Raw genomic sequence first — 57,671 nt, forward strand, 5'->3', positions numbered from 1 at the left:
ACGCTGCGGGCTACGATTCAGTGCGGCGCCTCATGACCTGCTCGTCGGCGCGCTCCTTGGCCGCTTCGCGGCATAGGGAAGCGAGGTCGTTCCTGTGACGCGAGACGGGCGCCTCGTCGGCATCCTTACGCGCTCCGACATCCTCCGCTTGTTACTTAGTGGGGCGCAAGAGCGTTTGGCGGCATAAGGCCCGGGTTGAAAAGACAGCAGATGGTGCTCATCATTGCGCCAGGTGAGGACGAACTCACTCGGCGAACTGGTCAACACGCGGGACGGCCCGGCGAACAATCGGAGTCCTTCCATGCGCAGCACCACAGACCGAATCCGTCAGGCCGTCAGCTTTGAGCTTATCGGCATACTGATCGTCACACCGCTCTTTGCCTGGGCCTTCAATCACCCGACGGTAGACATGGGCTTATTGGTGGTGCTCGGCGCCACGGCCGCGACAGCCTGGAACTACCTCTTCAATCTCAGCTTCGATCACCTGTTGAACTGGCGTCGCGGTGATGTCCGCAAGACATTTCCACTTCGTGCCGTCCATGCCGTGCTCTTCGAGGCAACCCTCCTTGTCCTTCTCCTGCCGCTCTTCGCGTGGTGGCTCGAGGTTTCGCTGGTTGCCGCACTGGTGATGGAGATCTCCTTCGCGGCCTTCTACATGGTCTATGCCTTCGTTTTCACATGGGGCTACGATATCCTCTTCCCGCCACAACAAACAGGGCGGGCAGCCGCATGACGGAAGACAATACCGATGGAGGCGAGCCCCCCTGCTTTGCCCACCTTCTGGTCGATGGGCATCCGATCGATCCGCAAACAGCACGAGATGTCGCGCGCTTCCGCCGCGCTGAGCGGATGCGGCTTGTTGCAGCGCGCGCATTGTCTTCGGAAAAGCGAGCGAGGGCGACGACAGCCCTGATCGATGGTTTGGACAGGATCCTCAGTCTCGAGACCGGCATGACTGTCGCCGTCTATTGGCCGATCCGAGGAGAGCCGGACTTGCGCCCGTGGATGTGCGCCGCCGATGCCGCCGGTGCCCGCGTCCTGCTTCCGGTGGTGGTCGAAGAACAGGCACCGCTCGAGTTTCGCACTTGGACCCCGGATAGCCGAATGACTCGCGGCTTTTGGAAAATCCTCGTGCCCGCTGAGGGCGAGGCATGTGTGCCCGACATCGTGATCGCACCACTTGTCGGTGTCGACAAAAACCTCTACCGCCTTGGAAATGGCGGAGGGTATTACGATCGGACCCTGTCTCAGTTCGAACCGCGCCCGCGAACTATCGGTGTTGGGTTTGCCGAATGTCGCCTGCCGACCATCTATCCGATGCCTTGGGACTTCCCAATGACAGAGGTGCTGCTTTCGGACGGAACACATCTGACACGATAGCGGCGTGATGTAAGCCTGCGGTCAGATCACGAAGAACACGATCGTCAGAACAGCACCGATGCCGACAATTAGGGCACGAAGATATTCGGTTTTCTTAATGCGTCCCGCTTGGCAAGTCCCGAGGTGTCCGCCCAGCGTGGTCGACAGGGCCAAAATCACGGCGGACTCTCACGACACTTTCCAGACAGCTGTGCGCCCATGTCGGTCGTTAGAAGCTGATCTTGAACACCTGTAGAGCGGACATCCGCTCGCTTCAGAATGTTCGTCGGAGCAGGCAGGAAGGGAACCTTCGCTGCTAATGAGAACAAGGTCGGCTTCGAACCCCGTTGTGCGCAGTGGGCCGCAGCGAATGGCTGGTTTCGCGTACCACTCGGCTGTTTCTGCGTCTCGCCGAGGTGCCTCAGCCCGCACCCGGGCGACCTCATCGAGATCGAGGGCAACGCCTTCCTCATTCAGGGCGAGCCCGTCCGCAATCGCGAGCGGATAATCTGGACCGCGGACTTGTGTCCAGCGTGACCGTGATGAATCTGGGGCTCGACATCGATCCCAACGTCGTCGCGATGATGGCGGCTTAGTCCTCATCCGTTTGGCTTTGCATTCGAGCAGTGAGGTCATGTGGCGCCATGCCGGAGAGGATGCTTTCTGCATTAATTACCGACTGGGCGATCTCTAGCGTCGAGGTGCGCTTGGCCATCGCTTGGCTGCGGATGATCTTGTAAGCCTCGGTCTCGTTGATGCTGTGATGCCGCATAAGGATGAACTTGGCGTCGGCGATCTTTTGTATCGCTTGTATCTTTCTGCGCAGCTTCTGAAGTTCTTCTTCGTCTCTGCGCCGGGCGAGGCAGACCGAACGCGCCATTAGCATATGGCTCAACACGCCGAAGGGCCGGATCGGTTTGGCAAGAACGGTATCGATCTTCAGGTCAATGATGCCCTTCAGTACGGAGGGATTCTCGTAGGCGATGATGCCGACGACCGTTGGCGCGTCGACGCTTTCCACTCCTAGTAGACGCACCGCGTTTGCGTCGAGCGGGTGGGTGATCTCCATAAAGATCATGTCCGTTCCGTCCGGAATCGACTGCGGAAATGGCCAGACTGCCGTCGCATTGCAGCCGATGCGCCCGATCTGCTTCAGCAGCTCCTCGGTCGATCCGTCGTGCGGTTGAACAACAAGCACGTTGAGATCACGCAGGCCATCAATCAGGTCACCGCTCACCCGCACCTCCCCCTGGGCGTTCGCAAACCAGTGGAAATAAGACTTCGTGGGTTTCGTCCACTGCTTTAGAAATCATGGGGCGATACGATCGGGTTGCGCCGAGGCGCTTCAGCTGGAGGTTCGTGGTTCGCGCATTTTCAGGCTCCAATCGTTGAACTGAGGGTGCACAAGATATGGGTCAGGTTTGATCGGCCGAATGCTCTCACATTTGATCCTGAAATGACCTTTTTCATTCACCATCGCGATACGAGATTGTAGATAGGCGTGGCCGTTATCGGGATCGATACGCACAAGGCCCTGTGGCGCATCGTAGACTGAGCCGAGAATCGCCTCTCGCAGCATGTCGGTGCTGAGCTTCTGCGTTGTCTGCAGCGCTTGGGCGAAGAGGTGCACCTGGGTGTAGGCCGCTTCCGCGCAACTCGTGACATCTTGATACGAACCGTAGATCTTCTCGTAACGATCTAAAAAGCCTCGATTGGCTGCACTTTCGACCGACTGAAAATAGGGAGCCGAAACGATATGACCGGCCGAGACTTCCGGTCCCATGACGGCAATTTCGGCCTCGTTCGTCGTCAGGCTCCCAATCGGCATGGTCTTAGAGTCGAAGCCGGCCTCGGCAAAGCATCGGTGGAGATCGATCGAGCCCTGACCAACCATGGTGGAGAAGATGACGTCTGGTTGAATCTCTCGCACATCCTCCAAGACATTCGCGATCGCCGAAGCGTCCGTTACTAGCGGCAGGTAGCGTTCGCCAACGACTTCACCGCCTCCTTCGCGTAGAATGTTGCGCATCACCCGGTTGGATTCGCGCGGGTAAATGTAGTCGGAGCCTATAAAATAGAACCGCGGGCCATAGTTATTCAGAAGATAACGGGCCAGCGGTACGCTGTTCTGGTTCGGAATTGCCCCCCCATAAAGAACGTTTGGGGAATACTCAAAGCCCTCGTAGAGCGTGCTGTAGAAGAACAGGGCGTTGTGGCGCTCGACGATCGGCAGCACCTCCTTGCGCGCCGACGAGGTATAGCAGCCGAAAATCACGTTCACCCGGTCTTCCAGAATGAGCTTCTGGGCAAGTCGTCCATACTCGGATGTAATCGATCGAGGGTCGTGAATTACAGGCTTAAGTTTCCTTCCCAGAACGCCGCCGGCCTCGTTAATCTCGTTAATGGCCAAAAGCACGCCCCGGTATTGGGACCGCTCGATCAGCCGAGTCACCCCTTCATGCGCGAAGAGGACACCGACCTTCCAACCATCTTCTTCAGTCGTCATTCGCGCTCCGATAGGGCCGGTCTTTTATCGTGTCAAAGGACATCACACCATTCAGGGGGACAGCCCTCAGCCAGACCGTCTGGCCGGCCGGACTGAACTTTCCTTCGCATGCTACGATGTGACGGGCCAAGGGAATCTCGATTGCCTTTCGCAATTCGCGCTTCAGGTCGCGCGCGCCGAATTTCTGATCAAAACCCTTTTCGCGTAACTGCTCGATCGCTGGCTCAGAAAGTATCAGCTGGACGCCGCGGCGCTCCAGCCGCTTGTTGATCCTGCGGATTTCGGCGCCAATCAGTTCGTGAGCCTGCGTAACGCGCAGGGGGTTGAAAATTTGAACCCTGTCGATCCGGTTAACGAACTCTGGCGGAAACCGATTCAAAAGCTCATTCTCAGCGATCTCGCCTGCTGTCCTATAGCTTTGGCCGGAGACTAGCCGGCCGATTCTCTCCTTCAGCGTGGCAGTCTGGGCACCGTAGATCGCCTTCGTGCCGAGATTACTCGTCATGAAGATGATCGCCTTGCGGAAGGAATAGGTCTTGCCGCCCGAGGCGACAGTCATCAGCCCATTGTCGAAAATGTTTAGGAGTGCGAGGATCACCTCAGGGCTCGCCTTTTCCAATTCGTCGAAGAGCACGAGGCCGGGACGCCCAGCTCTACCTTCGAGCAGGTCCTGATCGAACACCGTCGAGCCCTCCTTGGAGCCCACATAACCCGGCGGCGCGCCGGTGAGCGACGCGGCGTAGTGCTCCTGCGATAGCGTATTCATGTCGACCCGGCACAGCGCGTCCGCATCGCCGTGAAGTGCGCGTGCCAGAGCCCTCACAATTTCCGTCTTACCGACACCGGTCGGCCCGAGAAACAGGCAGGTGGCAAGCGGGCGCCGCGGATCGCCGATATCGGCAAGCGCCAGCTCAAGTGTTTCGCAGATCAGCGCGCGTGCCTCGTGCTGACCAATGATTTCCTCGGCCAGATGCGCATCGATCGCGGCGAGATCAAAACCGAATCGGGACCCTTGGGTTTTCGTTACATCATAGGGATTTGGGACATTCGCCAGATCGCGCTCGGCGGCTAATGCCTGTCTGTCGAGCCGCTCGCTTTCGTTGGCGGCCATCCTGTCGTTAATAAAGGGCACGTTCGCTCGTTTCCCTTAGGCGTTTAATTATGGTGCATGCCCGCACCACATGGCGTCGCGGTACGGGCTGCGGCCCCGAATTTTGCGTCGGGACCGGCTTTCCTCAAGATCGATGATGGGCCTATTCGGCTGCTTCACGCTCGGGCGCTTCGGTCGGAAGGCTTCCGACCGGACACTGAGCAACGCCCGTCGTCTTGCGCGTGATCTTCTGCACGTTCTCTTGCGTTTTCTTCGCGTCGTTCACCCAGTTCCGGTAGAATTCAAACGGGCAATCGGCGACGCCGAGATCGCCGTCACCGGAATCCTGGATGCCGGTGTAGCCGCGATGGAGCAGCTTGAAGAGATGGTTCTGAGACTGGTCGTTGGCACGGGCGTCGCGGATTTCCGGGATTGAGATCTGGGCGTACTGGATGCCCATGTCCTCCTCGCCGCATTCGCCGAGAGTTCGTCCATCAAAACCGATTATGGCCGAGTGCCCGAAATAGCTGTAAACGCCGTCGAAGCCGGACGCGTTTGCAACTGCGACGTAGCAGTTGTTCGCCCAAGCCATGGACTTGGCCATCATTACCTGCTGGTCCTTGGCAGGATACATGTAGCCCTGGCAGCGTACGATCAGTTCGGCGCCCTTCATCGCACAGTCACGCCAGATCTCTGGATAGTTGCCGTCGTCGCATATGATCAGGCTGACCTTGAGGCCCTTTGGCCCTTCTGAGACGAAGGTACCTCCGCCCGGGTACCATCCCTCGATCGGGCACCAGGGAATGACCTTCCGGTATTTTTGGACGATCTCGCCCTTGTTGTTCATCAGGATAAGCGTGTTATAGGGGCTCTTCTTGGGATGCTCTTCATGGCGCTCGCCGGTCAGCGAGAACACACCCCAGGTGTTTGCCTTGCGGCAGGCTTCTGCGAAGATTTCGGTTTCTTCGCCAGGAATCTGGCTGGCCGTTTCCATCATTTCTTTCGGATCGTACATGATCCCGTGGGTGGAGTACTCCGGGAAGATCACAAGATCCATACCAGGGAGACCCTGCTTCATGCCGACGATCATCTCGCCGATCTTACGGGCATTCTCCAGGACCTCGGCCTTGGTGTGCAGTCGGGGCATCTTGTAGTTCACGACGGCAACGCCGACCGTGTCGTTGCTGCTGGAAATGTCACCATGTCTCATGGTTCAGTCCTCCTTAATTGACCTTGTTGGTCGTTGCCAAACGGGGGTGCGTGATCCCCTTTTCCGAGCACCGGCGACGGTTCCGCCCGCATCGCTGCCCATTGCGTGTCCCGACGTTTCAATCGCGCTTTCGATCATCATCTTCGCCTCAGAACGTCAGGTGCTTGTTCGCGATCTCGTCGTTCAGATCCTCGCCACGGCCGGACACGACGACTTGCCCCTTGTCCATGACAAGAAATCGATCGCAGGCCCGCCGGGCGAAATCGATGTTCTGTTCAACAAGGACGATCGTAAGTCCGTGTTCTACATTGAGCGTCTGGATGACCTCTTCGATCTCTTGGACGATGTTGGGCTGGATGCCCTCTGTCGGCTCGTCGAGCAGCAGCATCTTTGGGTTCATTGCCAACGCGCGCCCAATCGCGAGTTGTTGCTGCTGGCCGCCCGAGAGATCGCCGCCGCGCCGCTCGGAGAATTCCTTGAGAATCGGAAAGAGATCGAACACTTTATCGGGGATCGCGCGTTTGCCGTCCTTGCGCGCGAACGTGCCCATCTTCAGGTTTTCGGCGACCGTGAAGCGCGGGACCACCTCGCGGCCTTGCGGCACGTAGCCAATGCCCATCATCGCCCGCTCGTCGGTGCGGCGATCGCCAAGCGGCTCGCCGGAAAAGAAGAGGTCGCCCTTGGTGCGGTCGGTGAGGCCCATGATCGTGCGCAGAAGCGTCGTCTTGCCCACGCCGTTGCGGCCGAGGACGGCCAACATCGAACCCGGCTCCAGATCGAAGTTCAGGTCCTGCAGGACGACGCTCTTGCCGTAATAGGAGTAGAGATTGCGGGCTTCGAGCACGATGTCGGGCTCCTTCAGACGGTCGCGGGCGAGAGCGCTCAATGGCCGAGATAGGCCGAGCGCACCTCCGGGTTGGATTCGATGTCCTTGATCGAGCCTTCCGCCAGGACGCTGCCCTGGTGGAGGACGGTGATGCGCCGGGCGACCTTTCGGACGAACTGCATGTCGTGCTCGACGACGACGATCGTGCGCTCGCCGTGCAGCTTTTCGAGGATCGCGGCGGTGCGTTGGGTCTCGCTGGCCGTCATACCGGCGGTTGGCTCGTCCATCAGCAGAAGCTTGCAATCCTGGGAGAGCAGCATCGCGATCTCCAGCCACTGGGTCTGGCCGTGCGAGAGGTTCTCGGCGAGGACGTGGCGCTGATCGGTGAGGCCCACGGTCTCCATAATCTTTTCTAGCGCCTCGCTGGGCTTCGCGAGAATGCGTGTGATGTTCGCCCAGACTCCGGGCCGCTGCGAGCGGGCGAGTTCGAGGTTCTCCCGCACCGTCAGGCGCTTGAAGACCGAGGGAATCTGGAACTTTCGGCCGACGCCGTGGCGGGCGCGCTTGAACTCCGGCAGATTGGTGATCGTCGCTCCGTCAAAAACGACCTTTCCCGATGTCGGCTGCGTCTTGCCGCAGATGAGATCGAGCGTCGTCGACTTACCGGCCCCGTTGGGTCCGAGCAGGCAGAGAAGTTCGCCCTTTTCGACGTTGAGGTTGAGACCATCGACGGCGCGGAAGCCGCCGAAATCGACCGTGAGATCGCGAATTTCGAGCTGCGCCATGGTCACTCTCCCGCACTCAGGGAAGCGGTTGGGGAGGTCGAGGCGCTTTCGCCCGGCCGGGTGGGCTCCCCAGTCTTCGCCGTCGTGCCGTGCCTAGCCTTGTCCTGGCTGCGCATCGCGTCGAGGACGGAGACGGCGAGTCCGTAGAGGCCGCGTGGCAAGAAGAGGACGATGGCAATGAAGAGGACGCCGAGCACCATCAGCCAGGCCTCGACGAAGACGTCGGAGAGGCGGCCTTCCAGCATATTGACGACGATCGCACCAATCGCAGCGCCGATCAGGGACTCCCGTCCGCCGACCGCGCACCAGATGACGATCGAGAGGCTAAAGGAGACGCTCATATAGGTGGGCGAGGCGAATTGCAGGACGAGCGTGTAGAGCATGCCTGCAAAGCCTGCGATCGCCGCCGAGACTGAAAAGACGAGGATTTCGTAGTTCGAGACGTCGTAGCCGAGAAACCGCGCCCGGTTCGGGTCCTCACGTACGGCTCTCAGCACGAGCCCCGCCTTGGACCGGCTCAGCATCGTTGCCAGCACCGTGACGATGAGGAGAGAGGCCGCGACTAGGTAGTAGAAATTCAGGCTGTAATTGTCGATCGTCACACCGAAGATCGTCAGGAGGGCGAGCCCCGTCAGCCCGTTCTGGCCGCCGGTATAGCCTTGTTCTTCAACGAAGAGAAGTTGGATGGCGACGAGGACGGCGAGCGTGATAATCGCCACGAAGACGCCCGAAACACGGCCTTTGAAGATGAAAGCGCCGATGGCGAAGGCCATTGCGGCCGGGAACAGGAGGCCTGCGAGAAGCGTGAAACCCAGTGAGTGGAACGGCTGCCAGAACCAGGGCAGCGTCTCAATGTTCATCCAGCCCATGAAGTCCGGCATGCCGCCCGGCATGCTGGTGCTGTTCATGAGCTTCAGATGCATGGCCATAATGTAGGCCCCGAGGCCGAAGGGTGCGGCCTGGCCGAGATTGAGGATGCCGGCGGTGCCCCAGGAGAGGGCCAGAGCCATCGCCACCATGCCGAGGCAAAGATAGCGGGCGAAGGTGTTGAGCTCGTAACCGTCGAAGCCGAAGAACAGCGGCACGGCGAGGACGATCAGCGCGGCGAATGCGGCGATCGAGAGGAAGTCGTTGCGCAGGGTGGATGTCACGTGTCTTACCTCAGCCTCGGACCGTCTGGGGGATCAGGCCGGTCGGCCGGAAGCGAATAAGCAGAATGATGGCGACGAGGAGCAGGATGCGGCCTGTCGTATCGTTGAAGATCATCGACAGCATCGCGCTGGCTTCGCCAATGAGGCCGGATGCGAGCGCGGTTCCGACGAGACTTCCCACGCCGCCGACAATGACGACGAGGAAGGCATCGACGACCAGCGTCGTCCCCATGGTGGGCGTCGTCGAAATCAGCGGAGTTACCAGCGCGCCGGCTATGCCCGCGAGCGCCGCGCCATAGGCGAAGGTGAGCCCGTAGACGCGCTCGGCGCGGATACCGTAGCACTCGGAAATCTCGCGGTTCTGGATGACGGCGCGCAGCTTGGTGCCGAATTCGGTGCGCGTCAGCAAAAGATACGTGACGAGCAGCATGCCGAGAGAGACGCCCAGGATGAAGAGGCGATAGTTCGAGATGACGAGATCGCCGAAGAAGAGATTGCCGTCGAAGATTTCCGGCCGCTGCACGAAGCGCGACTGGCTGCCGATACCGAGCGTGATCGCCTGCTGGAGGACGATCCCGACGCCCCATGTCGCCAGGATAGTGTCGAGTGGACGATTGTAGAGACGGCTGACGATGCCCTTCTCGATCAGCCATCCCACCGCCCCGATGGCGACGAAGACCAGCGGCAGGCTGATCAGCATTCCGAGCCCGAAAAAGGTCTGCAACGCCCAGGTCGCATAGGCTCCCAGCATCACGAACTCGCCATGGGCGAGGTTAATGACGCCCATCGAGCCGTAGATGATCGCAAGGCCCGCCGCGATCATCAGTAGGATCGAGGCAGTCGATAGGCCCGCGAAGAGCTGATTGAAGAATATCGCCGAATCCATCGGATCATCCGTGTTTGAAGGCTCGGGTTGCGGGCACACCGGCCCCGTGGCGGCGAGAGGCGATCATGCCTCTGCCGCAACGGTTCTGACGCCGGTCGAAAGCTTGGGTTGGGCGCGGCCCGTCAGGCCCGCTTCAGACCCTCTGCCGTGCAGGTCGAGCCTTCATAGGCCCAGTAAGGGACCGGTGAGACACGATCGTCGGACTGCACCAGAATTTCGGCCTGACCATCGCCGTTCCACTGGGCGATCTTCGGCCAGAGCGAGGTGTGGAGGTTCTCCTCGATCACCACCTCGCCCTGCGGCGCGACCACCGAGACGCCGACGGAGGCATCGCGGATTGCCGGCGCGGTGAGTTCCTGATCGCCGAGCTTCTCGACGGCCTTCTTGAACTGGAAAACCTGGAAATAGGCAGCTTCGCTGACGAAGTGCGTCACCGCGTCGGAGCCGTATTTGTCCTGATAGGCCTTCACGAACGCCTCGTTCTCCGGCGACTGGTACGACATGAAATAGGGGGCGGACGAGTAGTGCCCGGCTGCGGCATCTCCGCCCATTGCCTGGACTTCGATCTCCGAGCGAGTGAGGCTCGCGACCGGTGTCTCGGCCGGATCGAACCCGGCGGCGTGGAACTGGCGCTGAAAGGCGACGTCGGAGTCGCCGACGAGCGTGCAGAACACCACATCCGGCTTTTCGGCGCGAATCCGGTTGATCACCGAAGAGAAGTCCGAATGGCCGAGCGGCACGTATTCTTCATGGACGGCCTCGCCGCCGAGGCGATCCAGCAGGATTTTGCAGACGTTGTTCTCCTCGCGCGGATAGACGTAGTTGTTGCCGATCAAATAGAAGCGCTTGCCGTGCTTTTCAGCGAGCCAGGGCACGAATTCCTGCTGCTGCTGGTTCGGTACCGCGCCGCCATACATGACGTTCCGCGAACATTCGCGGCCCTCGTAGAGCGTCGGATACCAATAGAGGTTGTCGCGCTGCTCGACGACCGGTAGCACCGCTTGACGGCTTGCCGAGGTGTAGGAGCCGAAGACGGAAATGCACCTGTCGCGGATGACGAGGCGTCGTGCGCGATCGGCATAAGTCGCCGGGTCGGAGGCGGGGTCCTCGATGATCGGATTGAGCTTGCGTCCGGCGACGCCGCCTTCGTCGTTGATCTGCTCGATCGCCAGCATAGAAGCATCGTGCAGTGTCTTTTCGACGACCGCCACCGAGCCGGTGAGCGAGAAGAGAAGGCCGACCGGCAAGTCAGCGCCCTGCGCCATCGCCGGCTTTACTGTGCGGAGGATGGATGGCGCGAACAATCCCGTAGTCGTCACTGCACCGAGTACGCTTGCATTCTTCAGAAAGGTACGTCGTTTCAAGACAAAAGCCTCCATCACCGCGACGTCGTCGCGCTTGCCAAAGTTTTCGATAGACACAAAAAAACCCCCCAGCGAACTGTCATCTTTGACAGCAGACTGAGGGGCTTCGATGCCCGATATAAACCGGCGATCACTGTTGATCTTCGGCGTCTTGCGTGAAACTAGACACAACTAAATTTGCAACGCAAGCCCTTTCTGCATTTATTTTGTTCGGCGAGTTTGGAAAGCTGAAGTCAAGCGTTTCGTCGGTCCACAAATTTCCAACATCATTTTGCTTTTGGTGTTGCGGGCGAGATTTCGGCGTTATCCTTGCATACTTGCGCTAAGCCGTAAGGCAACTGTCCTTTCTCGCGTTCGAGACATTTAATGGAAGGCGAAGCAGGCGCACTGACCCGCAACTGAATCGATGCGGTGAAGAGCGGCGAGATGACAGCCATGCGTTCGCCCTTCGATGGGCCGCCCGCATGGCGGTTCTCGAGTTGGCTCATCGTTTAGCTGGAGCATTTTGGTTGATGAAAGCGAGGGAAGAACGCACGACCTTCGCCATTATGAGGGCGCTGGCATACAAAGTGCGCTGCCAAGTTCTGCAAAAGACGAGCGGAACACAGATCCTAAAAACTAAAGGCAGGGAAAACAGATGACGATCGAAGACGCTCGGAGAATGGTTTTTCACCGACGGAATCAATTCGTCCGATCAAACTTTTCAAGCCATCGTAGAATGAGACTAGTGGTGATCTTCTCGTCAGCGGGCCCCTGTGAGGAGGTGCGCGTTGGCCTGCTCGGGTTCGCAAGCTGGATCTTTTCTTCCAGTCCGCCGTTCAGTCCGGCAACTCATGCAGATCCGTGAAGGAGTATGCCCGTGACAACTGGACTCTCAACTCTTCAGACACTTACCGATACGGCTGTGGACAGCGCGTTGGGCTATGAAGCCGCCGCCGAGAAGGCGAAGAACGCAGGACTGAAACAGACGCTTCGGGATCAGGCCGCAAAGCGCCGGGAAACTATACGGATACTGAACGAGGAAATCGTTCGACTCGGCGGCGAGCGGCGCGAGAAGGGCAGCACCATGGGTGCCGCACATCGTGCCTTCACCGGCCTCGCCGACGCCTTTCAGGACAGCAACAAGGCGGCCGTCGAGCGAGTGGAAGAAGGCGAAGACTACATCGAGAAGAAGTTTCGCGAAGCCCTCGACGGTGCCGACTTCACGCCGGAGACGCGGTCGGTCGTTCAGCGCGCCCATACCGAGATCAGCGCCGGCGAGCGGCTCACCGACAGGCTGGAAGATCAGTTCGACTGACACCTTTGCTGTTCACGGCGGGGGAAACATCGCGTTCCTCCGCCGAAGCACGACGTCCAGCTCTGAGGATTAGAGGCAATGGACGGACGTAGAGAGGTTGTCCAAGCTCCGGTATTCGAGATCGAAGACAATGTGCCAGTCATTCGGCTGGGCAGCCGTTAGCTCGAAAGCGTCGGAGACGCGCCACAAAGTCAGGACGCTCTTGGTGACGTCCAGCGGCGTGTATGAAACAGCTGACCTCTCCGTCCTGGTTCAGTATCAGTGAATAAAGCGGCGTCCGGTAGCGCTACTGAAAGCCGCCTCTTTCGTCCGACAGACGCGGGATGTCGTACTGAACCACATTCATCTCATGCGTCCCACGGGGTCGTCGGGAAATATTGGAGCGTGACCTCGATCGGCCCAAGTTCGACTGTACCCGCCTCGTCGGTTTTCTGGGAAACCTATTGAGGATCCGTCGACCGACGATCCACTATCGCGTCCGGTCGGTCGTCCGCAGATAGAAATCGCCAGCAGCGACGATCGCCAGATCGGCATTCAGGACGAGATGTGCCCGGAGAGATCCGGCGCAAATCTTGGCGAGATCCAAGTGCCGCAGGGAATGGGGCATATTCGATACTGATCGTATCGCTCAGACTAAGGCAGGCTGGGCTATCTCGCTACAACCTCTATCGAACTCGGACAACGCTCATGATTGGTGATGATGAATTTGGGCGGTTATCGCCGGACAGTTGCTTCAAAACCGCTCGGCGCGCAGAACTTTGACATCACTCACGCTGATCACTCCGATATGCCGCTCGACCACTAAGTACACCGCTTCCAGCAATGGTTCGAGTTTTTCGGGCCTTATCAGGCAGACTACCTGCACCATTCCCGTTCCACGGCTGATCTGACCTTCGCGGCTCCAGGTCCCCGATCGTCCCGAGCCACCGAGAACCGGTAAGACTGACCACCCCGTCACATCGGCTGATTGCAGAGCTTCCGTCAGACGTCGGAGCATCACGGTCTCGATCATAATCTCGACCCGCTTGGCTTCGTGCTTTTGCATATCAGGCTCCAGTCAGCATTTGAGCGACTGCTAGGTAGATCGGCAGTCCAAGAACCAAATTGAACGGGAAGGTCACAGCAAGCGACAAGGTCAAGTAGATCGAAGGGTTGGCCTGGGGCACCGCGACGCGCATCGCCGCAGGTACAGCGATGTATGAAGCGGAAGCGGACAGTGTCATAAGGAGCATTGTGCCGCCGGTCGAAAGCCCGACGAGAAGCGCTGCCAAGAGGCCCGCAGATGCTCCGAGCAGCGGCATCACGAATCCAAAGACGACCGCGCCGCGATCAAGCACATTTGCCTGACGAAGGCCTCGTCCCGCAATCAGGCCCATGTCCAGAAGGAATATGCAGAGTACACCTTGGAAGGGTGAGACAATGAAGGATTCGATCTTGGCGAGCCCTTCCGGACCCGTTGCCATGCCGATCACGAATGAGCCGAGCAGGAGGACGATGGATCCATTCAGGAGAATTTCTCTCCAGAGATCGGAATTCATCTCGGCGTTGTCGGAACCGCGGGAGATCAGCCAAAGTGCCGATAGAATCGCCGGTGCTTCCATGGCAGCTGCTACGGCCACCATGTAGCTTTCGGAGGCAACTCCCGCATCGCTTAGAACCGATGTTGCCGCAACGAAGGTCACGATCGAAATCGATCCGTAATGCCCGGCAACTGCTGCGGCGTCGATGCGGGACATCCCCGACAGAACGCGTAGAAGCGAAAAGGCTAAGAGTGGAAGGACAAAAGAAAGGATGATACCCGCGCCGAGACTCAGCCCAAGAGTGAGATCGATGCCATGCGAGGCAAGGCTCGCGCCGCCCTTGAATCCGATCGCGAACAGCAGGTAGATCGAAATTCCTTTGGCCACGGCTTCGGGCACCGAGAGATCTGATCTCGCCAATGCCGCTGCCATTCCGAGAACAAACGACAGCACGATGGGCGACAGCAAGTTCGCGATTGCCAAGTCGAGCAACTGACCGATCCGGGTTGTTGGAAATTGGTGCCCGTTACGACACTTTAAATCGCACAGCAATATCCTTGCACATTCGATACCAAGGATCGCCTCGCACAATCGGCAGCCGAATAAGCTCGCTCTCAGAATTCCAGTTTGCTTAGAGTCGGGGTTCTAGCGAGACGTGTGTCCGAACGAAGACCTGGGTACTCGCAGACAACGCGCAGGCCAATCGTTTCGCATTCGCCCGCGCCCAAACGGCAGCTACTCGCGGGCCATGCCGAAAGGCTGTCCGTCGGCTATCTGCCCGTCCGATCGTCGCTGGGATTTTCCATTTTTCCCTTTCGGCCATTCCGGCCGAAGGAGAAGGATAATGGAACATTCCCAGTATGATCCGGCGGGCATGGCTTGTTGAGCATGTATGCTCGATGGCCAATTGGTGCGAAGCGAGCCCTGAAGCCGCAACAGGTTTGGGCGATCCGCTTCTGGCTGGATCGCGTACAACGGATCCGCGACCGTGCGATCTTCGATCTTGCCATCGATAGCAAACTTCGCGAATGCGTTGTGGTGGAGGTCAAGATCGGCGATCTAACGTCGGGTGACCGGATCCGGACGCGAGCGATCGTCGTACAGCGAAAAACAAAACGGCCTGCCCAGTTCGAACTGCTTGAGCCGGCACGGTCAAGTCTGCTCGTCTGGCTTGAACTGCGAGGCGGAATGATCGACGGATATGCATTCCCGAGCCGAATTGATGCGACAGACCACATCAGCACCCGTCAATATGCACGCCTGGTAGATAAACGGGCGACCGCGATCGGTTTGCGGAGGTAAAATTACGGGACGCATTCGCTGCGTAGGACGAAGGCGTCTCATCTACGAAGCGACTGGCAATCTGCGAGCGGTTCAGATCCTTCTTGGTCATACGAAGATAGAGAGTAACCTTGCAGCTGAAAATCTATCCCCTTGAAAGGCTTGTGAATTCGCTTCGGGTTCACGGCCCATTACTCACGCCGCAGCAGAACGTGAACACGGCGATAGCCCTATCGGACATGTGTCCCTATGATTTCCTTGATCCGTTTGCTCAGGGCAGCCTGATCGTCGCGCCGAGCCTCGTAGGCGTAGAGTGAACGACCGACCTCCATGGCGAAGCAGGCGCGTCCGATAGTTACCTTCCAAATCTCCCGGACCTCGTCCACCAATTGGCAACGACGCGCACGCTTCAGTTTTACGGCAACACTCTCGAAACGGAGGCGCTGCGTGGCCTCAATTTGATAGCACATCCTTAAGAGTCGCCGCATCCGGTGAGAGATCCGCGACTAGCCGCTTTAATCTCGTGTTCTCCTCCTCCGCCTGCCACAGCTTTCTCACTTCTGAGAACATCGTGCCCCGTAGCGCTTGCGCCAATTGGAGCAGGTCGCGTCCGATCTCGGCCTTCCGGCAGACCTCAGCAATGGCAGTGCCCCTGTCGGCATCCTTCAAAACAAAGGTGATCTGCGCTTCGGTGTACTTCGACTGCTACACGGAATCCCTCGTCAGAATTACGGGATCATAATTGGAAAACTCCAGCTCAGAACGGTCCAATTCCAGCGATGTACGGCACTTGTTCATCAGCCGATAAGCACTCAATTGAAGGTGCTACAAGCGGCGGAAGGCTTCTTGGAATCGCATCAAAAAATGCCCAGACCCTTGGATCCTCTGGTTCGTAGATAGCCAGCTTAGACTAAAGCCATTAACCGCACCTCTATTTTCAGTCTCCGCGGGAGAGCAGATAGTGAAACAGAGCATCGACGAGAGCATAGGCGCCAAACTGCGTCAGCTGAGGCGAATACACGGATTTTCTCTGAAGCAGCTCGCGACGCCCGTCGGTTGTTCTGAAAGTATGCTGTCGAAGATAGAGACTGCCAAGGTCCGTCCGACGATGACTATGCTCCGCAAACTTGCGGACGAGCTCCATGTCAACATCGCATTCTTCTTTGAGACATATTCAAAGCCAGAGGACGTCGTTCATCGGCAAGGTGAGCGACCGATCCTTAATGTCGGAGCGGCGTCTGAGGAGGTTGCGATCCGGCTTGAGCGTCTGCCGCCCATGTCGAGACAGAGCCTGCTGGAAGCTAATATTCACATCGTCGAGCCTGGAGGATCGACGGAGGGAGCCTTCAGTCACGTGGGCGAGGAGATGGGCTTTGTTCTAGAAGGCGAGCTCACCATTACAGTCGCAGACGAAACCTACCGACTTCGAACCGGCGATTCATTCGCTTTTTCTTCAACGCTTCTGCACTCCTACAAAAACGAGGGCGACCGCGTCGCGCGCATCCTGTGGGTTAACACTCCGCCGAGCTTCTGAACGGCTTCGATCGAAGGGCGATTTTTAGTCTTTCCCGTAGCGGAGCGGCGAACAGACGAGCGAAACCGTCGCATCTTTTCGCGACTGAGGTTGGAAGCTCACTGATCGCGAGGAGCTTGCCACACTGTCAACATTTCGCGGCCCCGTCGCGATGAGTTCGCTTACGAACTTCTTCGAACGCGGTCAAAAGCTCGGCAGATCGCGAGCCAAAGCGCCATAAATTTATGCAAGTCTAAAAAAAATGCAAAAACTCATTCAAGTGACTTGAATAGCGCCTCCGTTTCCGTCAGTCTCTTCCGCACCGGCGCTAAAAAGCCGAACGCAATAATCGGGAATGAAGCACCTATGGCAGGAGAATCGACGATCCACGTGACCTGTGCCCAATTCGAACCAAGAATTGGAGAGATCGAGGGTAACCGTGAGACGAGCATCGCTCTTGTTTCCGAGGCAGCCGACAACGGCGCCGACCTCGTGGTACTTCCCGAGCTTTGCCAATCCGGATACGTCATCGAATCCAGAAGTGAAGCCTATGCTCTTGCCGAGACAGTGCCAGGTGGGCCGACTATTGAGGCGTGGGCCGCACTGGCTCAAGAACGCAAAATTCACATCGTCGCGGGATTTCTGGAGCGGGACGATGACCGGCTTTACAACAGCGCCGTGGTGGTCGGTCCTGGTGGCATACTAGGCACTTACCGCAAGAATCACCTTTGGGATGAGGAAGCTCTCTTCTTCGAGCGAGGAAACCGCAACTTCCCGATCTTTCATACCCCCTTCGGCCGCCTTGGCGTGCTTATCTGCTACGACGGCTGGTTCCCGGAAGCGTGGCGTCTGCTGGCGATCGCCGGCGCGGACATCGTCTGCGTTCCAACCAATTGGGTTCCGATGCCGGGACAGCCGGATGGCCTGCCGGCAATGGCCAATCTGCTCTGCATGAGCGCCGCCCATGTGAACTCATTCGTCGTTGCCGCCTGCGACAGGGTCGGCTTGGAGCGAGGCCAGCCTTTTATCGGACAAAGCCTGATCGTGGACCACACGGGCTGGCCGGTCGCAGGCCCTGCAAGCGTCGATGAGCCGGCCATGATCTCCGCTGAGATCAACCTTGGCGAGGCGAGACGCAAGAGGAACTGGAACGACTTCAATCAGATCGTGCGAGATCGGCGAACCGATCTCTACGGCGAAATGCTGGGGCACGCGGCCACCCCGGACTGGCACTGACTGCGCCGCTTTCATCAAGGGACTCAACTCATGCGAAATCTGACACTTGCGAGCGGGCTAGCCTTGACGCTTGCCTTTACGACGAGCGGCGCGGCGCAAGAAGAACCGATCAAGATTGGAATTCCGGTCGGCCTGAGTGGCGCGAACAGCGTTGTCGCGCCGTCGGTGGTCCAGTCTAGCGAACTCGCGGCCCAGGAGATTAACGAAGCAGGCGGCATCCTCGGTCGGCAGGTCGAGCTTGTCGTCGCTGACGATGGGAGCGGTGCTCAGGGAGCTCAACGAGCTTTCGACTCACTTGTCTATCAGGACGAGGTCGATGTTCTAATCTCCATGGAGACCAGCGCGGCACGCAACGCCGGTCTCCCGATCGTGAACCGCTCGGAAACGCCGTACATCTACACCTCGTTCTACGAAGGCCGATCCTGTAGTCCATACATGTTTGTGAATGCATGGGTTCCCGAACAGCAAGTCACGCCAGTCGTCGATCATTTCGTGAACGAGCTCGATGCACAGACATTCTACCTCATCGGAAGCGACTACGAATTCGGGCGCGGCATGCTCGAGTTTACTCGCCAGTACATAGAGGAAAGCGGTGGCGAAGTCCTCGGCGAGGAATATCTGCCGATGGACGCTTCGGACTGGACGCCGATCCTTTCCGACGTGCGCTCGAAAGCCCCTGATGCCGTTATAACGTCGACCGCAGGCGGCGCTCCGAACGTCACCTTGACGAAGCAGATGAGGAATTCGGGCATCGATGTCCCGTACGGCAATCTGGCAGTTGACGAAGGCACAGCCGGCAATATGGGTTCGGACGCCACCGGCATCTATATATCGCAGTCCTATCTGACTGGGATCGAAAGCGAAGAGAACGCCGCGTTCCTCAGCGCCATGGATGAAAAGTTCGGCTCCGCCCTCGAAACGCCGAACGATCTCTCCGTGCCACAATACGAGGCGATATACCTCTACAAAGCTGCTGTCGAACAGGCTGGTACGACCGATAAAGCGGCGGTCATCGAAGCGCTCCCACAAGTCTCCTACAAGGGACCACGCGGCGACATTCAAATGAATGTCCAGCATCACACGCCGTTGACCATGTATCTCGGTCAAGTGGAAGAAGACGGTAGCGTCTCGGTGATCCAGCGCTTCGAAGACGTCGATCCAGGCGAACAGTGCCCGAACCTCTGATCTGAATGAAATTTCGACCGTTCGGGCTTCGTCTTTGCTGCCCGAACGGTCCGGCTTCGCGGGCACGGCGTATCGCCGGCGCGGGCGCGCCTTCGACCACCATTGGGACCGACATGACGGCACTTTTTCTCGACATCGTCACGACATCCGCGATCCTGTTCATCGTTGCCGCCGGACTGATGATCATCCTCGGCGTTATGAAGCTCATCAACTTTGCCCATGGCGCCTTTTTGACGGTCGGCGGCTATTCCGCCTACATCGTCACCGACTATGGCTTCAGCCCGTGGCTGACGGTGCCATTCGCAGCTTTCGTCGGCTTCGTTCTCGGAATCGCGGTGGAACGCCTGGTGGTGCGTCCCCTATATTCCCGTCCGCTCGATGCGATACTCGCGACATGGGGTCTGGGCATCGTCATTACTCAGATCATCGTGTTCGCGTTCGGACGCGGCGTTCAGTTCGCCGAGAGTCCTATGTCCGGAACACTCGAGATCTTTGCTGTCGGTTACTCCGCCTGGCGCCTTACACTTGTCCTTGTCGCCGTTCTCCTTGGCGTCGGACTTACGGCGTTGCTATATCTGACACGCTTTGGTCTGAACGCTCGCGCCGTGATTATGAACGAAGATCTTGCGCGCGGCCTCGGGATCGACAGCGTGAAGGTTCGCGTGTCGACCTTTGGGCTCGGTGCTGCGCTGGCCTGTGGGGCCGGTGCGCTAATCACACCTCTGCTTTCCATCGATCCGAACATGGGCCTTCCGTGGCTTGTCAACTCCTTCATGCTTGTGCTCGTTTCCGGCGTTGCAATTCCAGGCCTGGCCCTTGCCTCACTTCTCCTGGGTGGGGCGCAGGTCGTCGTCAGCACCTTCGTGAGCCCAATCCTCGGCGGTGTCACCATCGTCGTTTTCGCCGCAATTCTCCTGCGCATACGGCCGAAAGGATTGTTCGGTGGCTGATTCATACGCTTCTTCGACCGCCCGTAACCGCCGTCGCTTCTGGCTAGTCGGGCTGGTGGGGCTGATCGCGCTCACCACCGTCATGATCGCGCCCTATTTCCTCGATCGCTACCTGGTAAACGTCCTTATTCGGGCGCTCTTCCTGGCGGTACTGGCCATCACGGTCGATCTCGTCTGGGGGTTCGCGGGCATTCTCACCTTCGGTCAGTCGGCATTTTTCGGTATCGGAGCCTACGCCTGCGCACTCGTCGCCACCCATTATGGGTTCGGACCGTACTGGTTTTTCGGCGCGTTTCTGATCGGCCTGGCAGCCGCGGCGTTGACGGCGTGGCTGGTCGGCGTTCTCTCCTTCTACCACGGAGCTTCGCCACTCTACTCGTCGATCATCACACTAGCGCTTCCGATCGTTCTCGTTCAGATCATTTTCGCAGGAGGTCGATTCACCGGATCGAGCAGCGGGATCTCTGGTTTTCCCACCTACTATTGGGCGGTCGAGACCTGGTTTGTCATCGCTGGCGTCATGCTCGTAGTCATCGGCTGCTTCGCCTGGCTGTTCGTGCGATCCGACTTGGGGCGTATCCTGGTGGCGATCCGTGAGAACGAGGATCGGTGCGCGTATCTCGGCATTCCCGTCTCCCGGATCAAGATTGCCCTTTTCACGGCCTGCGGCTCTATCGGAGCGGCTGCGGGTTTCGGCTACGCCGCCTTCACCAATGTCGTCGCGCCCGAACTGGGCGGTTTTCTGCTCGGCACGGAGTCGCTCATCTGGGTCGCGCTCGGGGGGCGAGGGACCCTGATCGGACCAATCTTCGGTGCGATCGGCATCGACGTCACCTCCTCATATCTTTCCGGGACCCTGCCTTTCCTTTGGAAATTCATCGTCGGCGTCCTCTTCGTGATCGTCATCGTTCTTCTCCCGAACGGCTTCGCCTCCCTCGTCACCGGTGCCTGGCGGAAATTCGGACCGAAACGACGCTCCGCTGACGCGAACGATGAACGAGCAAGTCATTCAATCCTGCTTCGTCCGGCGCCGACGGTCACGCGCTTGGGGTCCAACGGCGAAAAACCCATCATCATCGAAGGACTCGGATGCCGCTACGGCAGTTTGAGCGTTCTCGGTGACCTTAGCTTTGAGGGACGTCCCGGCGAGCTTCTCAGCATCGTCGGACCTAACGGAGCGGGAAAGACCACACTCATGCGCTGCATCAGCAACGGCTCCGAGCGCACCGCGGGAACGGTCAGAATTGCAGGCAACGAGATCGCAAAGAGGTCACCGGAGAAGGTCGTCGGCCTTGGCGTCGGCCGCAGTTTTCAGAACACCAGTCTGTTTGACAGTCTGACGGTCGGGGACTGTCTGCGGTTGTCGCGCTATCGCATAGACGGCGCGAGGCTTTTGCGGCGCACGCACCATGTCGCTCTGCCCAAGCCTGCCCTCGGCATCTTGGAAGCGACCGGTCTCGACAAGCATCTCGATCAGGAGACGCGCTATCTGTCCCACGGCCAGAAGCGCGGACTCGAGCTCGCCATGGTGCTCGCGACGGAACCGAGCGTGCTTCTCTTGGACGAGCCGACCGCCGGACTGACGAAGACTGAACGCACCGCGATCGGCGATGTTCTTCTGTCTCTGACGAACTCTTATGGTCTCTGCGTGATCCTCATCGAACACGACCTCGATTTTGTACGCCAGATCTCGGACCGCATCGTCGTTCTCCACGAGGGACGCATGGTGCTCGACGGAAGTGTCGAGGAAGTCGTCTCCTCCGATCTGGTGAAATCCGTCTATTCCGGACACGCAGCCGAGGTCGCATGATGAGGAACGGCACTGAGCGAGAAGCAGTTTCCGAGCAGATAATTTCCGTCGCCCGTCTGCGGTCCGGATATGGTGGCGGCGATATACTACGCGATATCTCGTTCGATCTGTCCGCCGGCGAGATCCTTGCCATCCTCGGCAAAAACGGCATGGGGAAGTCGACCCTCCTCAAGACGATAATGGGCTTCGTCAAGCCGAAGAGCGGCAGCATCAAGCTTCGTGGCGTTGACGTTACCAACGCAGAGCCGCATTGGATCGCGAGACGTTCGATCGCCTACACGCCTCAGGAGTTCGCGATTTTCCGCGAGTTGACGGTCGAGGAGAACCTGCGGCTCGGCGTCGAGAGCGACAGTCTCCTCAAGCAGCGACTAGGAGACGTCCGGGATGCCTTTCCCCGCATGACCGAGCGTATGTCCCAGCGCGCCGGGACGCTAAGCGGCGGGGAGCAGAAGATGCTTCTCCTTTGCCGCGCCATCGTCTCCAGGCCCGACATCATGCTGATAGACGAGATCTCCGAAGGTCTGCAGCCGACAATGATAGAACGGATGGCTGAAATCCTGCGTACTGCGCGCAGTAAAGGCGTCGCCATCCTTCTGATCGAGCAGAACCTCAATTTCGCGTTGTCGATCGCAGATCGTTTCGCGATACTCAAGATCGGGGAGATCGTCGAAAGCGGGCGCTTCGAGGGGCGAGATACGGCTGGAAAGCTCGAGAAACACTTGAGGATCTAGGAACGATGCCCTTGACGACGTTTCCCAACTCCCAAGCTCCGACCTTCGCGAACACGTACTCCATCGTAGCGCGTTGCGCACACACGGGAGAGCTCGGTGTCGCCGTCGCTTCTGCGGTGCCCGCGGTCGGCGCGATCTGTCCGTATGTCCGCTCCGGCGTCGGGGCGGTCACAACCCAGTCCTGGATCAATCCGTATCTCGCCTCGGACATTCTCGATGCGCTGGAAGCCGGCGCAAGTGCTCAGGACGCGCTCGATCGCGCGCTTGCATCCGATGCGGAAGCGAGCCTCCGTCAACTCGGCGTCGTCGACAGCCAAGGTCGAAGCGCAAGCTTCACGGGTGCAGAGTGCACACATTGGCACGGCTCGCTGCTCGGCTTCGATTACGCGATCCAGGGCAACATGTTGACCGGTGCACCGGTGCTCGAAGCGATGGCGAAAAGCTTCGAAAATCGAACAGATACCACGCTTGCGGAGCGTCTGATGAGGTGCCTCTCGGCAGCGCAGAATGCCGGTGGAGACAAACGCGGCAAGCAGTCTGCCGCTCTTCTTGTTCACGGCCGCGAGGACTATGCACTCGTGGATCTCCGCATTGACGAAGATGCCGATCCGGTGGGTCGGCTGCGCGCGACACACAATATTGCGAGCTCTCAACTGGCGCCTTTCGTGGCCGGTATGCCGAAGCGTGGTGGCACCAGCATGTTTCCACGGGAGGTCATGGACCTTCTTCTGTTGTCTCCACCGGACAGGCCACAGGGAGGAGGATCGCGCAAGCCATGAGTGACCAGATGGACGAGGCACGCGAAGCAGGTTCGCACGGCTCGAAACGACGCAGTTCCCAGCGAACGGCAGAAATCGAGGCGGCCTTCGCGGTGATTGAACGGCATATTCGGCGGCTTCACGAACTCGATCTAAGCGACGAACATCCGGCCGTCGTTTTCCGTCCGGCGAATTTCGAAAGTTCAGACCGATGAGCGCGCCGGCTTTCTTAAACCTGCCCATTTCGAAAATTACTGATGCGTTCAAGCGCGGCGATCTTTCTCCCGTCGAGGTTCTAGAAACCTGTCTCGAGCGGATCAAGGTTCGCGACGACACCCTCAATGCTTTCGTGCACCTCAACGAGAATGCACGGCACCAGGCCATCAAAGCGGAACGAGCCGTACGCGAAGGGACCGAGTTGGGACCGCTGCACGGCATTCCGATCGCAGTCAAGGATAACTATCTGACGGCGGAAATGCCCAGCACGGCGGGCACGAGCGCGAACGTCGACTTTCCCCAACACGACAGCGCGGCTGTCGCCGCGCTTCGTGCCGCAGGAGCGATCCTGATCGGTAAGACGCGGATGCACGAATTCGCCTGGGGCATGGAGACACCCCCGGCTCGCAATCCACACGACGAGACCAGGGTTCCGGGAGGGTCCAGCGGCGGATCGGGGGCAGCGTTAGCGGCGGGCATGTGTCTCGCAGCGACCGGCTCGGACACTGGCGGATCCATCCGTATTCCGGCAAGTCTCTGCGGCACCGTGGGCTTCAAGCCGACCTTCGGGATGATCAGCAGATCCGGCATCGTGCCGCATAGCTGGTCGCTGGATACGGCCGGACCGCTGACCCGTTGCGTCGATGATGCGGCCCTCCTCTCGGATGTCATGAGCGGACCCGATCCTGACGATCTGGGTTCATCGACTAGACCCGCAAAGGCGATCTGGGGAACTGAGGCTCTGCCAGCCGACAGTTTCAACGTCGGCGTTTGCCGGAATCATTTCTTCGATGCTTTGCAAGACGACGTCGCGGGCAGTGTGGAGTCGACGATCGAGCTACTGGCTTCTGCTGGCGCTCGGATCGTCGAGTTCGAAATTCCCGATCTTGCCTACGGGCTCGGGGCAATTTTCGCCATCGAGCTCGCGTCCTCTTCAGCCTATCACCAGCACGCCCTTAACACGGGGAGTGTCGAGAACTTCTCTGACGACGTCCAGCTCCTCGTCGAGATGGGCGAGCGCGTGCGTGCAACAGATTACCTTCACGCCGAGCGTTTTCGGACACGTCTCGCTCGCACCTTCGCAGAGGCCATGCGCGAAATCGACGTGGTCGTCGGCCCAACAATGCCTGTGACGGCGTGGACAGTCGGCCAGCGCGAGGTGACCCTGGCAGGACAAACCGAAAGCGTGCTCGAGAGCGCTTGGCGCTTGACATATCCATGGAATTTGCTGGGCCTGCCAGCGATCACACTTCCCTGCGGACGCGATCGTGACGGCCTTCCGATCGGCTTCCAAATGGCGGGCCGCCCCTTCGACGATGCGAGGGTCGTGACCTTCGCTCGGATCGTCGAGAACCTCGTTAACTGAGACTCCCCGCGTCTACGCAGACCGGCGAAGGCCTTTTCAAGGAACGCATTCTCTCATGGCTAAACTACAAAGCAACCTGACCATCGATCAAGATCGCCTGTGGGACACTATCATGGAGATGGCGAAGATCGCCCCGGGGGTCGCCGGTGGCAGCAATCGGCAGACCCTCACGGACGGCGATGGCGAGGCACGGCATCTCTTAAGACGGTGGGCCGAAGCGGAAGGCGCGGACCTTACCGTCGACCGGATTGGCAACATGTTTTTGCGCCGCGAAGGAATGGAACCTGATCTACCGCCGGTCTGCCTGGGCAGTCATCTCGATACGCAGCCGACGGGCGGAAAATACGATGGTGTTCTTGGTGTTCTCGCCGGACTGGAAGTCTTTCGCTCGCTGAACGAGCGCAAAATCGCGACACGATATCCGATCGTGCTGATAAACTGGACGAACGAAGAGGGGTCCCGGTTCGCTCCCGCAATGCTCGCCTCAGGTGCTTTCGCAGGCCTCTATACTGAAGAATGGGTAAACGCCCGAACGGATGCTGCTGGTCTCGCCTTCGGCGACGAACTCGACAGGATAGGCTGGCGTGGTGAGAAGCCGGTCGGCGAGCAGCCAATGAAGGCTTTTTTCGAGCTTCACATAGAACAGGGACCGCTTCTGGAAGATGGCGGGCTCGATGTTGGTGTCGTCACTCACGGTCAGGGTCTGTATTGGCTCGAAGTGTCGTTCGAAGGACGCGAAAGCCATACCGGCACCACCCCGATGGACCGACGCCGCGACGCCGCACGCGGTCTCGCCCAGACGATCGAACTGGTCAACGAAACTGCCTTTGCTTTTTTGCCAGGGGTTGTCGGATCCGTCGGTCATGCCAGCGTTGAACCAAACTCACGGAACATCATTCCAGGCTACTCGGTCTGCACGATCGATATCCGGACAGCCGACAAGGCGAAGCTAGAGGCGATGCGTGAACGCATAGAGCGCGGCGTCCATCGGATAGCAGAGACGCTAGGCCTTGCGGCTAAAGTGACGATCACCGGTCATTTCGATCCGATTACCTTCGATTTGGAATGCGTCTCGGCGGTTCGCTCAGCCGCCAATCGTCTCGGCTACCGTCACGCCGATATCGTTTCCTGCGCCGGACACGACGCCTGTCACGTGAATCGTGTGGTCCCGAGCGCGATGGTCATGTGCCCGTGTGTCGATGGACTGAGCCATAACGAAGCCGAAGAGATCACCAAGGACTGGGCTGGTGCCGGCGCCAACGTGCTAATGCACGCGGTGTTGGAAACTGCCGAGATCGTACAAAGAAAGGACTATCGAAAATGAGAGGCTTTAGTCCGCCTTCGGACAAGTCTCGGTAGCTGATATGGTATCGTCGCCACGAAACAGCAGCTTTCCTTATTACTGGATAGTCCCAATGCGAAAGAAAGACTTTCAACTCTCTTGCGTATTCTGCGTCGCACTGCGCACGTATCGGTAGTACGGTGCCAATCTAGATGTTAAAGGGTAGAGAAAACGCTCATCGCCGGCCTTCAGTCTTTCGTAAGCAACAGAGAAGGTAAGTCCGAGACAACGTTGCCGTGTTCTACGTAAGATTCTCAAACAGATTTCCGACCATTTCACGGGTCTCGGTGCGCGGGGTGGAGATCAAAACCAGCGAACTCAAATCTCGATCGATCCACTAGTTTTAAAGTAGCGCTTCATGACGGACGTCCGGATCGGTACGAAGTCGCTCTGACCTAAGATAGTCCACACAAATTAAAGCTAGGTGGAACCGGGCTGGCGCAGTCTTTTTTGAAGTCGCTTGGCCACGGAGATCGCCAGATCCTCACGGTTTCGTCTAGCGCAGATTTGCGTCCCGATCGGTAGGCCCGCTTTCGTCGTTGCCACCGGCAGGGAAACAGCACATAGGTCAAAATAATTCGCGAAACGCGTCAACCTAGACATCGGGAATATAGTCTCGTCGACATCGCTTAGCCGGCATGCGGGAAAAGGCGTTGTTGGCAGGAGGATGACCTCGTCTTCGCCGAGAACGTCTTCGACTTTCGCGATCGCGGCCTGACGTGAGGCGATCAGCTCAAGATACGTGCCTTCGTCCATAGCTGATGCGGCGCGGATGCGAGTTCGTACCGCCGGGTCAATTGCCACGTCTGGTTCATTGACCGTGTCGCCCAGCGAACCGTACGCCTCCCACGCCATAATGGCTCCCGTGTCGGTCTGATAGTCAGCAAAGCCACGCGGCAGTTCTAGAGGTCTGTCTGCCATGCCGATCTCCGAAAGCACGGCAAGACTTCTCTCGAACGCTGCATAGATCTCGGGATCGATCGGTTCAAGCTCGGATCGGGACGGGATCCGAATGATCTTGGACACCCCCTTAAAGGTCTCCCTTTCGAGCTCGGGGCGACGCATAGCGGCAAAGATCAATCGCGCATCGTCGAGATGATGGGTCAGAGGGCCGATCGTGTCGAAGCTCGGTGACAATGCCGCGACACCGTCGACCGGGACGCTGCCGTAGCTCGTCTTGAGGCCGACCGTTCCGCAGAGCGCGGCTGGAATTCTAACCGATCCGCCAGTATCGGAGCCGATCGCCGCCGGCACCATATCGGCCGCGACCGCAACGGCAGAACCGCTGCTCGAGCCGCCCGCGATATAATAGTCGTCCGGCATCCTTGGGTTGCGCGGCGCACCGAGCACCGAGTTGGTTCCCCAACTCCCGAATGCGAACTCGACCATCTGCGTCTTGCCGACGATGACCATGCCGGCTTCCTCCAGCTGTTGCACGAACGGTGCTGTGGTCTTCGCCGGTCTCGTGCTGTAGATGCGCGATCCGAAGCCGGTGATGTCTCCTTCGATATCGGCGAGATCCTTAATCGCGATCGGTATGCCATGGAGAGGGCCGCGAACCTGTCCTGCTGAACGCTCCTTATCGAGCCGGCGAGCGGATGCCAGTGCGGCATCGCGATAGACGGTGACGAAGGCGTTCAACGCTCCGTCCTTCTCATCGATCCGCGTAAGGCATTCGAGAAGCAGCGATTCAGCCGTGAGTTCGTCTGATGCCATCAGTGCTGCGAGGTCGGCGAGGGGAAGCGCGACGGAATTAATTTTCGACATTTGCAGGTCTCGAGTGCATTCGCTTGCGGCGTTCAAGGGTAGCAGACCAGCGATCCTTCGCCGCGAAGGCGTGTGTCGCGAGATGACGCTTTAAGAAGGTCATTTCGCGACGAGGCAGTTAAGTGGCGACTATTGTTCCCATTGTCGAATGCGTCCATCGTTCGACCATCGAGGCCCTCCTGAGGTCGAACGAAGGGAGACCGTATGAGCCTGCTCGCGATCTCGGAACAAGCGATCAACGGGCTTATCATCGGCTCGTTCTATGCGCTGACGGCGCTCGGCCTTGCCGTGATCTTTGGCGTGCTGCGCATCGTCAACTTCGCGCATGGCGAGCTCTATATGCTCGGCGGCTACGCCTACTATCTGGCGATCGCGTCGCTCGGAATACCGCCGTTGGCGGCAATCCTAATTGCCGTCGCCGCACTTTTCGTGATCGGTGCCGCCATTGAGGGGCTGCTGATCCGTCCCATCCATACGGGAAAGATCGATCGCCCCGATGAATACGCGATCATGATCACTTTTGCGCTGTCGGTGTTCCTTCTCAACCTCGCCAACAGCGTCTTCGGACCGTGGCCGCAGCGTCCCGAGCCATTGATGCGGGGCCGGGTGGAAATTGGCGAATTGATCATCAGCGGTGACAGGCTTGCCGCCGCGAGCGCGGCCATCGTGATGATTGCCATTGTTGTCTTCGCACTACGGTACACCTGGGCCGGCAAGGCCGTCCGCGCCGTCAGCCAGGATCGCCAAGCGGCCGAGATCTACGGGATCAGCGTGCAGCGCGCTGGACTTATTGCTTTCGGGACGGGCGCTGCACTGGCCGGCCTTGCCGGCGCGCTCATCGGCCCGGTCTTCAACGTCGTTCCGATCATGGGGGTCGTGCCGGTGATCAAGGCTTATATCATCGTCGTTCTCGGCGGCCTAGGCTCCATACCTGGCGCGATCATCGGCGCGATCATCCTCGGACAGGTCGAGAGCTTCGCTACGATCCTTATTCCCGACCCGAGCCGGGCGCTTGCCTACAAGGATGCCTACGGTCTCATCGTACTCGTCGCCGTGCTGCTGCTGCGCCCGCAAGGTCTCTTCGGCACGAAGGATCGGCGCGCGTGATGTCGCAAGCCGCTTTGAGATCGATTATCGGCGCGGCGCTTCTCGTCGCGTTCGTGCTGTTACCCTTCGCAGGTCTCTCCGACTACTGGACCTACACCGTCACGATCGGCTTCTATTACGCGCTTCTCGCGGCCAGTTGGTCGTTGCTCGTCGGCTATGTCGGACGGATCAGTTTCGCCCAGGCGGCGATGAGCGGCCTTGGTGGATATGCGTCGGCTCTAGGCGTCCTGGAGTTTGGACTGCCGATCGGTCTTGGATTGGTTTTCGCCGCCCTGATCGCCGGCTTGGTCGGCTACGTCCTCGGTTGGCTGACACTGCGCCTGCACGGCGCCTATCTTGGTTTGACCACCATTGCATTCGGCGAAATTCTGCGCATTTCCGTCACGGCGGAACATTGGCTTACCGAGGGCAGCCTCGGTCTTCAGGTGCCGCCGCTCATACCGGGGGGCAGCCGTCTCGAATATTATTACATCTTCCTGGCGATTACGGTGGGCTGCCTAGCTGCGATGGGTCTCCTGCTGCGCTCGCGGATCGGCCTCTTCTTCCAGTCGATCCGCGAAGACGAGGATGGCGCGGCAAGCCTCGGCGTCGCGGTGACGACGTGGAAATGCGTCGCCTTCGCCATCTCTAGCGCATTTGCGGGGCTTGCCGGCGGTCTATACGCGCATTTCGTGCAGCTGATCGCGCCGTCCATGATGTCTCTGCAGGAGATGGGCGTCATCCTCGCGATGGCTGTCATTGGTGGCTTTCACAACATTCTCTATGCGGCCCTAGGCGGCATGCTGCTTCAGGTTCTTCTCGAAGCGCTGCGCGAGGTCGAGCAATGGCGCTTGGTTGTGTTCGGACTGGTCACGATCCTTGTCCTGCGCTTCGCACCCAATGGCCTCTTTGGGATGTTATCCAACATCTTCGTTCGCCGGAGGAATAGCGATGGCTGAGCAACTCGTGGTCGACCGTCTAACGAAAACGTTCGGCGGCATCGTGGCGCTCAACGGTGTTGAACTAGCGTTCTCGGCCGGCGAACTGATCGGCCTAATCGGTCCGAACGGATCGGGCAAGACCACTCTTCTGAATATCGTCAGCGGCTATTACACGGCCGATCGCGGTCAGATCACTTACGAGAACCAGCCCATCGCAGGAACGTCACCGCACAAGCTGGCGCGGATCGGGATTGGGCGTTCGTTCCAGGTCACGAAGGTCTTCCGGCGTCTGACGGTCATGGAAAACATGCTCGTGTCGGGGCTCTCCGATTGGAGCGAAACGCGCTCGCAGGCGAGCGAACGGGCGACCGCTATCCTCGAAGACCTGAAGCTGACACGGCTTAGGGATGAGCGGGCCAGCAATCTGTCCGGCGGCCAGCTGAAGCTTCTCGAATTCGCCCGCATCATGATGCTGCAGCCCAAGCTGTTGCTGCTCGACGAGCCCTTTGGCGGAGTCCATCCAGAACTGAAGCGCTTCATGTACGACTGCATCCGCAAGTGGAACGCGGCCGGCATCACGATTATCCTGATTAGTCACGACATGGGTTCGATCTTCGAACTTTGCCGCCGGGTCGTGACGCTCAGCTACGGCGACATCATCTGCGACGGTACGCCGGAAGAGACGCGAGCGGACAAAGGCGTTCTCGAAGCCTATCTGGGAGAGCATCATGCGTCAGCTTGAGGTTCGAGATCTGAAGGCCGGTTACAGCCGCGACATCGACATTCTGAGCGGCTTGAGTGTGACTGCACGACCAAGCCAGCTGACGACGATCATCGGCGCGAACGGCGTCGGAAAGTCGACGCTCCTCAAAACGATCATCGGACAGCTGGCGGTGCGCGAGGGCTCGATCCGTTATGGCGAGCGCGATCTGGCGGGGGTGGCAACGCGCGAGCTCGTCTCGATCGGGATAGCCTACGTGCCGCAGGGCCATGCGCTGTTCAAGGACATGACCGTCGCGGAGAACATCGAGATCGCGACCTGGTCGTTTCGCTCTGACAAGGAGCGAGCAAGGCGCGCGCGCAGGCGACTGTTCGAACGTGCACCCTACCTTGAAGACTTTCGTCAACGCCGTGCCGGTCTGATGTCAGGTGGCCAGCAGAGGCTGATGCAGCTGGAACTCGCCCTAATGAGCGATCCAGAACTGATCCTGATAGACGAGCCGACGGTCGGCCTCGATCCGAAGCGTGCCGAAGTAATCTACACTCACCTGCGGCAGCTTGTGAAGGACGAGGGGCGTACCATCCTGATGGTCGATCAGAACGTAATCGCGGGAACCGAAGTTGCCGACTACATCTACGTTCTCGAGCTCGGTTCGAACAAGCTCGAAGGGACTCGCGCCGAGTTCGACGAGACATATCGCGACACGATCGCCGACTGGCTCTTCTGAAAAGAAGCTGCCTTTGCTTTCATGCAGAAACGGAACACCCCGCCAGTGAGGGCGGAGTGCGTAAAGACGTCCAAAAACGATCGGCGCCGGTCCTTATTCCGGTTTCAGAACCGTCTCGTCGACAGTCGCCTGAGGCTTCGGCCAGAGGATCGCGGCCTCGGACGGCGTCTGGTTCGGCTTGGTGTACTGGATCACGAAGATCGGTACTTCAGGCCATTGCTGATACTGCCAGGCGGGATCGGTCGTTTGCGGGAAATAGATTTCACCGCGGGTTCCGCTCCAACGCAGGTTACGGAGAGCCTCTTGAAGCGCCGGCCCTTCAGTGCTGCCGGCCGCTTTGATCGCCTCAGCGATGACCATAACGCCGTCGTAGCCTTCCATGGCTACCGCGTTTGCAGGGCGGCTGAACTCTTCTTCGTACGCCTTGGAGAAGGAACGCGAGAGCTCGGTATCCGGCTTACCGGGAAGCCCAGCCGGGTTCCCTATCACATAGGTGCCCGCATCGCCCATGACGTTCCAAAATTCCGGTTCAAGGACGTCAGAGCCGGCCGCGAAGATCGCAGTCTGCGGCGAAGGCGCGACGCCGAGGTCGTAGGCTTGGCGGAGCATCAAAAGGAGGTTGGACCCGGTGAAGCCGGCGACGATCAGATCAGGCTGCGGGTCGGCGCGCTTCAACTGGAGAAGTTGAGGCGTGAAGTCGCTGACGGTCCGCTCAGCGGTGAATGAAGTGACGTTTGCGCCGGTATCCTTAAGGTTCGACGTGAACACGTCGATGATACCGAAGCCCCAGTCAGAGTTTTCCGAAATGATGGCGATGTTCTTGAAGCCGGCTTCCTTCACCCAGTCGGCAGCTACCGAATAGACGAGCGAATTGGCGACCGTTATCCGAAAGACCTCCGGAATTTGCGCAGCGGTGACGTCGTCGGACCAGCATTCGCCGGCGATGAAGGGAATGTCGTACTTCTCGGCAACAGGGCCGACAGCCGAGCAGACGGCGCTATGGGCGCTTCCAGTTACGGCGACGACGTTCTCGCTCGAAGCGAGCCGTTCGAACGCGGCAACGCCTTTCTCTGGAACGCCGGACGTATCCTCGACGACAAGTTCGACCTCACGGCCGTCAATGCCGCCTGCGGCGTTCAGCTCTTCGACAGCGACGCGCATTCCGTCGCGCAGGGACTCACCAGTTTGAACGCCTCCGGGAGGCGAAAGAGGAGCGATGCCACCGATCTTGATCGTTTCCTGCGCCTGAGCCGCGGAAACGCCGAGTGCTACGGCGACCAGGGCGGTGGCGGACAATTTTATAATTCCGGTCATTACCTCTCCTATGGCTTGTCGAGAGCGCGGTAGTGCGGCACTCGCGGCATTCTTGCACATGATTTGAGCACGCACAGAAAATCGCCTGAACCGAGTGTGGAGCCATAAGCAATTCGGACGCAATCGGCTTTAAAGACTTGTATGGACGCGGATTGTCACGCTAGTTGCGTCACTAAGCGACAGGGTCGATCGTCATGAATGCCGACTTCATTCCGAATCTCAAACTGCTCTGCAGCTACGAGCGCTCGGTATCGGACGTATGCCGTAAGCTGCAGATGAACCGGCAGCAATTTATGAAATATCTAGCTGGCAGCGCGTTCCCTTCTAATAGAAGTCTTCGTCGCATCTGCGATCATTTCGGGGTCGACGATTACGAGATCCTTATGCCGCACGAGCAATTCCGGGAGATCATCCGTCTGCGGCCGGTTCAAAACGAGTTGGACGATACGTTGCCGCCAATGGTCGCACGGATCATAAGGAACACAGCCCGGCAGCATTCTCAGATGGCGAAATACGACGGTTATTACTACAAATATTTCTATTCCTTCTCTACGCCGAGCTACATTCTGCGATCGTTGGTATCAGTAAAGCAAACCGACGAGATATCTTATTACAAGACGATCGAACGACTGACGCCTGCCGGATACAGCTACTCACCGGGTGATCTTTTCAAGTATAGCGGGATCATGTTGCCGGTCGGAGATCGAATCCACATGCTCGACTACGAGTCTGTCGTTGGGAACGAGATGTCACAGACCATCCTCTACCCGCCCTATCGCAATCGCGTGTCAATCCTCATCGGCCTGATGATGGGCATTACGGCGACGGAGGCTCACCAGCCGGTCTCCACCCGTGTCGTGATGGAGTATCTGGGCCGCCGCGTGGATCGCCGCAGGGCGATACGGGGGTGTGGTCTTTACGGGGAAGACGCGCCGGAAATCTCGCGTTCGATGCTGAATTATCTGAAAGAGCCTAACGCGGCGAACGGTTATTTACTCAGGGCCGGCTCGACCTACGACAAGGTGCCGCCCCCGGGCGCCTTAGGCAGTGGAACCTCGTCATGAGTTGACAACAGAGGGGCGCCTTATCCCCGAGCACAAACGAAGAATCTCACACGCCCGAGACAGTCGCCGAAGTCGAGCCGCTTGACACCTCCTCCTCGCTGCCTGAATTGGTTGAAATGCGAACGACCGCTTTCCCGCTGACGGCTCTCGAAAGCTGCCATTCCGCTTTCGGCCCTTTGCGATCACAGCCTCCTTCTGAATTCGAGCGCTATGATATCACTGCGCGTCGCCGCCTTACGCATATGCTGCCTCACCCTTCGCTACACTGCCTCGGGCGCGCATTTTGATGAATCGCGACCGAGCTTCATTCCAGCGATACGCGGTGGTGCTATCTGACGGTCAAAGATGGCTCCAGCGCCTCGCGATCATCGGCCACGCCTTTCGATTTACCAAATGACGTGGCTGGTTCCCAAGGATCATTGTCAGTATATCGTCGACCGCCGTGCGGCTCATTCGCGCCATGGCTTCGGCTGTCACTCCTGCGACATGGGGCGAGAGGAGCGTATTGGGGGCTGAGCGGAGCGGCGAATCCGCCGGGAGTGGTTGGTCGGAGAAGACGTCGAGGGCGGCACCGCGGATGTGGCCCGCCCTGAGGGCAGCCGAGAGGGCGGCTTCGTCGACGATCGGGCCGCGGGCGACGTTCACCAGAATGGCATTGGGCGGCATCGCCGCGATGATCTCTTCGGAGACGAGATTGCGCGTCTCCTCGCTCAACGGGCATGCGACGACGAGGATATCGGCCTTTGCTGCGACGTCTGTCAGCGGGTGGAAAGAGACGCCGTCCTCGTCCTCGCGCGGCCAACGGGTCGCTGCGAGGACATTCATGCCAAAGCCAAGCTTCCCGATCTGCGCGATCGCCTGTCCGATGCCGCCATAGCCGATCAGGCCAAGGGCCTTGCCCGCGATTTCGCACGAGCCCGGCGCAGCGGCGCGTAGGGCATGCCATTCGTTACGCCGGATGCCGGCATCGTTCTCAACGATCCGGCGTGCAAGGCAGATGATGAGACCGAAAACGTGTTCGGCAACGCTTTTTGCGTTGACTGAGGGCGTATTCGTGACGGCGATGCCGAGCCGGCTCGCCGCCTGGACCGGAATGAAGTCGAGCCCCGCGCCGTGGCGAACAAGCGCGCGGAGCTTTGGTGCGTTCTCGAGTGCGCCGGCCGGAATGGCCCTCCGGACGACGACGAAGGAGGCCTCGGCAAGCTCCTCCTCGAAGGTGAGATCGCCGGTCTCGTCGAAGGTCACCACCTCGGCGTTTTCGCCGAGGCGGGCCGCCTCGCATGCATCGATCGGATCGGTCAGAAGCACGCGAGGCACTGGGATCGATAATCTTATTGCAGGTGTGGGATCAGGATCAGTCGACCTGCATCTGCGCCTGTTCGGCGACCGGGATCCATTGCTTAAGCTGGCGCTCTACGAAGGCTTCGGCCTCTTCGACACTGCCGCCGACGGCCGTGATGCCCTGTTCCTCGAAGACCTGCTTGGTGGAGTCCTTTTCGAGGAATTCGTTCAGCGCCTCGTTGAGGGTCGTGACGACTTCGGCCGGCGTTTCGGCCGGCATATAGACACCCCACCAGGTGCTCACCTCGTAGCCGTCGACCGTCGCCGAGACAGGCGGCACGCCCGGCATCTGCTCGGTTTCCTGCGTCGTCGTCACGGCAAGCGCCTTGACCTTGCCGGTTTCAACCAGCTCCGCGACATTGGTGTAGTTGTCGAACAGGATATCCACGCGACCTGCCATCAGATCCGTTCGGGCTGGTGCGCTGCCTCCATAGGGGATGTGCACCATGTCGACATCCGCGAGAGACTTGAAGAGTTCACCCGACAGATGGTTCGAAGAGCCGTTGCCAGCAGAGGCATAGTTCACCTCGCCCGGGTTCTCCTTGGCGTAGGCAACGAGTTCCTCGACCGTGTTGGGTCCGAAATCGGGATGGGCGACCAGCACGTTAAAGGCCTCGCCCAACACGATGGCGTGCTTCAGGTCGTTCTCGGTGTCATAGGGCAGCTGTGGGAAGAGGCCTGGATTCACGCCAAATGCAAACGGCGAGATGCCCATGGTGTGCCCGTCCGGCTCGGAGCTTGCGACATATTCGGTGCCGACCACCGTGCCGCCGCCCGGCCGGTTGTCGACGACCACGGACTGGTCCCAGCGCCCTTCGAAATCTTCCGCGATCATGCGGGCGACGCGGTCGTTGAAGCCGCCTGGCGGATAAGAGACGACAATGTCGATCGTGTCCGACGGATAGCTGTCCTGCGCGATGGTTGGCGCTGCGAAGGCGAGCGTACCGGCCATGGCGGCAAGTGCGAGAATGCGTGGGGTTTTGAGCATGATTGAGGTCCTCCCAAGTGAATTGTCGGGCCTGTCACCATTCAAGGGTGGCTGGATCCAACATATCTGTAATAATATGTGACAGCTTTTTCGGTCAAGGCTTGTCTGTGAGCCCGACCCAATTCAGGTGATCGCTCGGCGCATCATTTCTTGTCCGCGTGCGATAACGCGGACCTGAGACCGTTCGAGATGGGTCAACATCGCTTCGCGCGCGGCCTTCGGGTCCTGCGCCTTGATCGCTTCGTAGATGCTGCGGTGTTCGGCGAAAATCGCGGCCCGGCGTTCGGCCTGGCCTAATTTTGAAAGATGATGGGCAAGGGTGACGCCGAGATCGATGTCGTAGCCGATGATGTCCAGCGCCTTGACGAAGTGCTCATTGCCGCCGGCTCTCGCGATCGCCTTGTGAAACGCCTTGTCGACGTTAGGCTGTGCGTCGTGTTCGTCGAAGCTGCGGAAATCCTCCAGCGCTTCGGCAATGACCGCGAGATCGTTCGGACCGCCGCGGATCGCCGCGTAATAGGCCGCATCCGGCTCGATGCTGCGGCGATATTCGAGCGCGTGGAGCATTACCGCCAACTTGCTTTCCGCTTCCTTTGGCTCGGCAGGCGATCCGGCATCGGCGACAAAGGAACCCGATCCCTTGCGAGATAGGACAAGCCCCTCGTCGCGCAGCCGGGTCAGCGCTTTGCGCACCACCGGACGCGAGACGGCGAAGAGACGGCAGAGCTCGGCCTCGGCGGGAAGCCTGTCCCCGCTGCGCATCTCGCCCGACGCGATCAGCTTCGCGAGTGCCTGGTAGACCTCGTCGTTGAGGCTACGCTGGCGCGCCGGGCGGATCGCGTGTTCGATCGAATTAATGTCGAAGGCCTTCGACGACTGCATCGAGGTGCGGCTCATACCGGTGCCCCAGGGTCAGGTTCGACGATAGCCATTTTCGCCGATCCCGAGAAGACCGGCGGCGTAGCGTTCGACCTCGGCGACGAGGTCTGCCGAAAGCGCCGAGCCGTCGACCTTGAGGGCGGGAGAAGCGCTGCGCCAGCCTTTGCCATGGGCGCGGAGATGATCCATCGCCCGGTTCGCGTTGGAAAAGGCATTCGCGCCGCCTTCGTTCGCGGCGGCCGCGAAGACCTTTTCGACGACCTCCGAAATCGCGCCGGAGAGCTTGGAAGCCCCTGCGCCATCGCCGGTTCCGTTGAGGTCGAGCACTCGGCGGAGCTGTGCGGCAAGCGCGTTTCCGGTGCTCAAAAGCCAGCCGTGATAGGTGCCGTCGGGCTTCAGCGCTTCGAGGTAGCCGCCTTCCGCGCCGCGCACCATGACGGTGCCGGCATAGCCGTCCCGATCCTTGGCGACGACATCCTCGCCGCTGCTGTCCTTGAACATCGTCACGCGCGGGCTTTTCGCGAGAGCCGCCAGCGTGTCCGGCGCGATCGCGCACTGGGTCACCTGCGGCAGTTGGTAGACCGCGACGGGGAGGGTGCTGGCCGCGAAGGCATCCTCGAAATGCTTCCGGATCTCGTCCTGATTGGCATTCGCATCGACCGGCGGACAGATCGCAACGCCGCGCAGGCGGGACTTGAGGCGCGGATGGGCTCCGAGCCGGCTTTCGAGATGTTTGAACCGGTCGATGACCTCGTCAGTCGTCGGCCGCAGAATGCCGAAGAGGAGGGCGGCACCCTCCGGCAGGTCGGGCGAATCGCCGAGATCGATCAGGGCGTCGAAACGCTCGTCGTCGAGTTCCCAGCCGTCGCCCGTCGATCCGGCCAGCATCACCTGGCGAACATGTGGAATCAGGCTGTTCCAGTGGTCGAGCATTCTCCGGGCGTCGATGCTGCCGTCCGGCGTGTAGTGCGTGAGGATTGGAACCCAGAGCGGATCGGTGATGTCGGTGCGAAGGTCGAGGCTCATGGGACGCTCCTGTCAGTCAGGCGAATGAAATTTTGCGCATACAGCTTGCGCATTTCTGTTACCTTATATTACAGCAAACCACAATGTCAGCATGACACCGAATTGGCTGGGAGGCTTTTCGGTGGATGGGAGGACCATGAAGATCAGCACAATAACCGTCCATCCGGTGTCCTACCGGGTGCCGAAGGGAACGAACTTCCGCATGGGCGTCGGGCGCATGGTGAAGCGCGACGCGGTCCTCGTGAAGATCGTCAGCGACGACGGCATTACCGGCTGGGCCGAGGCCCATCACGGCCGCTCGCCGGGCGCTATTGCCAAGCTCATCGAGACGACGCTGGCGCCGATGATCATCGGCATGGACCCGCGCGACAATGTCGGCATCTGGCATCGTCTCTATCTCGGCCATTTCGCGACCCACGGTTTCGGCGCTGGCACGGCGATCGCCATGAGCGGTATCGATCTGGCCCTCTGGGACCTGCGCGGCAAGGCGTCCGGCTGGCCGATCTTCCGGCTCGCCGGCGGTAGCGCTAAGAAGGTCAAGGCTTATGCCGGCGGGCTCACCCTCGGCTACCAGCCAACCAAACAGCTGATCGAGGAGGCTCAAGGCTACATCGCTGCGGGCTACAAGGCGCTGAAGCTCAGGCTCGGCGATACGCCGAAGCTGGACGCGGCGCGGGTCGAGGCGGTGCGCGACGCCCTCGGCGACGACATTGACATCCTCTCCGACGTCAACGCCGCCTACGGGCTTGAGGAAATCCGCCAGCTGATGCCGGCGCTCGATGCGGCGAAGATCGGCTGGCTGGAAGAGCCGTTCCCGCCCTACGATTACCACGCCTACCGCAAGGCCTCCGAGCTGGGTCGTACGCCGCTCGCGACCGGCGAGAACCATTACACGCGCTATGAATTCCAGCGCCTTCTGGAAGATGACGTCGTGACCGTCCTCCAGCCGGATCTTTCCAAAGCCGGCGGCCTCACCGAGGTCTATCGCATCGCCGCCATGGCTTCGGCCCGCAAGCAGCGGATCAATCCGCACAGCTCGATGACGGCGCTCAACATGTTCGCCTCGCTGCACCTTCTCTCCTCGATCGACAATCCGGGCTATTTCGAAGCCGATGCGACGAGCTACAATCCGTTCCGGACCGATCTCGCCTCCGGTGCGTCGCTTGAGGTCGACAAGGACGGGTATCTGATTGCGCCGGAGGGGCCGGGGCTCGGCGTCGAGGTCGACGAGGAATTTATCGCCAATCACCCCCTCATCGACGGACCCTGCTACGTTCGATAGGAGGCCCCCGAATGTCTGGAATTCTGAAGGACCGCGATCTTCTCTCGGGTCTCCTGTTCCTTGCGATCGGCGGCGGCTTTGCCATCGGCGCGCTCGATCTGTCGATTGGCACGGCACGTCGGATGGGGCCGGGTTATTTTCCGCTGATGATCGGCGGCCTGCTGGCTCTGATCGGACTGGCGCTGATGGTCAAGTCGATCATCCGGCGTCGACCGGTGCCGATCGAGCGGCTCTATCTGCGCCCCGTCACGGGGCTGACGCTCTCGATCTGCACATTTGCCTTCGTCATAGAAGAGGCCGGGCTTGTCCTTACCTGTATCGCGACGGTCGTCGTGGCGGGCATCGCCTCGAGCGAGACGAAGTGGACCGAGAACGGACTGATCGCGATCGGCATGGCCGCCTTCGCGGTGGTCGTCTTCAAGCTTCTTCTCGGCCTGCCGTTCCGGATCTGGTGGTAGAATGGAGTCGGTCGCCAATCTCGCCCACGGTTTCGAGGTCGCGCTCGGGCTCGAAAACCTGCTCTATTGCCTCGTCGGCGTGGTACTCGGAACTTTTGTCGGCGTGCTGCCCGGGCTCGGCACGGTTACGGCGATTTCCATGCTGTTGCCGTTCACCTTTGGCCTCGATCCAGTGCCGTCGATCATCATGCTTTCGGGCATCTTCTATGGCGGCCTCTTCGGCGGCTCGACAGCCTCGATCCTGTTGAACCTGCCGGGAACGCCGGCCTCGGCCGTCGTCGCGCTCGACGGCTACCCGATGGCGAAGGCCGGCCGTGCCGGCGTGCCGCTCTTCATGACGGCAGTTGCGTCCTTCGTCGGCGGCTGGTCGGCGATCTTCGCGGTCGTCTTCGCCGCGCCCGCCATCACCCAGATCGCGCTCGAATTCGGGCCGTCCGAATACTTTTCGATGATGCTCTTCGGGCTGCTCGCGGCGGCGTTCTTCGCGACGGACTCCTTTCTGCGCGCCATCGGCATGGTGCTCGTCGGTATTCTGATGGGCCTCGTCGGCATGGACATTGTGTCGGGCATGATGCGGTTCACCTTCGGCATACCGATCATGGCGGAGGGCCTCAGCTTCATCGTCGTCGCGATGGCGCTCTTCGGTCTTTCGGAGGTTATCCGCAATCTGGAGCCAAATGCAGGCCGTGAGATCATGAAAACCGGCGGCGGCTGGCGCTCCATGATGCCGAGCCGCGAGGAGGCCAAACGCTCGATCGGCGCGATCATCCGCGGCACCGGTCTCGGATCCTTCCTCGGCGCGTTGCCAGGTGCGGGGCCGACCATCTCCTCCTTCATCGCCTACGCGCTGGAGACCCGCGTCGCCCGCGATCCGGAACGCTTCGGCAAGGGCGCAATCGAGGGTGTCGTGGCGCCGGAGGCGGCCAACAACGCGGCCGCCCAGACCGGCTACATCCCGACGCTGACGCTCGGCATTCCGGGCGACGCCGTGGGAGCGCTGATCCTCGGCATGCTGATCATGAACGGCATCGCGCCTGGTCCGCGCGTGATCTCCGGTCATCCGGATCTCTTCTGGGGCCTTCTCGCCAGCATGCTGATCGGGAACTTCCTGCTTCTATGGGTGAACATCCCGTTCATCGGCATCTGGGTGCGAATTCTCTCGATCCCCTACCGCATTCTCTTTCCGATGATCGTGATCTTTCTCGCGATCGGCGTCTATAGCGTCGCGAACAGCCCATTCCAGGTACTGCTGCTCGCAGGGCTGGGCATCGTCGGCTATCTCTTCATGAAGCTCGATTGCCCGGCCGCGCCGCTGCTTCTGGGGCTTATCCTCGGCCCGATGATCGAGGAAAATCTTCGGCGCGCGCTTCTCCTCGGACGCGGCAGCCCGACGATTCTCTTCGAGACCCCGATCAGTGCGGTGCTCCTCGCCATGTGCGGACTCCTGCTGGTCTTGATGGTGGTCCGCGGCGTTTTCGGTTTCCTGCGAAAGCGATCGCGAGTTCATTAAGCAAAAAGAGCTGGAGATGAGCTCGATCGAAGCATAGAGACCGCAGTTTGAAATTTTCGATTTCCTCATCTCTTTAGGTCGGAGTCAACACATAGGTATAAGATTGTGGCCATTGGATCGAGGGCTGACAAAGTCTCTTTCTTGTCAAATATTTGCCGGCAATGGGGGTAACCGTTCCACTTTTGTGTTTTAGGCGCGATCTGCTTTTGGCCCTTTTTGCATCGCGCCGGCCTCAGCACATTCGAAGGCCTCGAATTCACTCTTATAAAGATCTGCCCTTAAATTGTTCATCCTAAAAAATCACAATATAGAAATTGCATTGGGTATTTGATTGATTTTTTACAATATTTCTTGCCTACATGTGGACCATCATATTATTCTTGTGCTGTAGTGATACTGAGATGTATTGCAGTAGCTCTTGCGTAGTTCGACGGGTTCGTCGTCGAATGTAGCTGCAATCCGGTTGATCAACAGGATCGGATCGCCGACTGCACTTCCAAGGATTTCTGAACGCGGCTGGTCAGCGCTCATCGCATGCAAGCGTTCGACGACATCGACGATGCGAACGCCGAACTTGCGATCGTAATATTCGTAAGGCGTCTCGAAGACGGCGCTCCAACGGGACCAGTCATAGCCGGGAAAGCGATCGCTGCGCACGGCAAGGATGTCAGCGATGACTGGTATTCCTTCGATCAGCCGCTTGCGGTAGGTCCGATGAACTTTTTTGCCTTTCGGAATTGCGAGGATCTCCCGCTCCTCCTCGGTGGGCAGAAACTGATCCTCCGCGATGATGATATCGTGCGGAAAGACCTTCGTGCCGTGATTGGGAACGATCCGGAAGTACTGATCAATCGCGGATTTCGGAGAATGGCTCTGCACGAAGGTGCCCTTGCCACGACGCCGGACGATCAGCCCTTCGTTCACCAGCCCTTCAAGCGCCTTTCGAACCGTTCCAACGCTGACGGAATAATCTCGCGCCAGCACGAGTTCGGTTGGCAGCAGTGCGCCGGCCGCCCATTCCCCGGATGCCAGGCGTCCTTTCAGCAGATCGTGGATCTGCAGATGTACGGGCCGCCTGTCCGGCGTTTCAATAACGACCATTTCGCCTTTCCTTCTCTTCCGACTGTCGGTGTGAGCTTCCCCGTGCCACTCCACCGCAATCCCCTGACACGCCAATGGCGACGGCGGGGAATGAGCTTCTGATTACATATAAAGTTTAGAGTGCACAATAGAAAGTATGTGTTACGCACGTTCTTTATTGCAACGCACGCATATTTATGACGGTTTGACTTCCTTTAAGCGAATGATTTCTATGATCGAACAAGTAATATTGGGGTTTCACGCAGAGATGGATACAATTCAAACAGACGTTGTCATTGTCGGCGGAGGGGTTACGGGCGTCGTTGCAGCACTGGCAGCAAGACGAGCCGGCGCGCGGACGATCCTTCTGGAGTCACGCACCTTTGTCGGCGGCAACGCGACGACCGGCCTTTGCCTTCACAGTTTCCTCACGCGGGATCGCAGGCAGGTTGTCTACGGGATCGCTCAAGAGATCGTCGACAGGCTTCAGGCTCTTGGCGGAGCTGTCGGCCACATCCCTTACGACGGTTTCGTCAGCGCGGTAACGCCGGTCGATGGAGACATCTTTCGCATCACCGTGACGGAGATGCTCGCAGAGGCGGGCGTCCAGATCATCTATGGCTGCAATGTCGTCGGCGTCGATGCGAACGACGGTTTCGTAAACCATCTCGATGTTGCGATGAAGGGCGGCATTAGACGGATCGAGGCGCGTTCCTTCATCGATTCGACCGGTGACGGCGATGTCGCGGCCTATGCCGGCGCGACCGTCCGCACAGGCGACAGCACAACGGGTAAGATGCAACCGGTCTCGATGCTGATGCGCTTCTTCAACGTCGATACGCGCCGGATCGCCAACGAGATCGGTGAAGTCAATCCGGCGATGGCTACCAAGAACGGCGGCGAACCCTTCCCAGTCTATTTCAACGGGACGTTCAGCAAGTGGAACGATGTGATCCGGGAAGAAAGGATTTTTCCGAACGAGGATCACAAGGTCTTCTTTAATACGACCTGGCCGAACCAGATCAATGTCAACACCTCCGCGGTCTTCAACGTTGATGGCACGGATCCGCTCGCGCTTTCGAAAGCCACCGTCGAGCTCACCCAGCAGGTGCGCAAGGCGGGGGACTTTCTGGTCAAGCATGTGCCCGGGTTCGAAGGTGGCTACTACATTCCGGCGATCTTCGCCGGAGTTCGTGAGACGCGAAACGTGCTTGGCCAATACGAAATACAAGACGAAGACGTTCTTTCCGGCCGCAAGTTCGAGGATACAATCGGCGAGATCTGCTTCCCCGTAGACATTCACGACCCCGACACGGGTCAGGCGACGTTCCATGACATCGGGGGCGACGGCGCCTTCGACGTTCCCTACCGATCGCTCGTGCCGAAGGGCTTTTCCAACCTTCTCGTCGCGGGACGCTGCATCTCCGCGACCTCTTTTGCCCATGGAGCCACTCGCAACATGGCGCCCTGCATGGTCACCGGGCAAGCGGCGGGCGTCGCGGCCGCAAGGTCTGTCAGAACGAACGCACCGACAGGGAAGATCGATGTCGCCGGCCTGCAGGAGGAGCTGCGGGAAGGTGGAGCATATCTCGGCCAGTTGGCCGCCTGAAACGCGACACGTCGGCCGCAGACTATAACGGCCGACTATCTTCAAGTTTCGGAAACTCCGTCGCCCTTACGACCGATGTCGGGGTCGCGGAATTTCAACGTCATGCAAAGGGAGGAAATTTCATGACACTGTCCAGAGCATCCGTAGCCCTCATGGCAGGGGCCTTTTTCGCAATCTCGGCTTCTGGCATGGCGATGCCGCCGGCCGTCGCCAAGACGCTCAAGCTCGCGCACGTCCAGCCTGAAAGTCATGCCTTCCACAAGGGCGCCGAAGCCTTCAAGGAAGCGCTCGAAGAGGTTTCCGGCGGCGAGTTGGAGGTCGACATCTTCTCCAACGGCGTGATGGGTAACGAGCGCGACCTGCTCGAAGCACTCCAGATCGGGACCGTAGACGTCATCAGCGTGACATCCGCCCTGACCGGAACCTTCAACGACGATTATCAGGTCTTCAGCCTGCCCTTCCTCTTCAGCAGCTACGAACATGCCTTCGCGGCGATGGATTCAGAAGATATTCGTCAGAAGATCGAACCCGATCTCATCAACAGCGGCATCCGGCCTATCGCTTACTGGATCGGTGGGGCGCGGAGCTACTACGGGCTTCAGCCGGTCGAGACCATTGAGGACCTGTCCGGACTGAAGCTGCGGACCATGGAGGCGCCGTACTATGTTCGCGCCTGGGAGGATCTCGGCGCCATCCCGACCCCGCTGCCCTTCGGCGAGGTCTACATGGCGCTGCAGACCAACATGGTGGATGGCGCAGAGGGGGGCATCAACACCTATGTGAGCAAGAAGTTCTACGAGGTCGCGCCCAATGTTGCGATGCTCAACTACGTCTATTCGGTCCAGCTTCTGCACATTTCGGAGACCACCTGGAGTGGCCTAAGTGAGGAGGAAAAGGGTTGGGTCGCCGAGGCCGCCAAACAATCGGCCAAGACCGAACGCCAGTTCGTGCTCGAGGAGGACGCTTCACTCGAGGAGACGCTCGCTTCCCACAATGTGAAGGTCACTCATCCCGAGATCGGACCGTTTCAGGACAGGGTCGACGAGGTCTATGAGATGTTCCGCCAAGAGTTCGGCGAGGAGACCGCTGAGCTCGTGGATCAGATCCGCAATCTGAACGCCAGCCAGTAAGTCGGGCGCGGGAGCAGGACATTGGAACCAGTAAGGGCGAAAGCAGTGGACGGCCGGACGGCCGTCCGAACGAAGGAGCTGATCGTCTTTCGGTTCATCGACAGGTTGCTCGAATTTGCCTGTTCGTTTCTGCTGGTCGAGATCGTCGTCTTCCTGTTCGCCAATGTCCTCGCCCGATATGTCTTCGCGATCTCGTTTCACTGGGCGGACGAGATGGTGCGCTACTCCTTCACCTGGCTCGCCTTTCTCTCCGGCGCGCTCGTGATGCGTTATGGCGGACACATGGCGATGGACATGTTCACCGACGCCTTTCCTTCGCGTATTGCTCGTTCTCTGAGGATCGGCATCGAGCTTGCCGTAATCGTCTTTCTAGTCGTTTTGACGATCTACTCGTGGCAGATGGCGCAAATTGCCGAAGGACAGCGCTCAAGCACGCTGCGTATCTCGATGATCTACGTCTATCTGTCTGCGCCGGTTGGATGTGCCTTCATGCTCTACTATTCCCTTCGAAGGCTTGCCGGCTTCGTGATGGGTCATGATACGATGAAGCTCGACGAGCAGGAGGCTGCTCAATGACGTTGACCCTCTTCACCGTCTTCGCCATCTGCATTCTCGTTGGCGTGCCAGTGGTCTTCGGCCTCGGTATCGCCTCGCTGGCGGCGATCCTCTACCAGGGACTCCCACCGCTCGCCTTGCCACAGCGGATCATTCCCGCAGTCTCCGATAATTTCTCCATTGTCGCCATTCCGCTCTTCATCCTTGCTGGCAATATCGTCGGACGCGGCGGCATGGGCGACCGCATGATCAAGCTCGCCAACGTCTTCGTGGGCCGCTCGCGCGGCGGCCTCTCCTCGACCAATATCGTCGCCAGCATGTTTTTCGGCGGCATCTCCGGCTCAGCGACCGCCGATACGTCGGCGATTGGCTCGATCCTCATTCCCGCCATGGTCAGGCGTGGCTACGATCGGGCCTTCGCCACTGCCGTCACCGTGGTTTCCTCACCGCTTGGAACGATCATTCCGCCGAGCATCATCGTCATCGTCTATTGCTGGGTGACGGAGGTCTCGGTGGGGGCGATGTTTGCAGCCGGCTACCTGCCGGGCCTTCTGATCGGCGGCCTTCTTATTGCGACTGGCTGGTTCATCTCCGTCAAACGAGGTTATCCAGTTTCCGACCGCGTCTCGATGCGAGAGGCGCTCTGGATCGTCCTCGACGCCATTCCGGGCCTTTTGACCGTCGTCATCATCATCGGAGGGGTCGTTGCCGGCGTCTTCACCGCGACGGAGGCGGGCGCGATCGCGGTGGTTTACGGCACGCTGGTCTCAATGTTCGTTCACCGCGAACTAAAGATCACGGACTTTCGCGCAATCTTGCGCGACTCCGTCATCCTGACAGGTGTCGTCGCCCTCATTCTCGCCTTCGCTGGCGCCTTCGGCTGGCTGATAGCGTTCGACCGCGTTCCCTACACCGCTGCGGAACTACTCGGCGGTCTGTCGCCGGCGATCTTCCTGCCAGGTTACATGATCCTGCTGGTGATCCTCGGCACGTTCCTCGCGCCGACGGAAGCGCTCATCATTGTGACCCCAATCCTGTTTCCGGTCGCCCTCGCACTCGGCATGGACCCACTGCACTTTGGCATGGTCACGATCACCTGCCTCGCGCTTGGGCATATCTCGCCGCCGGTCGGGCTGTGCCTCTTCGTTGGCTCAGCCGTCAGCGGCCTTCCAGTAAAGGACATCGTAAAGGCGCTGATGCCATTCTATGTCGCCAGCGCGCTGGCGGTCGTGATCATCGCATACGCACCCTTCGTTTCAACGAGCGTTCCGAATTTACTCGGGTTCTGAGTTGGATTCGGTCACTTTGCACAGGGCTCTCTATTAGGCGATCGATACCGTAGATGCAGATGGCTCGCCTTTATGCTTCAAGCGCATCAAGATCGAAGATCGAGTTACGATGGCGCAACCTCTTCGTCAGCTCGCCTCTGCATGCACCTACATCTGCGCTTGGCTACCAAGCCCGCAATGGACCTAACAGGGACCGGCAGGTTACTGCTGAGAGCGCTCTAATGCGGAACGTTTCCTACGGCCTTGTACTGCCGAAATCGGACGGTCGGCACCGCGCCCTTTCCGGCCCTTCAAACTCCGTTTTCCAGTTGCTCGATAGCGGACATTAACGACGCAAATGAACCGCTCGCTGAAGGGCGCAAGTGCTATTGTGGAATATCTGGGGGGCGGAGATCGGTCATTCGCCATTCCACCGACAAGTGGCAGCCATGCGGGACAATCCTGCTGTCTGACCGGTAAGCCCGTTTAAGATATTCAGTTGGGTCCGCTCGGCGCCATGCTAAGAAGCTACTTACCAAGTCTCGAAATGCACAGGTGCATCCTATGGTGCCGGCAGGACCCAGGCGTTCAATCCCCAGTAGGTGCCGCCAGGTGAAACCGCGACAGGGACTGACGTGATGTATTCGCAATCGAGGGCGATCATGTCGACCGCCGCCCACTTAAAAGCATCGAAGGCGATACCGTCTGCAGACCACTCGAAAAAATTGGTTTTGGGATAGGCAGTAATCAGCTTCGCGACACCCGCTTTGTTGAAGTCGTTGGCGCCGTTTATCACCGTGATACGGACGCCTTCCTCTATGCGACCGACAAGCTCAGCAGGCCCCACGCCTAAACAGCGAAGGCACGGCGGGAGGGCACTCCTCCGAAAGGAACTCAGACGAGGATCCGACGGGTTGCGCCGAAGTCGGCCCGCTCAATGGAAGCGCGGCGGCTACAACCATCCAGAAAGGCAATTTTTGAGACATGCACATTTTTCAAAGTCCGAGCCTGTCTCTGACCTATTCTGGCAATGTTTTCTCACATGGCAGGCGAGCCAGCAAGCTAGGAAATCTCGGCTGGCGCCCGGCGACTCTGTTTGCCCGGGTGCCCGCTCGGTGTCGAGCTGTCCTCTGTAACGGCGGGCGGGCACCGGCCCTAGGTCTGGGCCATTGCGTCCGCGTTCGGTGATCCGGCCATGAGAAACCAACTCCACAGTGCTCTCCCTATCTGTCGCAGGCTCGCTGCCCCATCAGCTCCCCGCAGGCTGTCACCCCCTCGAGCGAGACTTCTATCCGGCGCATGATCGCCGCGTGCTCCCGGCGCATGCCAATCTGAATGTGCTTGGGAAGACCATCCACACCGTCTTCCCCCCGAGTGGGGCGCAACTGGCGCGATAGCCGGAATGTCTCGCGGGACGTTGCGCACTCGATCGACCACATCGGCTGGCCTTCTGAAGCTCGTCGCATCGTGCTGCGCGGACCAAGCCTGGACTCCCGCCCACCCATTCGGAACCTCGCTGTCCGCTTGACCAAGACGCAGCTAGATGCGAAATTTTGTTCGCTGGGTTTAGTTGTTTCCGCGTTTTGGCTTGGAGCGCACGAGGAACCCGCATGGGATTGAAGTCAGGTTCACTCGGCTTCGACAGCACTCTTGGCGCTGCGGCTTTGATCTGCATCGCGATGATCCTGGCCGGACCCGCCCTCGCGGATGAAACTGTTCCGCTAGACCAGAATCCTGCTGAGCAAGACCTGAACCTGGGCGGCGGCACCCCCATCGACCTGGGCGAGGCGAGCGTGATGCCGGGAACGTGGCTTGGGCTCGGGCCGCCCTTCTCAGATTGCGCCGGCGTATTCACGCTGGCGATGCGCGCCGACTTGGCTGATCCGGGCGTGATCGTCGCCGAGGCTGGAGGCGCGCTCCTGCCTCTTGTTCTCAAAGGCCGCCACGATCCCACGACGGGTCGCCTGGACCTCGAGCCCACCGGGTGGCGTGGCCAGCCCGGCCGGGACCCCTTCCGCCTGGAGTTGACCTACCTCGCCGACCGGGACATGCTCGTCATCGACCAAATCGGCGTGACCCGGAGTTGCGAGACGCTGATAGCGGGCCGGCTCGACGCCCTGCCAATCCCCATCAACACCGACGGGCTCCTCTTCAGGGCCTCCGAGGGCCAGGGGCGCGTTGCCCGTGCCCAAACCCTGCAGGCCCTGACGGACCAGGACTGCCTAAGCTACCTCGACCTCTTCGATGCGACCGGCGGCAACCTCTTCGCAGACCCGGAGGGCATGGTCCAAGTGCTGGGCGTGGATCTCCTGCGCTGGGAGGATAAGCACGCGCTGCGCTATACCAATCTCGTACAGGCCTGCTCTCGCCAGTTCGACGCCCTGCTGCGAGGAACGACCGACGTGGGGCTGGCCAGGCGGCTGGATAGGAATCGTGGCGTGCGAGGGGTGGTAGCGCCGCTGAACCGACCACCGAGCCAGCGAGGGTCGGATGGCCGTTATGCGGCGGTCTTGGCTAGAATTCACGAGCCTCTTCTTCGCGAGCTCCTGATGGCGCGCCGCCTCGTGGTGGAGGGAGTCCTTTCCTCCCACGGAGTGGCCCCACCGACCGATGACCTTAACCCGGATGGCCTGCTCTTCACTGGCTTCTATATCCCGGGAGGTCACCACCTCGGCGCCGGCTTCGTCCCGCTTCGCCTCGCCGCCGAGGACTGCACGCGCTTCTACAGTTGGCAGGCCGACTACGAGACCTACCGGATCGGCAACTACCAGATCCATGGCGGCCTACTCGACCGGGACGGCCTCGTGCGGGTTTTCGGGAAGCCGGTCGAGGCCTGGACAAAGGCCGACGGGAACATCGTCGAGCAGATGCGAAAGGAGTCTTGCCCGGCGCTCGTCCGGACGTCCGGCGCCGCCGCCCTTCGCGAGGCGCATGACCGGGCCGAGGCCGCCAACACCTTCTACGGCTGGCAGGCGCTTGAGACGCCGCCATCCACGGGCATCGGCGCGGCCATATGGCCAGAGGTCGAGCGCCTCATGCGGGACGTGGCCGCGAATTCCGCCAACACTGAGGCGCGCGTGGCAGCGATCGAGGCCGCCCCCGCGACGCTGGACCTTATCGCTCGCATCGACGAGCAGCTCGCGACCATCACGCCGCCACGCGGTGCCGTGGCGCCCTACCTGACTGATGAGGAACGGACCGATCTCGGTGAGCGCCTTCTAGCGGAGCGCCGACGGACGGGCGAGGCTCTTGCGGATGAGACGCTCGAGCGGATTGCCAACTTCCCGCCGGATGTCGAGGGCGTGCGGCAGGGGCAGGTCGAGGCGGATCGCATGATGGCAGTCTTCGGGACCTACGGGCTCGACGAGGCCCGCAACAGGCTGTCGGCCGGCTGGGCCGCCGCGGCACGGGACCGGGTTCTCGCGCTCTGGCCCGGCTACGTGGCCGCAGCGCGGGCGACTCTGGACGATCTGGCGGGCAACGGCTTATCCGAATGGCGGATCCTTGCGGATCAGAGCGACACGATCCTCTACCTCAGTCAGTACGTCGACCTGCGCCTGTCCGAGACGGATGGCGGCGCGCTCGACGAGCTGCGGGCGCGGCGTGCCGAAACGGCGAACGCCATGCTCGCAGGCTCGAGCGAGGCCCTAATAGGGTGGGCCCGCGACTTGCCGCCCTCGCGCGGCGCGAACGCCGCGCTCGATGCCTTCGAAGAGGCGGTTGCTGCGTCGGGCGGCGATCTCGCTACGCAGCTGGAGCTCCGCGACGCCATCGCCGCCACCCGCGCCGCCTACAATCCGCTTGGCTTCGCCCGCCCGGACATTGCCGATGCCCTGATCAGTCGCCGCTGGGCGGAGGTCTCCATGTACGACCTGGAGGACATCGCCTATCTCACCACCGCGCTGCGTCGGTACCGGGAGGAATGCCCGAATGCCCTCGACCGAACGCTTGGCGCAGGCTCGGCAGCAGCGGTGGGGGCCTTCGTCATGCGCCTCGGCAACAGCGCCGTGCGCGCCGCCGTCTCCGAGGGACCGCGGAATCAGGAAGAAGGCATGCGGATGGTTATGCTGTTCTTTCACAACGTCGCCAACCAGCCCGGCTGCCGTCTCGATGCGTACGGCAACGTCGTCGGCTGCGTCTCCGAGGAGGAGTTCTTCGCGGGGCAGGAATTCATCCTGACCTCGGGCGTCGGAGCGTCCGACGCCAACCGCCTGCTGGCACAGGGCTGCGAAGGCGAGCCCGCCCGCGCCTTCCTTACCGGGCTCGCAGAGTACGTAGCCCGCAGTGGAGGTGGTTCGGGCGGATTGCTCCAAGTCCTCGGATTCGAGGAGGCGCTACGCCCATGATCGAGGCGAAGACGGCAAGCGGCCGCTCCTCGGAGAGCGCGATCCAGACCGGCACTTTCTTGCCGCCCGCGCGTTCGTACTCACTGAAGGAGGTGAACGCCACCACGCAGCGATGTTCCGGCGACAGCCAGCGCCGCCAGTGCGGGCTCTTTGTGTTGCGGATGTTCGTGACGCCGGGATCCGTCTTGCGATCCTTCGTGACGAACTTCGGCGATGGCATGCCCCAGCGCATCATCGTCAACTCGCGATCGCCGTCATATCCGTTTCGCACCACCGGCGCTTCCATGTCCGGGAAGACGCCAGGTAGGCTCGGCAGGTTGCCCGTGCGATCGGTCATCGCCTTGGTAAACTGCCGGATCGCCGCCTAGCCCTTGGTGATCGAATAGAGATTGCACATCGTCGGGCTCGCCGCTATCCGCTGACTTTTCCGCAAGAGCCTCGCAAGTGGCTGAATCAGTGGACTCGATCAACCGCCAATCGAACCCACAACCGCAACCAAGTTCAGGCTTCAAAGCCTTGGCCGCTCTGCGGGCGCCGATATAGACAGCTTTCGGCCATAGTTTTCGGCGTAGGCGGCGAGATCGAAGAGTGCATACGCCAGCACCAGCCCGCGCGAGCTGCCAGCGATCTCAGCGATGACCGTTGGGCCACAGCTCTCCCAGGCTTGAGGATCATAAACCCTACCGCTAGCACTGGCGCCACGAGTTGCACCGCCCAGAATGTTGATCTCGGGAAGGTAGAAGTCTCCCGGCAAGCGACCGTCCCGTTCCCCCTGACCCTCCATAACCTCCATCGCCCGGGGCGCGTAGCCATACCAACGAACGTTCGCGTTGCAGCCGCCGGTCCGAAGCGCCGAACCTGCTTCCCACGGCGCTTGGACCGCTGAACCCGGCGCGTCCGCAGGGTCAGAACCGAGGTGCTCGGTCCACACGATAGTTTCAAGGTTTGCATCTTGAACGGCCGGTTCGCCGTATTTCTCCTTCAGCTGTGCAAAGACGTCCTTCTTTGAAACTGCTCCTTGCACCTTGAGCGCTCTCGAAACTGCAACGACATGGCCGCCGCCCGGCTCGGAGGTGTGCAGGAGAAGGTGATCGTCGCCATCGCGGTCCGTGTATGCTCGAAAGAATGCGAACGGGGCGCTTGGGTCGTAGTTATGTCCGCGGGAGCGCTCTAGATGGATCTCGCTTGCCCAGCCCACGTCTACGACCTCGCGCACGAGGCGGTCGGCGTCCGCAAAAGGCATGCCCAGCCGTATGCCGGCAAGATCGGCCCTCTGGTCGAGATCGTCTGCGGTGGCGGCGCGCTCGCGCGCCGCCGCGAGTCGCGCCGCAGCCTTGTCTGCCAGCAAGCGCGCCACCTGGCGGCTCGCTTCTACCTTCTTTTCCAACTCAACCTGTTGAGCGGCGTCCTCTTGACGCCGAAGGACAGCGGCCGCTTGTAAGCGCGGTGCCACACCCTCATCGAACGTGACGTCGTAGAACGCTTCCGCCACGACGTCGCGGTCGCCGTCAGCGAGCCTCAGGTGGGCCGCGACGGGCTCGATCGCGAGGGCGACCTTGATGCCTTCCCCATCGTCGGTCTTCCACATGTCGACGGCGCGCGCCTCAAGAATGGTCTCGACGCCGCGGCCGTCGAGGCTGGCATCGGCCGGCAGTGAGACCCGATAGGCGTCGCGCTCGTCCGGCAGCAGGAAGAAAACCTCGACCTCCCCGATGCCGGGGATTTGGCCACGCAAATATGGGCTTATTCGAAACAGGCGCCCGGCGGGAACGTCGAGCTGCTGCGCCACACGCTCGAGCGGCTCGGTGCTGCCGGACGACATCTGAGGGAAGATGCTTGCGCCGTCGGCGGTCGCGTCCTCTCGCATGTGCTCGAGCGTGGCGGTGCGGGTCGGAACAACGATGGTATCCGGCGGGGTCTCGGCGCGCGCGCGCATCCACGAAGCGAACCCTGCTTGGCGGCTCTCATCGAGACTGCTGCCGCGGGCGATGTCCCCCACCGCCGCCGGATCGAAGAAGGGTGGCCACACGTCGTCGAAGTCGTCGCCGAACCGCAACGGGAACGCCTCGACATCTGCCCGCGCCCGGGCCAGCTGCAGCACCGTCGATGCATCGATTGGGATTAGGTCAAACGCCGCAGCCAGGACATTCAGGGTGTCGGGGTGAAGGATTGGCGGCCGCGTGGGCGAAGCTGCGACCGTGGCTGCTGACGGCAGGGGTTGAGCGCCCAGCGTTCGTATGGGCTCGGTCGAGGCTTCGTTCATGACGTGCACGTCCCTAACGTCTACGTCGAACGACAGCCTGTGCGCGCCGCGCGATGTTTCTGCCTCGCGCAACGCCGTCAGATCGGCCTCGACCGCTAACACGGCTCCGGACATCCCTCCCGCGCCACCTGCCGTGAGTGTTTCGCGGAAGGAACGGGCATCGGTCTCGGGCACCTCGATGAAGGAGGGCAGTCGATCGATCGGCACCTTCGCTTCGGCAACGATACGGGTCTGGCCGGCACTCCATTCGACCGCACCGTAGCCGCCCTCGTTGAGGTAGATGTTCTCACACCCAAGTCGCGACTGCTCGATCGAGAAACCGGATCGCTCGAAGTCGTACTCGCCCAACTGCAGCTGACAAATCACCAGCACCGACAAGGGCAGCGCGAAGGAAGCGGCTGTTATCTCCTCGATACCGCGCTCCCTCATGGCTTCCACCAAAGCGCGGCGATCGAACTCGTCGATCCTCTCGCTCCAACGCACGTCTTCCCAGGTTTGTTGATCCTTCCAGTCCTTCAGGAGGTCGGCGTCGAACCCCCGTTCGCGGAGCAACGTGGCGCGGGCCTGCGATGGTACCAGCGCAAGTGCAGCTAGGGCGAACTGATTGTCCGAGAGCAGTTCCGGCGTTGTGGTGACGACGTATCGGAGCACATGCTCCGCTAGCTGGCGCGTCTGATCCTGAGACGGAACCGGCTGACCGCGATCGTCGCGCAGCTGCCTGCCGCCGGAGACTATCTGCTGTTCTCTCCAGAACGGACCAGACAGCATCGACGGCTGTACTGGATCAGACCCACTAGGCGGAGGTTCGGCTTCGCCCTCAGCAGATACCGCACTGTCACTGGACGTGGCCGTTTGGCTCTCCCCCTTGATGTGAGAGAGCAGCGCACGATCGAGCTGGCCCGTAACGACGAGCCCATTCTCGGTTTGATACCGCGAAACGCCAGCTAGCGTTCGGGCTCCCGCGATGCCGTCAGCTGATCCGACATCGTAGCCCAACGCGTGGAGCCGATCCTGCACAAGCGCGATGTCGGCACGGTTCAATGGTCGGTTCGCCTGCGCGGACGGCGGCTCGGGGCGTTGCGCCTGGTCTGCCGCCGGATCGCCGACAAGGGGCGACACAGCGAGGTAACGCGTCGAGATCCAGCCGCGGCGGCCGTTGTATACGGTCTCGCACCACGAGCGTTCCGCGCTCTCCGCGATGCAGTTAGCAATCGGCAAATCCGCGACTTCGCTTGGCACGCTCCCGTTCACGTTGCCACCGAACCCGGGCGCGGATCTTAAGTTCAGCGCGACGCCATTGGGGTGGGCCGCGCGGCCTTCACCCAGCGATGCTGGCGTCTCGAAGCAGCATCCGACGTAGCCAGAGTGAACCCAACCGGTCACTCCAACGTTGGCGGTATTTGCAACGCGGACCTGCATCCACGGGCCAGATCGGCCGCCGTTGGCATGCATTAACGTCGTTGGCCCAAGCTTTGCGAGCCTATGCCCGGCACGTGTGCTCGGATGACTCCTCAGCGCAACGAAGTTGTCGCCTTTTAAATCGACACCCTGAACATAGTGGTACTGGTTGGCCAACGCGCCAGCGCTCGGCACAATGACCGAAAGCGCGCCTAAGGCAGAGAGAAACGCCGCGCGAATTCTTAAGTATGGCGTTGTCACAAATGCTGGCCCCCACGTTCGATAGGAGCAGGGATTACAGTCCGCCGCGATCGCGATTGCGATGGCGTCTGCGTCTGCGTCTGCGTTCGCGAGTTGAATAGCGCACCCGTAACGCAGTCGCAAAGAATAGATGAAAATTCGAAAGAAGCAACCTTGCGGTAACTAACCTAGAGTTCGACGGACTATCCGGAGTTCGTCGGCTCAGCTTCCGGGCGTGTGTGTAGTATGCTTATAAAAGGCTGTTCCCTCGACCATATCGAAGCAATGGTCGGCGTAAGCCCAAACCTGATCTTCTAAGAAAACTCCTTGAACTTTCCATGTGGGGCGAGGGCTCGAGGTCAGCTTCTTAGCTTGAACGATCCAGACCTGCCGTCGGCTTCCGGCCCGCTGAGGCCGGAAGCCGACGGGCTGGAGAACGTCACCTTTCGAAGCGAGCGAGGAGCTCACTGAATGGCGATGATGAGTAAAAGACAGCCGACTTTTTCGAGATGTAAATAAAAATAACTATTCAGACAAGCGCAAACGCGCCATCTCCATGAATGTATCCAGAAGAACACCTCGGAAAGTCGCATAAAAGCTTTATGATACTATCCAGACGGTGCTCTTCTATTGACGCATCATCAGGCTGCCATCTTCCGACAACTTTCGGCCGATTGTCTGCACGCTGCGACGCAGTCGTCCATATCGCCGACCCGTTCGCACTCTTTTGCACATTCCTCGCAGATCTCGGCACAAACCGCACAAACGCTGGGCGCATGCTTCGATCCGATGACCATAAGGTGAGAGGCCGTGCGGCAGATTTCGGCGCAGGCATGCATGTGAGTAAGGTGCTGTTCCTCAGCATGCTTGCCACCCATTCGAAGGCAATGACCAGTCGCCATTGACAGGCAGGAGCGATAGCAGGCGAGGCAGTCGTCGATACAGGATTGCATCTCTGAAGAGGCGTTGCTCACGGTAATTCTCCTGTTGCCGCAGATTGAAACATGCGAGACGGAGAGCGGCAGAAGAACCGTCTCGGTATTGACACTTGATAACAAGCTCGAATGCCCACGAATTCGCGGCTGCAATGGCGCCGTAAACATTGGGTCAGTCCGCTTTTTTCGGCTTGGCTAGATGCCGGTGCATTTCTGCCAGAAGGGTATCAGGAACAATGCCTGCAAAGGCGGTCTGCACCTTGTTCATGAGACCGCTCGCGACCTCGGCGTTGCCGTCTTTCATAGCCTCGTACCCCGATCTCGCCACCATCGCGGGATCGTCCTTCATCTCGCTGGAGCCCATCGGGCTGTCTTCCATGTCCCCTCTCTTGAACACCTCCGTTTCGGTCGGTCCCGGTGCGAGGCAGGTCACGGTGACGTTCGTATCTTTCAGTTCGTTTCGCAGCGCGTAGGAAAAGCTTTCGAGGAAGGCCTTAGTCCCATTGTAGACCGCCATGAACGGACCGGGAATGCGCCCGGCGATCGATCCGGTGATGAGAATGCGTCCCTGGTCGCGAGCGCGCATGCGGTTGCCGACCTTGTGGATCAGCGATAGCGTTCCGGAGATGTTGAGATCGACGAGGTTTCGCCAGTCGTCCAGCCTCTGATCTAGAAACCCGCCGCCGAGGGTTCGCCCTGCGTTCGCGAGCAGAGCGTCGACGTCGCGGTCTCCGATCTTGTCCCAGAGCGCAGCGACGCCGTCTTCCGTCGACAGATCGGCTTTCACGGCTTCCACTTTCGTGCCGAGGCGACCGAGTTTGTCGGCCGCCTCGTAGATTTCTTCTTCATGCGCGCAGACGATCAGGTCGTACCCGTCCTCGGCGCAGCATTTGGCGAGTTCGTAGCCGATGCCGGTGGAGGCTCCGGTCACGACCGCGAGTGGTGCGGCGGTCATCGGTTCCGTCTCCTCAGACGCCTGGCTTCAGGACGACCTTCGTCCAGTCGTTCTGGTTGTCCTTGAAGTTCTTGTAGCCCTTCGGCGCCTCCTCCAGCGGCAGGCGGTGGCTGATCATAAAGGTCGTGTCGATCTTGTCTTCCTCGATCAGCCGGAGAAGCTGATTGAGGTAGCGTTGCACATGAGTTTGCCCGCTCTTGATTTGGATGCCCTTTTCCATGAGCGCGCCAAGGGGGAACTTGTCGACGAAGCCGCCGTAAACGCCGGGCATCGACAGACGCCCACCCTTCCGGCAGGCGAAGATCGCCTCGCGCAACGCGCCGCCGCGATCGGCTCCAATACCAACTTTCTGCTTGATCGTGTCGGCTAGATTGAAGGCCTGCGCTTGATCGCCGAGAGAGAAACC

Annotated in this window: 53 protein-coding genes and 3 pseudogenes (1 of these 56 only partly in view); 30 read left to right on the forward strand and 26 right to left on the reverse strand. The window is 60.0% G+C overall.

Going from position 1 to position 57,671, the window contains the following annotated elements; all coding sequences use genetic code 11:
• Positions 1-94: 94 nt before the first annotated feature.
• The 4 genes from FP2506_RS19595 to FP2506_RS19600 all read left to right on the forward strand — a co-directional run bounded on the left by FP2506_RS19595 (position 95) and on the right by FP2506_RS19600 (position 1,896).
• A complete protein-coding gene (locus FP2506_RS19595; RefSeq protein WP_369407263.1) occupies positions 95-187 on the forward strand; it encodes a hypothetical protein in 93 nt (30 codons plus the stop codon).
• A gap of 114 nt (positions 188-301) precedes the next feature.
• Entirely contained in the window at positions 302-733 is a 432-nt protein-coding gene (locus tag FP2506_RS15720; protein WP_040490117.1) for a PACE efflux transporter, read from the forward strand.
• On the forward strand, positions 730-1,380 hold the full coding sequence (locus tag FP2506_RS15725) for a 5-formyltetrahydrofolate cyclo-ligase (RefSeq protein WP_007068568.1): 651 nt from the start codon (positions 730-732) through the stop codon (positions 1,378-1,380). The genes FP2506_RS15720 and FP2506_RS15725 overlap by 4 nt, the downstream gene beginning before the upstream one ends.
• Positions 1,381-1,638: 258 nt before the next feature.
• Positions 1,639-1,896 (forward strand): head-tail joining protein, encoded by a 258-nt coding sequence (locus FP2506_RS19600; protein WP_007068569.1) that lies wholly within the window; start codon positions 1,639-1,641, stop codon positions 1,894-1,896.
• 55 nt (positions 1,897-1,951) lie between these two features.
• On the opposite strand, the gene FP2506_RS15735 is transcribed toward FP2506_RS19600, so the two are convergent.
• From FP2506_RS15735 to FP2506_RS18840, 10 genes are all read right to left on the reverse strand, one after another.
• A complete protein-coding gene (locus FP2506_RS15735; protein ID WP_007068571.1) occupies positions 1,952-2,596 on the reverse strand; it encodes an ANTAR domain-containing response regulator in 645 nt (214 codons plus the stop codon).
• A 108-nt stretch (positions 2,597-2,704) separates the two neighbouring features.
• Positions 2,705-3,865, reverse strand: coding sequence for a transporter substrate-binding domain-containing protein (locus FP2506_RS15740; protein ID WP_007068572.1), 1,161 nt, complete (start codon positions 3,863-3,865; stop codon positions 2,705-2,707).
• Positions 3,855-4,976 (reverse strand): AAA family ATPase, encoded by a 1,122-nt coding sequence (locus FP2506_RS15745; RefSeq protein ID WP_007068573.1) that lies wholly within the window; start codon positions 4,974-4,976, stop codon positions 3,855-3,857. Before FP2506_RS15745 ends, FP2506_RS15740 begins: the two co-directional genes overlap by 11 nt.
• 142 nt (positions 4,977-5,118) lie before the next feature.
• Positions 5,119-6,165, reverse strand: coding sequence for an aliphatic amidase (locus tag FP2506_RS15750; RefSeq protein ID WP_007068574.1), 1,047 nt, complete (start codon positions 6,163-6,165; stop codon positions 5,119-5,121).
• A 148-nt stretch (positions 6,166-6,313) separates the two neighbouring features.
• Positions 6,314-7,051: an urea ABC transporter ATP-binding subunit UrtE gene (gene urtE / locus FP2506_RS15755; RefSeq protein ID WP_007068575.1), complete on the reverse strand. Its 738-nt coding sequence runs from the start codon at positions 7,049-7,051 to the stop codon at positions 6,314-6,316.
• On the reverse strand, positions 7,048-7,782 hold the full coding sequence (gene urtD, locus FP2506_RS15760; RefSeq protein ID WP_040489194.1) for an urea ABC transporter ATP-binding protein UrtD: 735 nt from the start codon (positions 7,780-7,782) through the stop codon (positions 7,048-7,050). The genes urtE and urtD overlap by 4 nt, the downstream gene beginning before the upstream one ends.
• Positions 7,779-8,927 carry an urea ABC transporter permease subunit UrtC gene (urtC, locus tag FP2506_RS15765; RefSeq protein ID WP_007068577.1) on the reverse strand — a complete coding sequence of 383 codons (1,149 nt, stop codon included), beginning with the start codon at positions 8,925-8,927 and terminating at the stop codon, positions 7,779-7,781. The genes urtD and urtC overlap by 4 nt, the downstream gene beginning before the upstream one ends.
• Before the next feature lie 10 nt (positions 8,928-8,937).
• Complete coding sequence (gene urtB, locus FP2506_RS15770) at positions 8,938-9,813, reverse strand: urea ABC transporter permease subunit UrtB (protein WP_007068578.1); 876 nt, start codon at positions 9,811-9,813, stop codon at positions 8,938-8,940.
• Positions 9,814-9,935: 122 nt separating this feature from the next.
• Positions 9,936-11,177: a transporter substrate-binding domain-containing protein gene (locus tag FP2506_RS15775; RefSeq protein WP_244404208.1), complete on the reverse strand. Its 1,242-nt coding sequence runs from the start codon at positions 11,175-11,177 to the stop codon at positions 9,936-9,938.
• Positions 11,178-11,443: 266 nt separating this feature from the next.
• Positions 11,444-11,614 (reverse strand): hypothetical protein, encoded by a 171-nt coding sequence (locus FP2506_RS18840; protein WP_210160427.1) that lies wholly within the window; start codon positions 11,612-11,614, stop codon positions 11,444-11,446.
• Between the two features lie 422 nt (positions 11,615-12,036).
• Between FP2506_RS18840 and FP2506_RS15780 the strand changes: the two genes are divergently transcribed.
• On the forward strand, positions 12,037-12,474 hold the full coding sequence (locus tag FP2506_RS15780; protein WP_050765170.1) for a PA2169 family four-helix-bundle protein: 438 nt from the start codon (positions 12,037-12,039) through the stop codon (positions 12,472-12,474).
• A gap of 733 nt (positions 12,475-13,207) precedes the next feature.
• On the opposite strand, the gene FP2506_RS15785 is transcribed toward FP2506_RS15780, so the two are convergent.
• Together FP2506_RS15785 and FP2506_RS15790 are read right to left on the reverse strand one after the other, a co-directional pair.
• Positions 13,208-13,519 carry a P-II family nitrogen regulator gene (locus FP2506_RS15785; protein ID WP_007068584.1) on the reverse strand — a complete coding sequence of 104 codons (312 nt, stop codon included), beginning with the start codon at positions 13,517-13,519 and terminating at the stop codon, positions 13,208-13,210.
• A 1-nt stretch (position 13,520) separates the two neighbouring features.
• On the reverse strand, positions 13,521-14,447 hold the full coding sequence (locus tag FP2506_RS15790; protein WP_274533405.1) for a sodium-dependent bicarbonate transport family permease: 927 nt from the start codon (positions 14,445-14,447) through the stop codon (positions 13,521-13,523).
• A gap of 391 nt (positions 14,448-14,838) precedes the next feature.
• Between FP2506_RS15790 and FP2506_RS15795 the strand changes: the two are divergent.
• Positions 14,839-15,432: pseudogene (locus FP2506_RS15795) on the forward strand (tyrosine-type recombinase/integrase).
• Positions 15,407-15,592: a hypothetical protein gene (locus FP2506_RS19020; protein ID WP_187289091.1), complete on the forward strand. Its 186-nt coding sequence runs from the start codon at positions 15,407-15,409 to the stop codon at positions 15,590-15,592. The pseudogene FP2506_RS15795 and the gene FP2506_RS19020 overlap by 26 nt, the downstream one beginning before the upstream one ends.
• 136 nt (positions 15,593-15,728) lie before the next feature.
• On the opposite strand, the pseudogene FP2506_RS19605 reads toward FP2506_RS19020, so the two are convergent.
• Positions 15,729-15,965 (reverse strand): annotated as a pseudogene (locus FP2506_RS19605) (IS3 family transposase); the annotation flags it as partial.
• A gap of 271 nt (positions 15,966-16,236) precedes the next feature.
• On the opposite strand from FP2506_RS19605, the gene FP2506_RS19300 reads away from it, so the two are divergent.
• From FP2506_RS19300 to FP2506_RS15855, 10 genes are all read left to right on the forward strand, one after another.
• Positions 16,237-16,809, forward strand: coding sequence for a cupin domain-containing protein (locus FP2506_RS19300; protein WP_274533403.1), 573 nt, complete (start codon positions 16,237-16,239; stop codon positions 16,807-16,809).
• Between the two features lie 345 nt (positions 16,810-17,154).
• Positions 17,155-18,024 (forward strand): nitrilase family protein, encoded by an 870-nt coding sequence (locus FP2506_RS15815; RefSeq protein WP_007068590.1) that lies wholly within the window; start codon positions 17,155-17,157, stop codon positions 18,022-18,024.
• Between the two features lie 30 nt (positions 18,025-18,054).
• Positions 18,055-19,209, forward strand: a complete 1,155-nt coding sequence (locus FP2506_RS15820) for a substrate-binding protein (protein ID WP_007068591.1) — start codon at positions 18,055-18,057, stop codon at positions 19,207-19,209.
• A 113-nt stretch (positions 19,210-19,322) separates the two neighbouring features.
• A complete protein-coding gene (locus FP2506_RS15825; protein WP_040490130.1) occupies positions 19,323-20,159 on the forward strand; it encodes a branched-chain amino acid ABC transporter permease in 837 nt (278 codons plus the stop codon).
• Between the two features lie 82 nt (positions 20,160-20,241).
• Complete coding sequence (locus tag FP2506_RS15830) at positions 20,242-21,969, forward strand: branched-chain amino acid ABC transporter ATP-binding protein/permease (RefSeq protein ID WP_081448426.1); 1,728 nt, start codon at positions 20,242-20,244, stop codon at positions 21,967-21,969.
• Entirely contained in the window at positions 21,966-22,700 is a 735-nt protein-coding gene (locus FP2506_RS15835; RefSeq protein ID WP_007068594.1) for a branched-chain amino acid ABC transporter ATP-binding protein, read from the forward strand. The genes FP2506_RS15830 and FP2506_RS15835 overlap by 4 nt, the downstream gene beginning before the upstream one ends.
• A 5-nt stretch (positions 22,701-22,705) precedes the next feature.
• Positions 22,706-23,479 (forward strand): DUF1028 domain-containing protein, encoded by a 774-nt coding sequence (locus FP2506_RS15840; RefSeq protein ID WP_007068595.1) that lies wholly within the window; start codon positions 22,706-22,708, stop codon positions 23,477-23,479.
• Positions 23,476-23,673 carry a hypothetical protein gene (locus FP2506_RS19025; RefSeq protein WP_040489197.1) on the forward strand — a complete coding sequence of 66 codons (198 nt, stop codon included), beginning with the start codon at positions 23,476-23,478 and terminating at the stop codon, positions 23,671-23,673. Before FP2506_RS15840 ends, FP2506_RS19025 begins: the two co-directional genes overlap by 4 nt.
• Positions 23,670-25,040 (forward strand): amidase, encoded by a 1,371-nt coding sequence (locus FP2506_RS15850; RefSeq protein WP_007068597.1) that lies wholly within the window; start codon positions 23,670-23,672, stop codon positions 25,038-25,040. Before FP2506_RS19025 ends, FP2506_RS15850 begins: the two co-directional genes overlap by 4 nt.
• Positions 25,041-25,095: 55 nt before the next feature.
• Positions 25,096-26,364, forward strand: a complete 1,269-nt coding sequence (locus FP2506_RS15855) for a Zn-dependent hydrolase (RefSeq protein ID WP_040489198.1) — start codon at positions 25,096-25,098, stop codon at positions 26,362-26,364.
• Positions 26,365-26,802: 438 nt separating this feature from the next.
• On the opposite strand, the gene FP2506_RS15860 is transcribed toward FP2506_RS15855, so the two are convergent.
• Positions 26,803-28,149, reverse strand: coding sequence for an amidase (locus FP2506_RS15860; protein ID WP_007068599.1), 1,347 nt, complete (start codon positions 28,147-28,149; stop codon positions 26,803-26,805).
• 204 nt (positions 28,150-28,353) lie between these two features.
• Between FP2506_RS15860 and FP2506_RS15865 the strand changes: the two genes are divergently transcribed.
• The 4 genes from FP2506_RS15865 to FP2506_RS15880 are packed head-to-tail and all read left to right on the forward strand — an operon-like array spanning position 28,354 to position 31,624.
• The gene (locus FP2506_RS15865) at positions 28,354-29,256 is read left to right on the forward strand and encodes a branched-chain amino acid ABC transporter permease (protein ID WP_007068600.1); all 903 of its coding nucleotides are present in this window, start codon (positions 28,354-28,356) and stop codon (positions 29,254-29,256) included.
• Positions 29,256-30,194, forward strand: coding sequence for a branched-chain amino acid ABC transporter permease (locus FP2506_RS15870; RefSeq protein ID WP_007068601.1), 939 nt, complete (start codon positions 29,256-29,258; stop codon positions 30,192-30,194). Before FP2506_RS15865 ends, FP2506_RS15870 begins: the two co-directional genes overlap by 1 nt.
• On the forward strand, positions 30,187-30,918 hold the full coding sequence (locus FP2506_RS15875) for an ABC transporter ATP-binding protein (RefSeq protein WP_007068602.1): 732 nt from the start codon (positions 30,187-30,189) through the stop codon (positions 30,916-30,918). Before FP2506_RS15870 ends, FP2506_RS15875 begins: the two co-directional genes overlap by 8 nt.
• A complete protein-coding gene (locus FP2506_RS15880) occupies positions 30,905-31,624 on the forward strand; it encodes an ABC transporter ATP-binding protein (RefSeq protein WP_007068603.1) in 720 nt (239 codons plus the stop codon). Before FP2506_RS15875 ends, FP2506_RS15880 begins: the two co-directional genes overlap by 14 nt.
• 93 nt (positions 31,625-31,717) lie before the next feature.
• Here the strand turns inward: FP2506_RS15880 and FP2506_RS15885 are convergent, their stop codons facing one another.
• A complete protein-coding gene (locus FP2506_RS15885) occupies positions 31,718-32,938 on the reverse strand; it encodes an ABC transporter substrate-binding protein (protein WP_007068604.1) in 1,221 nt (406 codons plus the stop codon).
• Positions 32,939-33,132: 194 nt separating this feature from the next.
• On the opposite strand from FP2506_RS15885, the gene FP2506_RS15890 reads away from it, so the two are divergent.
• Positions 33,133-34,002 carry a transcriptional regulator gene (locus FP2506_RS15890; RefSeq protein ID WP_007068605.1) on the forward strand — a complete coding sequence of 290 codons (870 nt, stop codon included), beginning with the start codon at positions 33,133-33,135 and terminating at the stop codon, positions 34,000-34,002.
• 339 nt (positions 34,003-34,341) lie between these two features.
• Here FP2506_RS15890 and FP2506_RS15895 read toward each other — a convergent pair whose 3' ends face one another.
• The 4 genes from FP2506_RS15895 to FP2506_RS15910 all read right to left on the reverse strand — a co-directional run bounded on the left by FP2506_RS15895 (position 34,342) and on the right by FP2506_RS15910 (position 38,236).
• Positions 34,342-35,319, reverse strand: coding sequence for an NAD(P)-dependent oxidoreductase (locus tag FP2506_RS15895; RefSeq protein WP_187289065.1), 978 nt, complete (start codon positions 35,317-35,319; stop codon positions 34,342-34,344).
• A 37-nt stretch (positions 35,320-35,356) separates the two neighbouring features.
• Entirely contained in the window at positions 35,357-36,331 is a 975-nt protein-coding gene (locus FP2506_RS15900) for a Bug family tripartite tricarboxylate transporter substrate binding protein (RefSeq protein ID WP_007068607.1), read from the reverse strand.
• 123 nt (positions 36,332-36,454) lie between these two features.
• Positions 36,455-37,228: a FadR/GntR family transcriptional regulator gene (locus FP2506_RS15905; RefSeq protein WP_007068608.1), complete on the reverse strand. Its 774-nt coding sequence runs from the start codon at positions 37,226-37,228 to the stop codon at positions 36,455-36,457.
• A 15-nt stretch (positions 37,229-37,243) separates the two neighbouring features.
• Positions 37,244-38,236 carry a dihydrodipicolinate synthase family protein gene (locus FP2506_RS15910; protein WP_007068609.1) on the reverse strand — a complete coding sequence of 331 codons (993 nt, stop codon included), beginning with the start codon at positions 38,234-38,236 and terminating at the stop codon, positions 37,244-37,246.
• A gap of 136 nt (positions 38,237-38,372) precedes the next feature.
• Here FP2506_RS15910 and FP2506_RS15915 point away from each other — a divergent pair, with 136 nt between their 5' ends.
• From FP2506_RS15915 to FP2506_RS15925, 3 genes are read left to right on the forward strand one after another with little or no spacing between them, the layout of a single operon-like run.
• A complete protein-coding gene (locus FP2506_RS15915) occupies positions 38,373-39,518 on the forward strand; it encodes a mandelate racemase/muconate lactonizing enzyme family protein (protein WP_007068610.1) in 1,146 nt (381 codons plus the stop codon).
• Positions 39,519-39,529: 11 nt separating this feature from the next.
• On the forward strand, positions 39,530-39,976 hold the full coding sequence (locus FP2506_RS15920) for a tripartite tricarboxylate transporter TctB family protein (RefSeq protein WP_007068611.1): 447 nt from the start codon (positions 39,530-39,532) through the stop codon (positions 39,974-39,976).
• 1 nt (position 39,977) lies between these two features.
• Positions 39,978-41,486, forward strand: a complete 1,509-nt coding sequence (locus FP2506_RS15925; RefSeq protein WP_007068612.1) for a tripartite tricarboxylate transporter permease — start codon at positions 39,978-39,980, stop codon at positions 41,484-41,486.
• A 369-nt stretch (positions 41,487-41,855) separates the two neighbouring features.
• Here the strand turns inward: FP2506_RS15925 and FP2506_RS15930 are convergent, their stop codons facing one another.
• Positions 41,856-42,587: a GntR family transcriptional regulator gene (locus FP2506_RS15930; protein WP_007068613.1), complete on the reverse strand. Its 732-nt coding sequence runs from the start codon at positions 42,585-42,587 to the stop codon at positions 41,856-41,858.
• 211 nt (positions 42,588-42,798) lie between these two features.
• Here FP2506_RS15930 and FP2506_RS15935 point away from each other — a divergent pair, with 211 nt between their 5' ends.
• The 4 genes from FP2506_RS15935 to FP2506_RS15950 all read left to right on the forward strand — a co-directional run bounded on the left by FP2506_RS15935 (position 42,799) and on the right by FP2506_RS15950 (position 47,149).
• Positions 42,799-44,175, forward strand: coding sequence for an FAD-dependent oxidoreductase (locus FP2506_RS15935; RefSeq protein ID WP_187289066.1), 1,377 nt, complete (start codon positions 42,799-42,801; stop codon positions 44,173-44,175).
• A 122-nt stretch (positions 44,176-44,297) separates the two neighbouring features.
• Positions 44,298-45,305, forward strand: coding sequence for a TRAP transporter substrate-binding protein (locus FP2506_RS15940; protein ID WP_081448373.1), 1,008 nt, complete (start codon positions 44,298-44,300; stop codon positions 45,303-45,305).
• 21 nt (positions 45,306-45,326) lie between these two features.
• Positions 45,327-45,881: a TRAP transporter small permease gene (locus FP2506_RS15945; RefSeq protein ID WP_081448374.1), complete on the forward strand. Its 555-nt coding sequence runs from the start codon at positions 45,327-45,329 to the stop codon at positions 45,879-45,881.
• A complete protein-coding gene (locus tag FP2506_RS15950) occupies positions 45,878-47,149 on the forward strand; it encodes a TRAP transporter large permease (RefSeq protein WP_007068617.1) in 1,272 nt (423 codons plus the stop codon). Before FP2506_RS15945 ends, FP2506_RS15950 begins: the two co-directional genes overlap by 4 nt.
• A 541-nt stretch (positions 47,150-47,690) precedes the next feature.
• On the opposite strand, the gene FP2506_RS15955 is transcribed toward FP2506_RS15950, so the two are convergent.
• Positions 47,691-47,924, reverse strand: a complete 234-nt coding sequence (locus tag FP2506_RS15955) for a hypothetical protein (protein ID WP_148227603.1) — start codon at positions 47,922-47,924, stop codon at positions 47,691-47,693.
• Positions 47,925-48,738: 814 nt separating this feature from the next.
• On the opposite strand from FP2506_RS15955, the gene FP2506_RS15965 reads away from it, so the two are divergent.
• Positions 48,739-51,474, forward strand: coding sequence for a hypothetical protein (locus tag FP2506_RS15965; protein ID WP_007068620.1), 2,736 nt, complete (start codon positions 48,739-48,741; stop codon positions 51,472-51,474).
• Here FP2506_RS15965 and FP2506_RS18560 read toward each other — a convergent pair.
• The 5 genes and pseudogenes from FP2506_RS18560 to FP2506_RS15990 form a co-directional block, all read right to left on the reverse strand.
• Positions 51,473-51,811, reverse strand: a pseudogene (locus FP2506_RS18560) (SOS response-associated peptidase family protein); the annotation flags it as partial. The gene FP2506_RS15965 and the pseudogene FP2506_RS18560 sit on opposite strands and share 2 nt — an antisense overlap.
• Positions 51,812-51,982: 171 nt before the next feature.
• Positions 51,983-54,976 (reverse strand): peptidoglycan-binding domain-containing protein, encoded by a 2,994-nt coding sequence (locus FP2506_RS18160; RefSeq protein ID WP_244404214.1) that lies wholly within the window; start codon positions 54,974-54,976, stop codon positions 51,983-51,985.
• Positions 54,977-56,016: 1,040 nt separating this feature from the next.
• Positions 56,017-56,328 (reverse strand): four-helix bundle copper-binding protein, encoded by a 312-nt coding sequence (locus FP2506_RS19305; RefSeq protein WP_081448375.1) that lies wholly within the window; start codon positions 56,326-56,328, stop codon positions 56,017-56,019.
• A gap of 154 nt (positions 56,329-56,482) precedes the next feature.
• Positions 56,483-57,265, reverse strand: coding sequence for an SDR family NAD(P)-dependent oxidoreductase (locus FP2506_RS15985; protein ID WP_007068624.1), 783 nt, complete (start codon positions 57,263-57,265; stop codon positions 56,483-56,485).
• A 13-nt stretch (positions 57,266-57,278) separates the two neighbouring features.
• Positions 57,279-57,671: the 3' end of a zinc-dependent alcohol dehydrogenase gene (locus tag FP2506_RS15990; protein ID WP_007068625.1), read on the reverse strand. It continues 801 nt past the right edge of the window; the window shows 393 of its 1,194 coding nt (coding positions 802-1,194); its start codon lies beyond the right edge, outside the window — the gene reads right to left on this strand; the stop codon is at positions 57,279-57,281.

The sequence above is a fragment of the Fulvimarina pelagi HTCC2506 genome, assembly GCF_000153705.1.
GTDB lineage: Bacteria > Pseudomonadota > Alphaproteobacteria > Rhizobiales > Rhizobiaceae > Fulvimarina > Fulvimarina pelagi.

Coding starts and splice junctions, on each gene's coding strand:
- FP2506_RS15720 (WP_040490117.1), top strand. CDS start 302: ATGCGCAGCACCACAGACCGAATCCGTCAGGCCGTCAGCTTTGAGCTT.
- FP2506_RS15725 (WP_007068568.1), top strand. CDS start 730: ATGACGGAAGACAATACCGATGGAGGCGAGCCCCCCTGCTTTGCCCAC.
- FP2506_RS19600 (WP_007068569.1), top strand. CDS start 1,639: ATGTTCGTCGGAGCAGGCAGGAAGGGAACCTTCGCTGCTAATGAGAAC.
- FP2506_RS15740 (WP_007068572.1), bottom strand. CDS start 3,865: ATGACGACTGAAGAAGATGGTTGGAAGGTCGGTGTCCTCTTCGCGCAT.
- FP2506_RS15745 (WP_007068573.1), bottom strand. CDS start 4,976: ATGGCCGCCAACGAAAGCGAGCGGCTCGACAGACAGGCATTAGCCGCC.
- FP2506_RS15750 (WP_007068574.1), bottom strand. CDS start 6,165: ATGAGACATGGTGACATTTCCAGCAGCAACGACACGGTCGGCGTTGCC.
- urtB (WP_007068578.1), bottom strand. CDS start 9,813: ATGGATTCGGCGATATTCTTCAATCAGCTCTTCGCGGGCCTATCGACT.
- FP2506_RS18840 (WP_210160427.1), bottom strand. CDS start 11,614: ATGGCTGTCATCTCGCCGCTCTTCACCGCATCGATTCAGTTGCGGGTC.
- FP2506_RS15785 (WP_007068584.1), bottom strand. CDS start 13,519: ATGCAAAAGCACGAAGCCAAGCGGGTCGAGATTATGATCGAGACCGTG.
- FP2506_RS15815 (WP_007068590.1), top strand. CDS start 17,155: ATGGCAGGAGAATCGACGATCCACGTGACCTGTGCCCAATTCGAACCA.
- FP2506_RS15820 (WP_007068591.1), top strand. CDS start 18,055: ATGCGAAATCTGACACTTGCGAGCGGGCTAGCCTTGACGCTTGCCTTT.
- FP2506_RS15825 (WP_040490130.1), top strand. CDS start 19,323: ATGACGGCACTTTTTCTCGACATCGTCACGACATCCGCGATCCTGTTC.
- FP2506_RS15830 (WP_081448426.1), top strand. CDS start 20,242: ATGATCGCGCCCTATTTCCTCGATCGCTACCTGGTAAACGTCCTTATT.
- FP2506_RS15835 (WP_007068594.1), top strand. CDS start 21,966: ATGATGAGGAACGGCACTGAGCGAGAAGCAGTTTCCGAGCAGATAATT.
- FP2506_RS15840 (WP_007068595.1), top strand. CDS start 22,706: ATGCCCTTGACGACGTTTCCCAACTCCCAAGCTCCGACCTTCGCGAAC.
- FP2506_RS19025 (WP_040489197.1), top strand. CDS start 23,476: ATGAGTGACCAGATGGACGAGGCACGCGAAGCAGGTTCGCACGGCTCG.
- FP2506_RS15850 (WP_007068597.1), top strand. CDS start 23,670: ATGAGCGCGCCGGCTTTCTTAAACCTGCCCATTTCGAAAATTACTGAT.
- FP2506_RS15855 (WP_040489198.1), top strand. CDS start 25,096: ATGGCTAAACTACAAAGCAACCTGACCATCGATCAAGATCGCCTGTGG.
- FP2506_RS15860 (WP_007068599.1), bottom strand. CDS start 28,149: ATGTCGAAAATTAATTCCGTCGCGCTTCCCCTCGCCGACCTCGCAGCA.
- FP2506_RS15865 (WP_007068600.1), top strand. CDS start 28,354: ATGAGCCTGCTCGCGATCTCGGAACAAGCGATCAACGGGCTTATCATC.
- FP2506_RS15870 (WP_007068601.1), top strand. CDS start 29,256: ATGTCGCAAGCCGCTTTGAGATCGATTATCGGCGCGGCGCTTCTCGTC.
- FP2506_RS15875 (WP_007068602.1), top strand. CDS start 30,187: ATGGCTGAGCAACTCGTGGTCGACCGTCTAACGAAAACGTTCGGCGGC.
- FP2506_RS15880 (WP_007068603.1), top strand. CDS start 30,905: ATGCGTCAGCTTGAGGTTCGAGATCTGAAGGCCGGTTACAGCCGCGAC.
- FP2506_RS15885 (WP_007068604.1), bottom strand. CDS start 32,938: ATGACCGGAATTATAAAATTGTCCGCCACCGCCCTGGTCGCCGTAGCA.
- FP2506_RS15890 (WP_007068605.1), top strand. CDS start 33,133: ATGAATGCCGACTTCATTCCGAATCTCAAACTGCTCTGCAGCTACGAG.
- FP2506_RS15900 (WP_007068607.1), bottom strand. CDS start 36,331: ATGCTCAAAACCCCACGCATTCTCGCACTTGCCGCCATGGCCGGTACG.
- FP2506_RS15905 (WP_007068608.1), bottom strand. CDS start 37,228: ATGAGCCGCACCTCGATGCAGTCGTCGAAGGCCTTCGACATTAATTCG.
- FP2506_RS15910 (WP_007068609.1), bottom strand. CDS start 38,236: ATGAGCCTCGACCTTCGCACCGACATCACCGATCCGCTCTGGGTTCCA.
- FP2506_RS15915 (WP_007068610.1), top strand. CDS start 38,373: ATGAAGATCAGCACAATAACCGTCCATCCGGTGTCCTACCGGGTGCCG.
- FP2506_RS15920 (WP_007068611.1), top strand. CDS start 39,530: ATGTCTGGAATTCTGAAGGACCGCGATCTTCTCTCGGGTCTCCTGTTC.
- FP2506_RS15925 (WP_007068612.1), top strand. CDS start 39,978: ATGGAGTCGGTCGCCAATCTCGCCCACGGTTTCGAGGTCGCGCTCGGG.
- FP2506_RS15930 (WP_007068613.1), bottom strand. CDS start 42,587: ATGGTCGTTATTGAAACGCCGGACAGGCGGCCCGTACATCTGCAGATC.
- FP2506_RS15935 (WP_187289066.1), top strand. CDS start 42,799: ATGATCGAACAAGTAATATTGGGGTTTCACGCAGAGATGGATACAATT.
- FP2506_RS15940 (WP_081448373.1), top strand. CDS start 44,298: ATGACACTGTCCAGAGCATCCGTAGCCCTCATGGCAGGGGCCTTTTTC.
- FP2506_RS15950 (WP_007068617.1), top strand. CDS start 45,878: ATGACGTTGACCCTCTTCACCGTCTTCGCCATCTGCATTCTCGTTGGC.
- FP2506_RS15965 (WP_007068620.1), top strand. CDS start 48,739: ATGGGATTGAAGTCAGGTTCACTCGGCTTCGACAGCACTCTTGGCGCT.
- FP2506_RS19305 (WP_081448375.1), bottom strand. CDS start 56,328: ATGCAATCCTGTATCGACGACTGCCTCGCCTGCTATCGCTCCTGCCTG.
- FP2506_RS15985 (WP_007068624.1), bottom strand. CDS start 57,265: ATGACCGCCGCACCACTCGCGGTCGTGACCGGAGCCTCCACCGGCATC.